Source organism: Citrobacter sp. RHB36-C18, from assembly GCF_013814485.1.
Taxonomy (GTDB): domain Bacteria; phylum Pseudomonadota; class Gammaproteobacteria; order Enterobacterales; family Enterobacteriaceae; genus Citrobacter; species Citrobacter braakii.
This window is the reverse complement of record NZ_CP057125.1, coordinates 921,085-978,755: the sequence shown is the minus strand read 5'-3', so window position 1 is coordinate 978,755 and position 57,671 is coordinate 921,085. Positions and strand designations below refer to the sequence as shown.

Annotated in this window: 50 protein-coding genes and 3 tRNA genes (1 of these 53 running past the window's edge); 26 read left to right on the top strand and 27 right to left on the bottom strand. The window is 52.0% G+C overall.

The window, feature by feature from the left end:
* Positions 1 to 296 precede the first annotated feature (296 nt).
* From HVZ52_RS04665 to HVZ52_RS04620, 10 genes are all read left to right on the top strand, one after another.
* Positions 297 to 929 (top strand): winged helix-turn-helix transcriptional regulator, encoded by a 633-nt coding sequence (locus tag HVZ52_RS04665; RefSeq protein WP_249417949.1) that lies wholly within the window; start codon positions 297 to 299, stop codon positions 927 to 929.
* 401 nt (positions 930 to 1,330) lie between these two features.
* A complete protein-coding gene (locus HVZ52_RS04660) occupies positions 1,331 to 1,861 on the top strand; it encodes a fimbrial protein (RefSeq protein ID WP_047414341.1) in 531 nt (176 codons plus the stop codon).
* Between the two features lie 88 nt (positions 1,862 to 1,949).
* Positions 1,950 to 2,624: a fimbria/pilus periplasmic chaperone gene (locus HVZ52_RS04655; protein ID WP_181599268.1), complete on the top strand. Its 675-nt coding sequence runs from the start codon at positions 1,950 to 1,952 to the stop codon at positions 2,622 to 2,624.
* Between the two features lie 59 nt (positions 2,625 to 2,683).
* A complete protein-coding gene (locus tag HVZ52_RS04650; protein ID WP_181598930.1) occupies positions 2,684 to 5,263 on the top strand; it encodes a fimbria/pilus outer membrane usher protein in 2,580 nt (859 codons plus the stop codon).
* A 66-nt stretch (positions 5,264 to 5,329) separates the two neighbouring features.
* A complete protein-coding gene (locus HVZ52_RS04645; RefSeq protein WP_046276151.1) occupies positions 5,330 to 5,521 on the top strand; it encodes a hypothetical protein in 192 nt (63 codons plus the stop codon).
* Positions 5,522 to 5,560: 39 nt separating this feature from the next.
* Positions 5,561 to 6,097, top strand: a complete 537-nt coding sequence (locus tag HVZ52_RS04640) for a fimbrial protein (protein WP_046276150.1) — start codon at positions 5,561 to 5,563, stop codon at positions 6,095 to 6,097.
* 31 nt (positions 6,098 to 6,128) lie between these two features.
* Positions 6,129 to 6,629, top strand: a complete 501-nt coding sequence (locus HVZ52_RS04635) for a fimbrial protein (RefSeq protein WP_046276149.1) — start codon at positions 6,129 to 6,131, stop codon at positions 6,627 to 6,629.
* 80 nt (positions 6,630 to 6,709) lie between these two features.
* The gene (locus tag HVZ52_RS04630; RefSeq protein WP_181598929.1) at positions 6,710 to 7,735 is read left to right on the top strand and encodes a fimbrial protein; all 1,026 of its coding nucleotides are present in this window, start codon (positions 6,710 to 6,712) and stop codon (positions 7,733 to 7,735) included.
* A gap of 39 nt (positions 7,736 to 7,774) precedes the next feature.
* Positions 7,775 to 8,290, top strand: a complete 516-nt coding sequence (locus tag HVZ52_RS04625) for a fimbrial protein (RefSeq protein ID WP_181598928.1) — start codon at positions 7,775 to 7,777, stop codon at positions 8,288 to 8,290.
* A 253-nt stretch (positions 8,291 to 8,543) separates the two neighbouring features.
* Positions 8,544 to 9,179 carry a LuxR C-terminal-related transcriptional regulator gene (locus HVZ52_RS04620; protein ID WP_181598927.1) on the top strand — a complete coding sequence of 212 codons (636 nt, stop codon included), beginning with the start codon at positions 8,544 to 8,546 and terminating at the stop codon, positions 9,177 to 9,179.
* 47 nt (positions 9,180 to 9,226) lie between these two features.
* Here the strand turns inward: HVZ52_RS04620 and eno are convergent, their stop codons facing one another.
* The 5 genes from eno to rlmD form a co-directional block, all read right to left on the bottom strand.
* Positions 9,227 to 10,525: a phosphopyruvate hydratase gene (gene eno / locus HVZ52_RS04615; protein WP_003034129.1), complete on the bottom strand. Its 1,299-nt coding sequence runs from the start codon at positions 10,523 to 10,525 to the stop codon at positions 9,227 to 9,229.
* Positions 10,526 to 10,612: 87 nt separating this feature from the next.
* Positions 10,613 to 12,250, bottom strand: coding sequence for a CTP synthase (glutamine hydrolyzing) (gene pyrG, locus HVZ52_RS04610; RefSeq protein WP_016154233.1), 1,638 nt, complete (start codon positions 12,248 to 12,250; stop codon positions 10,613 to 10,615).
* 224 nt (positions 12,251 to 12,474) lie between these two features.
* Positions 12,475 to 13,266 carry a nucleoside triphosphate pyrophosphohydrolase gene (gene mazG, locus HVZ52_RS04605; RefSeq protein ID WP_016154234.1) on the bottom strand — a complete coding sequence of 264 codons (792 nt, stop codon included), beginning with the start codon at positions 13,264 to 13,266 and terminating at the stop codon, positions 12,475 to 12,477.
* A gap of 130 nt (positions 13,267 to 13,396) precedes the next feature.
* Positions 13,397 to 15,631: a GTP diphosphokinase gene (gene relA / locus HVZ52_RS04600; protein ID WP_016154235.1), complete on the bottom strand. Its 2,235-nt coding sequence runs from the start codon at positions 15,629 to 15,631 to the stop codon at positions 13,397 to 13,399.
* Positions 15,632 to 15,731: 100 nt separating this feature from the next.
* A complete protein-coding gene (rlmD, locus tag HVZ52_RS04595; protein WP_181598926.1) occupies positions 15,732 to 17,030 on the bottom strand; it encodes a 23S rRNA (uracil(1939)-C(5))-methyltransferase RlmD in 1,299 nt (432 codons plus the stop codon).
* 57 nt (positions 17,031 to 17,087) lie between these two features.
* On the opposite strand from rlmD, the gene barA reads away from it, so the two are divergent.
* Positions 17,088 to 19,835 carry a two-component sensor histidine kinase BarA gene (barA, locus tag HVZ52_RS04590; protein WP_016154237.1) on the top strand — a complete coding sequence of 916 codons (2,748 nt, stop codon included), beginning with the start codon at positions 17,088 to 17,090 and terminating at the stop codon, positions 19,833 to 19,835.
* A gap of 59 nt (positions 19,836 to 19,894) precedes the next feature.
* On the opposite strand, the gene HVZ52_RS04585 is transcribed toward barA, so the two are convergent.
* The 8 genes from HVZ52_RS04585 to syd all read right to left on the bottom strand — a co-directional run bounded on the left by HVZ52_RS04585 (position 19,895) and on the right by syd (position 28,298).
* Positions 19,895 to 21,037, bottom strand: a complete 1,143-nt coding sequence (locus HVZ52_RS04585; RefSeq protein WP_016157351.1) for a glycerate kinase — start codon at positions 21,035 to 21,037, stop codon at positions 19,895 to 19,897.
* Between the two features lie 81 nt (positions 21,038 to 21,118).
* Positions 21,119 to 22,459, bottom strand: coding sequence for a glucarate dehydratase (gene gudD / locus HVZ52_RS04580; protein ID WP_181598925.1), 1,341 nt, complete (start codon positions 22,457 to 22,459; stop codon positions 21,119 to 21,121).
* Positions 22,460 to 22,479: 20 nt separating this feature from the next.
* Positions 22,480 to 23,820, bottom strand: coding sequence for an enolase C-terminal domain-like protein (locus HVZ52_RS04575; RefSeq protein ID WP_181598924.1), 1,341 nt, complete (start codon positions 23,818 to 23,820; stop codon positions 22,480 to 22,482).
* A gap of 2 nt (positions 23,821 to 23,822) precedes the next feature.
* The gene (gene gudP, locus HVZ52_RS04570; protein WP_016154241.1) at positions 23,823 to 25,175 is read right to left on the bottom strand and encodes a galactarate/glucarate/glycerate transporter GudP; all 1,353 of its coding nucleotides are present in this window, start codon (positions 25,173 to 25,175) and stop codon (positions 23,823 to 23,825) included.
* Between the two features lie 365 nt (positions 25,176 to 25,540).
* On the bottom strand, positions 25,541 to 25,990 hold the full coding sequence (locus HVZ52_RS04565; protein ID WP_016154242.1) for a flavodoxin: 450 nt from the start codon (positions 25,988 to 25,990) through the stop codon (positions 25,541 to 25,543).
* Between the two features lie 19 nt (positions 25,991 to 26,009).
* A complete protein-coding gene (truC, locus tag HVZ52_RS04560; RefSeq protein ID WP_003825671.1) occupies positions 26,010 to 26,792 on the bottom strand; it encodes a tRNA pseudouridine(65) synthase TruC in 783 nt (260 codons plus the stop codon).
* Positions 26,792 to 27,121, bottom strand: a complete 330-nt coding sequence (locus HVZ52_RS04555; RefSeq protein WP_016154244.1) for a YqcC family protein — start codon at positions 27,119 to 27,121, stop codon at positions 26,792 to 26,794. The genes truC and HVZ52_RS04555 overlap by 1 nt, the downstream gene beginning before the upstream one ends.
* 631 nt (positions 27,122 to 27,752) lie before the next feature.
* The gene (gene syd / locus HVZ52_RS04550) at positions 27,753 to 28,298 is read right to left on the bottom strand and encodes a SecY-interacting protein (RefSeq protein WP_016157357.1); all 546 of its coding nucleotides are present in this window, start codon (positions 28,296 to 28,298) and stop codon (positions 27,753 to 27,755) included.
* 68 nt (positions 28,299 to 28,366) lie between these two features.
* Here syd and queF point away from each other — a divergent pair, with 68 nt between their 5' ends.
* The 5 genes from queF (at position 28,367) to xni (ending at position 34,859) form a co-directional block, all read left to right on the top strand.
* Positions 28,367 to 29,215 carry an NADPH-dependent 7-cyano-7-deazaguanine reductase QueF gene (queF, locus tag HVZ52_RS04545; protein ID WP_016154246.1) on the top strand — a complete coding sequence of 283 codons (849 nt, stop codon included), beginning with the start codon at positions 28,367 to 28,369 and terminating at the stop codon, positions 29,213 to 29,215.
* Between the two features lie 113 nt (positions 29,216 to 29,328).
* Positions 29,329 to 30,693 (top strand): nucleotide 5'-monophosphate nucleosidase PpnN, encoded by a 1,365-nt coding sequence (gene ppnN / locus HVZ52_RS04540; protein WP_003840366.1) that lies wholly within the window; start codon positions 29,329 to 29,331, stop codon positions 30,691 to 30,693.
* A 562-nt stretch (positions 30,694 to 31,255) separates the two neighbouring features.
* A complete protein-coding gene (locus HVZ52_RS04535) occupies positions 31,256 to 32,545 on the top strand; it encodes an HAAAP family serine/threonine permease (protein ID WP_016154247.1) in 1,290 nt (429 codons plus the stop codon).
* Positions 32,546 to 32,598: 53 nt separating this feature from the next.
* Positions 32,599 to 33,966 carry an L-serine ammonia-lyase gene (locus HVZ52_RS04530; RefSeq protein WP_016154248.1) on the top strand — a complete coding sequence of 456 codons (1,368 nt, stop codon included), beginning with the start codon at positions 32,599 to 32,601 and terminating at the stop codon, positions 33,964 to 33,966.
* Between the two features lie 137 nt (positions 33,967 to 34,103).
* Positions 34,104 to 34,859, top strand: coding sequence for a flap endonuclease Xni (gene xni, locus HVZ52_RS04525; protein WP_181598923.1), 756 nt, complete (start codon positions 34,104 to 34,106; stop codon positions 34,857 to 34,859).
* Between the two features lie 91 nt (positions 34,860 to 34,950).
* Here the strand turns inward: xni and fucO are convergent, their stop codons facing one another.
* The 7 genes from fucO to HVZ52_RS04490 form a co-directional block, all read right to left on the bottom strand.
* Positions 34,951 to 36,099 (bottom strand): lactaldehyde reductase, encoded by a 1,149-nt coding sequence (gene fucO, locus HVZ52_RS04520; protein WP_181598922.1) that lies wholly within the window; start codon positions 36,097 to 36,099, stop codon positions 34,951 to 34,953.
* A 27-nt stretch (positions 36,100 to 36,126) separates the two neighbouring features.
* On the bottom strand, positions 36,127 to 36,774 hold the full coding sequence (gene fucA, locus HVZ52_RS04515; RefSeq protein WP_003034062.1) for an L-fuculose-phosphate aldolase: 648 nt from the start codon (positions 36,772 to 36,774) through the stop codon (positions 36,127 to 36,129).
* A gap of 141 nt (positions 36,775 to 36,915) precedes the next feature.
* A complete protein-coding gene (locus HVZ52_RS04510) occupies positions 36,916 to 37,914 on the bottom strand; it encodes a LacI family DNA-binding transcriptional regulator (protein ID WP_016154251.1) in 999 nt (332 codons plus the stop codon).
* A 66-nt stretch (positions 37,915 to 37,980) separates the two neighbouring features.
* Complete coding sequence (locus tag HVZ52_RS04505; protein WP_181598921.1) at positions 37,981 to 39,561, bottom strand: FGGY-family carbohydrate kinase; 1,581 nt, start codon at positions 39,559 to 39,561, stop codon at positions 37,981 to 37,983.
* A gap of 53 nt (positions 39,562 to 39,614) precedes the next feature.
* A complete protein-coding gene (locus HVZ52_RS04500; protein WP_016157361.1) occupies positions 39,615 to 40,565 on the bottom strand; it encodes an ABC transporter substrate-binding protein in 951 nt (316 codons plus the stop codon).
* A gap of 73 nt (positions 40,566 to 40,638) precedes the next feature.
* Positions 40,639 to 41,622 carry an ABC transporter permease gene (locus HVZ52_RS04495; protein ID WP_181598920.1) on the bottom strand — a complete coding sequence of 328 codons (984 nt, stop codon included), beginning with the start codon at positions 41,620 to 41,622 and terminating at the stop codon, positions 40,639 to 40,641.
* A gap of 3 nt (positions 41,623 to 41,625) precedes the next feature.
* Positions 41,626 to 43,125 carry a sugar ABC transporter ATP-binding protein gene (locus tag HVZ52_RS04490; protein WP_046276142.1) on the bottom strand — a complete coding sequence of 500 codons (1,500 nt, stop codon included), beginning with the start codon at positions 43,123 to 43,125 and terminating at the stop codon, positions 41,626 to 41,628.
* Positions 43,126 to 43,588: 463 nt separating this feature from the next.
* On the opposite strand from HVZ52_RS04490, the gene fucI reads away from it, so the two are divergent.
* The 4 genes from fucI to fucR all read left to right on the top strand — a co-directional run bounded on the left by fucI (position 43,589) and on the right by fucR (position 48,092).
* Positions 43,589 to 45,364, top strand: a complete 1,776-nt coding sequence (gene fucI, locus HVZ52_RS04485; protein WP_131346706.1) for an L-fucose isomerase — start codon at positions 43,589 to 43,591, stop codon at positions 45,362 to 45,364.
* Between the two features lie 99 nt (positions 45,365 to 45,463).
* Complete coding sequence (fucK, locus tag HVZ52_RS04480; RefSeq protein ID WP_181598919.1) at positions 45,464 to 46,882, top strand: L-fuculokinase; 1,419 nt, start codon at positions 45,464 to 45,466, stop codon at positions 46,880 to 46,882.
* A gap of 1 nt (position 46,883) precedes the next feature.
* On the top strand, positions 46,884 to 47,306 hold the full coding sequence (gene fucU, locus HVZ52_RS04475; RefSeq protein ID WP_181598918.1) for an L-fucose mutarotase: 423 nt from the start codon (positions 46,884 to 46,886) through the stop codon (positions 47,304 to 47,306).
* A 57-nt stretch (positions 47,307 to 47,363) separates the two neighbouring features.
* Positions 47,364 to 48,092, top strand: a complete 729-nt coding sequence (gene fucR / locus HVZ52_RS04470) for an L-fucose operon activator (protein ID WP_094760837.1) — start codon at positions 47,364 to 47,366, stop codon at positions 48,090 to 48,092.
* A 35-nt stretch (positions 48,093 to 48,127) separates the two neighbouring features.
* On the opposite strand, the gene rlmM is transcribed toward fucR, so the two are convergent.
* From rlmM to HVZ52_RS04450, 4 genes are all read right to left on the bottom strand, one after another.
* Complete coding sequence (gene rlmM, locus HVZ52_RS04465) at positions 48,128 to 49,228, bottom strand: 23S rRNA (cytidine(2498)-2'-O)-methyltransferase RlmM (RefSeq protein WP_003034040.1); 1,101 nt, start codon at positions 49,226 to 49,228, stop codon at positions 48,128 to 48,130.
* Positions 49,221 to 49,616: a DUF423 domain-containing protein gene (locus tag HVZ52_RS04460; RefSeq protein WP_003034037.1), complete on the bottom strand. Its 396-nt coding sequence runs from the start codon at positions 49,614 to 49,616 to the stop codon at positions 49,221 to 49,223. Before HVZ52_RS04460 ends, rlmM begins: the two co-directional genes overlap by 8 nt.
* Positions 49,617 to 49,634: 18 nt before the next feature.
* Positions 49,635 to 50,552: a glycine cleavage system transcriptional regulator GcvA gene (gene gcvA, locus HVZ52_RS04455; protein WP_016154260.1), complete on the bottom strand. Its 918-nt coding sequence runs from the start codon at positions 50,550 to 50,552 to the stop codon at positions 49,635 to 49,637.
* A gap of 363 nt (positions 50,553 to 50,915) precedes the next feature.
* The gene (locus HVZ52_RS04450; RefSeq protein ID WP_016154261.1) at positions 50,916 to 51,143 is read right to left on the bottom strand and encodes a YgdI/YgdR family lipoprotein; all 228 of its coding nucleotides are present in this window, start codon (positions 51,141 to 51,143) and stop codon (positions 50,916 to 50,918) included.
* A gap of 192 nt (positions 51,144 to 51,335) precedes the next feature.
* On the opposite strand from HVZ52_RS04450, the gene csdA reads away from it, so the two are divergent.
* Complete coding sequence (csdA, locus tag HVZ52_RS04445) at positions 51,336 to 52,541, top strand: cysteine desulfurase CsdA (RefSeq protein ID WP_016154262.1); 1,206 nt, start codon at positions 51,336 to 51,338, stop codon at positions 52,539 to 52,541.
* Positions 52,541 to 52,984 carry a cysteine desulfurase sulfur acceptor subunit CsdE gene (csdE, locus tag HVZ52_RS04440; protein ID WP_016154263.1) on the top strand — a complete coding sequence of 148 codons (444 nt, stop codon included), beginning with the start codon at positions 52,541 to 52,543 and terminating at the stop codon, positions 52,982 to 52,984. The genes csdA and csdE overlap by 1 nt, the downstream gene beginning before the upstream one ends.
* 47 nt (positions 52,985 to 53,031) lie before the next feature.
* Here csdE and tcdA read toward each other — a convergent pair whose 3' ends face one another.
* Together tcdA and mltA are read right to left on the bottom strand one after the other, a co-directional pair.
* A complete protein-coding gene (gene tcdA, locus HVZ52_RS04435; RefSeq protein WP_181598917.1) occupies positions 53,032 to 53,838 on the bottom strand; it encodes a tRNA cyclic N6-threonylcarbamoyladenosine(37) synthase TcdA in 807 nt (268 codons plus the stop codon).
* 39 nt (positions 53,839 to 53,877) lie between these two features.
* The gene (mltA, locus tag HVZ52_RS04430; protein WP_019077597.1) at positions 53,878 to 54,975 is read right to left on the bottom strand and encodes a murein transglycosylase A; all 1,098 of its coding nucleotides are present in this window, start codon (positions 54,973 to 54,975) and stop codon (positions 53,878 to 53,880) included.
* A 205-nt stretch (positions 54,976 to 55,180) separates the two neighbouring features.
* On the opposite strand from mltA, the gene HVZ52_RS04425 reads away from it, so the two are divergent.
* The 3 genes from HVZ52_RS04425 to HVZ52_RS04415 all read left to right on the top strand — a co-directional run bounded on the left by HVZ52_RS04425 (position 55,181) and on the right by HVZ52_RS04415 (position 55,479).
* A tRNA-Met gene (locus tag HVZ52_RS04425) sits at positions 55,181 to 55,257 on the top strand.
* Positions 55,258 to 55,291: 34 nt separating this feature from the next.
* A tRNA-Met gene (locus HVZ52_RS04420) sits at positions 55,292 to 55,368 on the top strand.
* A 34-nt stretch (positions 55,369 to 55,402) separates the two neighbouring features.
* Positions 55,403 to 55,479, top strand: a tRNA-Met gene (locus HVZ52_RS04415).
* A 74-nt stretch (positions 55,480 to 55,553) separates the two neighbouring features.
* On the opposite strand, the gene amiC is transcribed toward HVZ52_RS04415, so the two are convergent.
* Positions 55,554 to 56,807, bottom strand: coding sequence for an N-acetylmuramoyl-L-alanine amidase AmiC (amiC, locus tag HVZ52_RS04410; protein WP_016154266.1), 1,254 nt, complete (start codon positions 56,805 to 56,807; stop codon positions 55,554 to 55,556).
* A gap of 235 nt (positions 56,808 to 57,042) precedes the next feature.
* Here amiC and argA point away from each other — a divergent pair, with 235 nt between their 5' ends.
* A protein-coding gene (gene argA / locus HVZ52_RS04405; RefSeq protein ID WP_008785703.1) for an amino-acid N-acetyltransferase crosses the window boundary here: on the top strand, positions 57,043 to 57,671 show its beginning. Its footprint extends 703 nt past the window's final position; only the first 629 of its 1,332 coding nucleotides appear in the window; it begins with the start codon at positions 57,043 to 57,045; the stop codon falls past the right edge of the window.

Genomic DNA, 57,671 nt, shown 5'->3' with positions numbered 1-57,671 from the left:
AAAAGTTATTTATGGGTGTAAAATTACACCCATAAATAACTTGCATAAATATCCATAATACTATTATGGGTACTGAATTCATTCTTCTTAAAAATCATCCAGTTTGATATTACAGCCATTTTAGTAAAAGGAAATAAGTAATAAAACCATAAATTATTTATCAGAATTATTTTGTTATATAAACAAAATTAAATATTACTTTGAAGATATTGATTTAAAAAGAAATAAGATTAAGATCTATCGGATAATTCTGAGTCAAATTTTAAGTGAGCGTCAATCAACATGAGGAGTATGTTATGGATACCGAACATCCGGATCGCAGTCTGAACCTCTCCGCTACCGCCGAACTGCTGGAATGCCTGGCTCCTCTGGCGACTTTTGCTATGTATCCTCCCAACACCCGGTTATATCTTTATAATAATGGCGTTGCGTACTGCTATCTGGTACGAAGCGGCGTGTGCAACGTCTATCATCAGACGAGTGAAATTCTGCTGGGCACGCTGTATGTGCCAGGGATCATGGGTCTCAGTGGAACACTTTACGCCGAGGCGGGGATGTTTATTCAGACCCACAGTACCTCTGAGATCGCCGTTACCCGTACCGATAAGGTCAACCAGTTCGTCACCGAACACAATCTCTGGAGGCTGCTGGCCTGCCATAGCCTCAGAGTCACCTCACGACTGTATACGATAAATACCAGGCTCATGGCCACCTGTGCCTATGAAATTGTCCGCGTTCAGTTACAGGAGTTGATGAGTGAACCAGCGGAATACAGACATGATGTTTCTGCCGCGCAGTATATCCAGCAGAAAACCAGCCTTTCACGTAGCAGCATTATGAAAATCCTCGCCCAGCTTAAAAAGGGGGGCTATATCAGCATTGAAAACGGCATCCTTTTGACAATCGAGCATCTTCCGTTAAAGTACTAACCTATTGTATCAACGAAGAAAAATAACGTACTCATCTTCGATGAAATGTTTACCCTTATAATATTTTCTGGTTTTGTTAACTGGCAGTCGCTATTTTCCCAAGACTTACCCCCCCTCTGGCATAACCCTTTTATCGCGGAAAACACACAGGGTGTAAAATTACACCCAAAAAAGTGTTGCCGGATATTTTGAAATGTACAAGAATAATCTCATACAAATTATAACGTTTGACAAGCCCGTTTTAAATATAAAAGCAGGGAAATGTCATTCTTATTAATATTATCATTAGAGATCTGTGAGCCTGGAAACGGGACGATATTCTATTGATAAATTTCAAAAAGCTGCCGTTTGCCTGGCAATACATTAATACTAATAAATTGAATATACTCAAGGAATAGATCATGAAAAGCAAATTACTGCCACTGGGAGTGCTGATTTCGTCTCTGGCTGGAGTTTCAGCGATGGCAGCTGACGGAGAGGTGAATTTTAACGGCGAGATTATTGATGCCGCCTGTACCGTCACCAATAGTCCGGCCAGTCCGCTGACGGTGACATTAGGTCAGGTCAGTAAGAGCGCCTTTACCAACGCAGGCTCTACTGCTGCACCGACCAAATTCACGTTGCAGCTCACGGATTGCCCGGTAAGCGCAACCAAGGCGGCCGTGAAGTTTGACGGCTCCCCGGTAGCAGGGAGTCCTGGCGTGCTGGCCCTGACCGCAGAAACTGGCGTGGCAGGCGGCGTGGGGATTCAATTATACGACGATGCCAATACCGCGATTCCGCTGTATAACGCATCCAAACAATACCCTCTGACGTCAGGCACCGGCGTGGTGAATAATCTGGATTTTATTGCGCGCTATATCGCCACATCGACAACGGTTACCGCAGGCAAGGCTAATTCAATGGCAAGTTTCACCATTGTTTATAATTAATAGCCCGTCATACCTGCATAACGAAATTGTTATTCGGACCGATGGATTATTGTCGGTCCGTCCTCACTCTTTTAATGAATGACTAATGATGAAACTTATTCCTCTCACCTTGCTGACTGCAATAATAATAACCTCAGGTTTAGCCCAGGCTGGCCTGATTGTGGGTGGCACCCGCTTAATTTACGATGGGAGTAAGAAAGAGTCTTCAATTAATGTAAGCAACCCGGACCAGGCACCTTATCTGGTGCAAAGCTGGGTCGAGCCCGAAATTAATCGCGCAGAGAAAACGCCGTTTGTGATCACCCCGCCGTTATTTCGTCTGGACGGCGGGCAGGAAAATGTCTTGCGCGTCGTGCGGGCGGGCGGGAATCTACCGCAGGATAAGGAATCGCTGTACTGGCTGAATATTAAGAGCATCCCCTCGATAGAAAAAGATCAGGGTAAGAACATGTTGCAGATCGCGGTCAAGACGCGCATCAAACTGATCTATCGCCCTGAAGGTTTAAAAGGATCGGCGGAAGCGTTAACCCATAAGCTGTCCTGGCAGCGCCGCGGCAACCGGCTGGAGGTGAGTAACCCGACTTCATTTTATATGAATTTCCAGAGCGTTATCGTTGCAGGTAAAGAGCTGGAAGATGCCCGGTATGTTGCGCCGCAAAGTAGCGCCAGTTTTGAATTACCCACCGGTGCGGGTAATAGCGTGAGCTGGAAAATTATTAATGATTACGGCGGAATCGGCGAGCTTCATCGTGCTTCATTCTGATAAATAACAGCACAGGCATCCGGCGTTAATTATTTACCCCTCAGGGAAGGACTACACAGATGAGGAGCCCAAAAAACCTGCGCGAATATCCACAGCCCAATAATATTGGCAGGCTGATTTATCTTTTTTCGGCACCCTTTTTACTATTGAATTTAACAACTTTTGCCTCACACGCCAGGGAATATTTTAATCCGCTGATGCTGGAAATTGACAATCCGCATCAGGAAAAGACCGATCTTAGCGTATTTGAAGAGGAAAACGGCCAGGCACCGGGCGTTTACCGGGTCGATATCTCTGTCAACAACCAGTTTCAGGAAACCCGGGAAGTGGAGTTCAGCATGCAGCCCGGCCCGGATGGGAAAGCGCTTCTGTCGCCATGCCTGAGCGTGAGCCAGCTTAACGCGATGGGAGTCAAAACCGACCTGTTCCCGGATCTGGGCGATGCCGCCGCGCCGTGTGCCAGGCTGGACGCGATCCCCCAGGCTCGCGCAGAGTTTCGCTTTAGCGCGCAGCAACTGCTGTTGAGCATTCCGCAGGCCGCCATTGTGATGAATCCACGCGATTACGTTCCTGAAACGCAGTGGGATGATGGGATCACCGCCCTGCTGCTTAATTACAGCGTGAACGGCGCCAGTACCCGGGCGCGGGATCGTAGCGGCACGGACAGTACGACCCAGTACGCCAACCTGCGTCCCGGCATGAATATCGGTCCCTGGCGGCTGCGTAATTACACAACTTTTCAGCGGGATAATAACGGTCGCGACAGCTGGGACACCGTCTATACCTATTTGTCCCGTGATATTCGCGTCCTGAAGAGCCAACTGGTGCTGGGAGACAGTGCCTCCCCGTCCGATATTTTCGACAGCGTTCCTTTTCGCGGCGCGCAGCTGGCGTCCGACGAGGAGATGATCCCCGACAGCATGAAGGGCTATGCACCGGCGATCAAAGGCATCGCGCGAACCAATGCGCAGGTGATTATCCGGCAGAACGGGTATGTTATTTATCAGAGCTATGTGGCACCGGGCGCATTTGAAATCAACGACATGTACGCCACCGGCGGCAGCGGGGATCTCTATGTGACGATTAAAGAAGATAACGGCAGCGAGCAGAATCTCGTCGTACCGTTTGCCTCACTGCCGGTGCTCCAACGTGAACAGCGGCTGAAATATTCACTGACCAGTGGCCAGTATCGTTCGTATGACCGCAGCGTGGAAAAGACGCCGTTTAGCCAGGCGACGCTGATCTACGGCCTGCCACGGGGTTTTACCCTCTACGGCGGCGGCCAGTTTGCGAACCACTATCAGTCGCTGGCGCTGGGCGTCGGTAAAAATCTGGGGGAAATTGGCGCGCTTTCGCTGGATGTCACCCATTGCTGGTCGAAGATACAGAACCAGCCGAAGGAGAAAGGCCAGTCATGGCGGATCCGCTACAGCAAAAATATTGTCGAAACCGGGACTAACTTCGCCATTGCCGGTTATCGCTACTCGACCGATGGCTATTACACGCTGGCAGAAGTCATGGATACCTGGCGCGGCGGGAACACCCCGACGTTTTTCGAGCGCAGGCGTAACCGTACTGAACTGTCGCTGAGCCAGAATTTGTGGGAAAGAGCGGGATCGCTGTCGCTGAGCCTGATAAACGAAGACTACTGGAACAGCGGCCGGACCCTGCGGTCGATGAGCGCCGGTTACAACAATAGCTGGAACGGCATCAGTTACGGGTTTAATTACAGCTATAACATTAACTCGACGTCGCGCAGCGGGGGCTCCGGCAAAGAAAAGGTCTATGAGCGCGACCAGGTGTTCTCACTGAATATCAGCATTCCACTGAATCGCTGGTTGAGTAATACCCACGCGTCGTGGAACGTCAGTAGCAGCCAGAAAGGGAGCACCAATCACACCGTGGGTCTCAATGGTACGACGCTTGAGGGCAATAACCTGAGCTGGAGCATCCAGCAGAGTTACGGCAGCCAGGGAACGGGCAACGGCGGCAATCTGAACGCCGACTATCGCGGAACTTATGCTGAAGTCACTGCGGGATATGCTTACGACAAAAACAGCCAACGGCTGAACTACGGGCTACAGGGCGGGATAGTCGCGCACGCCAGCGGCGTCACCTTCGGCCAACCGCTGGGTGAAACCATGGCGCTGGTTCAGGCACCGGGAGCCTCCGGGGTTGGCGTAAGCAATCAGAGCGGGGTGAAAACCGACTGGCGCGGCTATGCCATCGTGCCTTATACCTCGCCCTACCGTAAAAACCAAGTGCAGCTGAATACGCTGACACTGCCCGATAACGTAGAGCTGATGCAGACCACCCGCAACGTGGTGCCGACGCGGGGAGCCGTGGTGCAGGCCAGCTTTAACGCCAGCGTGGGCCAGCGCGTGATGATGACGCTATTGCTGCAAGGTGGAATGCCAGTGCCATTTGGCGCGACGGTCAGCGATACCGCGCAGAAAAGCGCCCAGGCGTTTATCGTTGGCGATGGCGGACAGGTGTATCTGACCGGTCTGGCCGACAGCGGTGAACTAAGAGTGAAATGGGGGAACGGCGCAGAGCAGCAGTGTCAGGTGAATTATTCCCTGGCTAAAGCGATGCTGGAAAATAGCGATATTCAGATCGTTAGCGAGCGGTGTCATTAAGTAAATAACTTAGCCGTTCAAAAAATAATTTTTTATCTGATACCTGTTGCGTATTGAGGTATACCAATGAACAAAATGAAATTTCAGAAAATTATCTGGAGCGCTGCTTTTCTAATATGCAGCTCATTTTCTGCGCTTGCCGCCTGCAATATCGAACAACAAAAGGGGGGTATGGCATGGGATAATTTTCAGACGAAAGACAGCGTGACCGCGGGAAGCGCTAACGCCACCGCGACACTCAATATTACTTATCAGTAGACGGCTCCGCCATCTGAGTTATAAAAAGGAGGGGACTAAATGAATATTCATAAAAGATTCATTCATCTGGCGCTGGCAGGGCTATATTTAGCGGCAACAATCAATATTGCCGGGGCCAATCCGGTCAATATTAATGTTACCGGCAAAGTCGTCGCCTCACCTTGCACCGTTGACACCACCAAATCACAGCTCAATGTTAATTTGGGTGATAATATTCAGGCCACCGCCCTGGCACAGCCTGGTAACGTCACGGCATTCAAAACCTTTTATTTAATCTTAAAAGATTGTCCTTTTGGCACAACATCGGTAACGGCGGCCTTTTCCGGAACGCCAGCAGCGAACAGCCCCGGGGATTATGCCAATACCGGGACGGCAACCAACGTTAACGTACAGCTTAAAGAGAGCCAGGAATCCGGTAACGGTAAGTTTTTAGGTCCGGGAACCACATTAAAGCGTAATGTTGCAACCGACCGCACTGTTTCCTTCCCGATAGGCGCACGTGCCATTGCTGCAGCAGCAGACGTTATGCCCGGCACGATAGTGAGCGTTTCACAAGTCACCTTCACTTATCAGTAAACCTGACTTCTCTGCTCTACGGGTGTTTATTATGCAGCAACAAATGAAATATGTTCTCCCCGCGCTTTGTCTGGCGTGCTCTGCATATGCTGCGGAGATCAATATCGGTGGTCATGTTGTGGCGTCTCCCTGCGTGGTCGAGATCGCCTCGCAAAACCAGAGCGTTAATTTCGGCCAGCTCCGCTTAAATGAAATGCGCGCCGACGGAAATGCTTCCGCGTGGAAATCCTTTGAGGTGAGGCTTTTCAAATGCCCGGCAGGAACGACATCGGTGGACGTGACGTTCAACGGACAGCCGGCCGTAGAAGATCCCACGCTGTATGCCAGTACGGGGACCGCCGCCAACGCCGCCGTGCAAATGGCCCAGGACACAAACAAGGCGCAGGTGCAGGGAAACGGCAGCAGCATGAACGTCCTGGTTGACGCTCAGCGCAAGGCGACCTTTTTACTGGCTGGTCGGGTGATTGTCTCTGACACTACCCTCCCCGGTACGTTTAATTCCCTGGTACAAATGAATTTTACTTACCGATAAACAAAACCACCCTGCTTAGAGCCAGGCTCTGAATGGGTTGCTGAGAATAGTCACCTGAAATAGCGGCGAGGGTATGCGTTATGTTACAGATACAGAAGAATCATATATTCCCCCTGGTACTTGGGTTAACCGGTGCGTTTACTGCCTCTGTTGAAGCGGCCAGCTGTAATAATTCCGGTGGGTATTACACGTTCTCAGGAACGTTAAATTATCAACGTGACGACGCCACCATGAATGTCTTCAGTGATAAATTTGGATCTATTGGCAGCGAAGTATGGGGGTTGGGTTGCTTTGGGGATCCTGACGCCGACAGAGATGTGTACTTGCGTTTACAGGTTAATTCAGCCCCCGTTGCAGGTTATACCGATGTCTATCCCACGAATGTTGACGGAATTGGCGTTCGTTATAATTTTGCCCTGAATACAGGCTCATTGTCTTTTTGCCCGGTGCAGTTTGACGATCATATTTCAAACTCAACCCGGACTTATACCTGCCATATACTTAAAAAGGACACGCAGGGTTTATCCATGGGTGCATCATTGCAATTTGTGAAAACCAGGCCCAATGTCTCCTCAGGAGCAATAACGACAATACCGTCTGTAACCTCAAGCTATTCGTTAAATAATCAAAGCGGACAGTGGGATTTAAATCCCATCTGGTCAGGTGCGGGGTCAGTGGTGGTGACGGTCCAGGCATGCGCAATAAATAACGCGAGTATCGCTGTCCCCCTGGATTCGGTATTAGCGGATAGTTTTAGCGGTGCAGGATCCACCAAAGGCGATCGGACTTTCACAATAGACCTTAACTGTGATGCGGGCACCCGGATTAACGCATCGTTAAGCGGGACGCAAAGTACTGAAACCGCCAATGACAGTATCCTGGCATTATCAGGAGCTGGGATGTCAGGGGTTGCGAGCGGAATCGGGATCCAGCTGCTTTATGGGGGCGCGCCCCTGAAGCTGAATAACAACATCGTGCTGAAAACCTCAGCAGGCGGGCAGGAATTCCCTCCGGGAGTCTTCACCGCACGCTATTTTCAGACGAAAGACAACGTGACCGCAGGCAGCGCTAACGCCACTGCGACGCTCAATATTACTTATCAGTAGGCGGCTCCGCCATCAAAGTTATACAAGGAGAGGCATAAAATGAATATTCATAAAAGATTCATTCATCTGGCGCTGGCGGGGCTGTATCTGGGAGCGACAATCCATATTGCCGGGGCCGAACCGGTCAATATTAATATTACCGGGAAAGTTATTGCGTCCCCGTGTGTCGTAGCCAGTGGCAGCAATATCAATGTTAATTTGGGAGACATCCCGGCTGCAGATATTGCAGTGGCAGGCACAACCTCTGCCCCGGTTAATTTTACCATTAACCTTGCCAGTTGCCCGGTGGGAACCACCAGCGTGGTCGTGACGTTTACCGGAACGGAAGATCCCGACTTTTCGGTACGCTATAAAAATAGCGGAACGGCGAACGTTGCAATAGAACTTATCCAGGTCAGCACCGGTTACCTGAAAGGAAATAATACAAATATTACTCAATCGGTACTCGCCGATCGTACCGTTACATACAATTTACGTGCCCGGGCCTATTCCAAAGGCAATGTGATGCCGGGGACGATCGCTGGTATCGTTCAGGCCAACTTTACTTACAATTAAGTTACTATTTTGCAATTCACAATGACTTATCAGTAAACCGAACTATTTCTGTGTAAAGGATATTTATCATGGTGCAACAAATGAATTATTCTATCCTGGCGCTTTGTCCCCTGTATCCAGCGATCTTTTTACTGACTGGTATCTGCCCCCTTCCCAATACGTTTAATTCTTTGGTGCAAATGAATTTGAATTACTAAAAAAACCACCCTAATTATTATTAATAAATGCCTCTACTGGCTCTGGTATATTTAATATGAAAATACTCATACAGGACCCTTACGAATTTTATCGCGATGGATTGAAACATTTTTTTATAGAGATATTCCTTGGAAGAACCGCCAATAAAATTGGCTTTTTAACATCCTACTCCCAACAAAACTTTGATAAGGCAGATATCGTCGTTATTTCTCTGGCTCCGGGAGAGCATCTCATGTGTTTTCCTGAACTGCAGAACAGGACAACAGGCATTATTATTGGCTTAACCGATGAAGTGATTGACTCCTCTTCCGATCTGCCCTTTTGCATTGCCCGGATCATTTTTATTCACCGACAGGACTCACTGTCGACAGTCAAAGAGAAAGTATTAACTGCCTGGCGGGAATCAAGAAAAAAGCAAATACAGCCAGGGAAAACATTATGTTTTCATTGTCCACATAAAGTCCTGACCAGACAGCAAAGGCGCATTATGTCCTTTATCTGTCAGGGCATAACGACATCTGAGATTGCCCGCAACATGTCAATCTCAGAGAAAACGCTCTATGTGCATAAATACATCATCCGCAAAAAGTTTAATCTGCGAACGAATCATGCGCTATTTTGCTTTCTTCAGAAACTTGCAGGTAAAAACAGCCAGCAGATTTATCTGCGTCAAATTCCGCTGAACGCATAAAAAAACCCGCCGCAGCGGGTTTTTACGTTAAGAGTTAAAGAACAGGATTACGCCTGACCTTTGATCTCTTTACGACCGTTGTACGGCGCTTGTTCACCCAGAGCTTCTTCGATACGAATCAGCTGGTTGTACTTAGCAACGCGGTCAGAACGGCTCATAGAACCGGTTTTGATCTGGCCTGCAGCGGTACCAACAGCCAGGTCAGCGATGGTAGCGTCTTCAGTTTCGCCAGAACGGTGAGAGATGACAGCGGTGTAGCCAGCGTCTTTCGCCATTTTGATCGCAGCCAGAGTTTCGGTCAGAGAACCGATCTGGTTGAATTTGATCAGGATGGAGTTAACGATGCCTTTTTCGATGCCTTCTTTCAGGATCTTGGTGTTGGTTACGAACAGATCGTCACCAACCAGCTGGATTTTGTCGCCCAGAACTTTAGTCTGGTATGCGAAACCGTCCCAGTCAGACTCGTCCAGACCATCTTCGATGGACACGATCGGGTACTGTTTGGTCAGTTCTTCCAGGAAGTGAGTGAATTCTTCGGAGGTGAATGCTTTGTTGCCTTCGCCAGCCAGAACGTATTTACCGTCTTTGTAGAATTCAGAAGCTGCACAGTCCATCGCCAGGGTGATGTCTTTGCCCAGCTCGTAGCCAGCGGCTTTAACCGCTTCAGCGATTACAGCCAGAGCTTCAGCGTTGGAACCCAGGTTCGGCGCGTAGCCGCCTTCGTCACCCACTGCAGTGTTCATACCTTTAGCTTTCAGAACTTTAGCCAGGTTATGGAACACTTCAGAACCCATACGTACGGCTTCTTTCAGGGTTTTAGCGCCAACCGGCTGAATCATGAACTCCTGGATGTCAACGTTGTTGTCAGCGTGCTCACCACCGTTGATGATGTTCATCATCGGAACCGGCATGGAGTATTTGCCCGGAGTACCGTTCAGTTCAGCGATGTGTGCATACAGCGGCAGGCCTTTAGCAGCAGCTGCTGCTTTGGCGTTCGCCAGGGACACAGCCAGGATGGCGTTTGCACCGAAGTTGGATTTGTTTTCAGTACCGTCCAGATCGATCATGATCTTGTCGATGCCAGCCTGATCTTTAGCATCTTTACCCAGCAGAGCCTGAGCAATTGGGCCGTTAACAGCTGCAACAGCTTTCAGTACGCCTTTACCCATGAAACGGGATTTGTCGCCGTCGCGCAGTTCCAGTGCTTCGCGGGAACCAGTAGAAGCACCTGACGGAGCTGCTGCCATACCAACGAAACCACCTTCCAGGTGTACTTCGGCTTCAACAGTCGGGTTACCACGGGAGTCGATGATTTCACGACCGATGATTTTAACGATTTTGGACATTAGATTTTCCTCAGTACAAGTTAAACTAAAACTCCAGACAAACAATGCACCCGGATGGGTGCATTGCCGTTCTAACTTTTTTACTTCTTACTTCGCCTGACGCTTCTGATGTTCACTGGCGGCTTTCACAAAGCCGGCAAACAGCGGGTGCCCATCACGTGGCGTGGAAGTAAATTCCGGGTGGAACTGACAGGCCACGAACCACGGATGATTCGGTACCTCAATGATCTCGACCAACTGATCATCACCGGAACGGCCTGCAATACGCAGACCCGCAGCTTCAATCTGTTTCAACAGCATATTGTTGACTTCGTAACGGTGGCGATGGCGTTCAACAATTGTCGGCGCGCCGTACAGCTGACGAACCAGGCTATCGTCGCTCAACTGACACTGCTGGGCGCCAAGGCGCATTGTGCCGCCCAGATCGCTCTTCTCGGTACGGACTTCAACGTTGCCGTCTTCATCGCGCCATTCGGTAATCAGGGCCACCACCGGGTACTTACAGTCTGGCACAAATTCCGTGGAGTTGGCGTTATCCATACCCACTACGTTACGTGCAAACTCAATCAACGCAACCTGCATACCCAGGCAAATACCCAGATAAGGAACATTGTTTTCACGCGCAAAGCGCGCTGTCGCGATCTTACCTTCAACACCACGGTAGCCGAAGCCGCCAGGGATCAGGATTGCATCAAGACCTTTCAGGATCTCAACGCCGCGCGTTTCGACATCTTGCGAATCGATCAGCTTAATGTTGACGGTGACACGATTCTTCAGACCACCGTGCTTCAATGCTTCGATAACTGACTTATAGGCATCCGGCAGTTCAATATACTTGCCAACCATACCGATAGTCACTTCGCCTGCCGGATTCGCTTCTTCGTAGATAACCTGTTCCCATTCTGACAGATTAGCTTCCGGACAGTTCAAGCTGAATCGTTTACAAATATAATCGTCAAGGCCCTGGGATTTCAACAGGCCTGGAATTTTATAGATGGAATCGACATCTTTCATTGAAATAACGGCTTTTTCTGGCACGTTACAGAACAATGCAATTTTTGCACGTTCGTTGGCCGGAACCGCGCGATCGGAACGACAGATCAGAATGTCAGGCTGAATACCGATAGACAGCAACTCTTTTACCGAGTGCTGAGTCGGTTTAGTTTTGACTTCACCGGCAGCGGCCAGGTAAGGAACCAGAGTCAGGTGCATGAACAGCGCGTGTTCACGACCGATATCCACCGCTAATTGGCGAATCGCTTCCAGGAATGGCAGGGATTCGATATCACCGACCGTACCGCCGATTTCAACCAGAACGACGTCATGACCTTCGCCACCGGCAAGGACACGCTCTTTAATCGCGTTGGTGATGTGCGGGATAACCTGTACGGTTGCACCCAGATAGTCGCCACGGCGCTCTTTGCGCAGGACATCGGAGTAAATTCGACCGGTAGTGAAGTTATTGCGGCGAGTCATTTTGGTACGAATGAAACGCTCATAGTGACCCAGGTCCAGGTCGGTTTCAGCGCCGTCTTCAGTAACGAACACTTCCCCGTGTTGGATTGGACTCATAGTACCTGGATCGACGTTGATATACGGATCCAGTTTCATCATGGTCACGTTGAGGCCACGAGCCTCAAGAATGGCTGCCAGGGAGGCTGCGGCAATGCCTTTACCCAGAGAGGATACGACCCCGCCGGTCACAAAAATATAGTTCGTTGTCATGCTGGACCTGAGAAGTTAGGGTGAAACGATGGAATTACCAAGACGGGAAAGTAGTATACCCGAACATGACGAGCGCCACAAACTTTCATTATTCCTCCTCTTCACCAGGCTCACATAAACATCGGGAGTGAGAAAATAGCCCCTTTGGGGTAAATGTTTTTGACGTAAATCAAGCGCTTGTTATTTAAAAAATCACACAAATCGCCCTTGACCGACGAAATCCCTTAGAGATCAATTTCCTGCCGTTTTACCTGTTGCCAGACTTCTTCCATAGTTTCCAGATCAACACCAGTCATTTCCAGACCCCGGGCCGCTACAATTCGCTCAACCTCACGAAAACGGCGCTCAAATTTCTCGTTCGCTTTTTGCAATGCGGTCTCTGCTTTAGTGCCTAAATGCCGAGCCATATTGACCGTAGCAAACAGCAGGTCGCCCATTTCCTCCTCCAGTTTAGCCTGGTCGACAACAGCCTGCTTCGCCTCAAACATGACTTCATCGATCTCTTCGTAAACCTTGTCGACAACCGGTCCTAATGTTTTCCAGTCGAAGCCAACATTAGAGCAGCGTTTCTGGATTTTTTGGGCGCGCATTAACGCCGGTAAACTACGGGGAATATCGTCGAGTGCGGAATGCTGCGCCTTCTGGGCGCGTTCTTCGCTTTTGATCTGCTCCCAGCGGGTCAATACCTCAGTGCTGTTACTGGCAGAAACATCAGCAAAAACATGTGGGTGGCGACGCTCAAGCTTATCGCTGATAGCGGCGCAAATATCATTGAAATCGAAACGTCCTTCTTCCTGCGCCATCTGGGCGTAAAACACCACCTGGAACAGCAAGTCACCCAGCTCTCCACGCAGGTCGTCGAAGTCTTCCCGCGCAATTGCGTCCAGCACTTCATAGGTTTCTTCGAGGGTGTAAGGGGCAATAGTGGCGAATGTCTGCTCTTTGTCCCAGGGACAACCGTTTTCCGGGTCGCGCAGGCGCTGCATAATACCGAGCAGTCGGTCGATTTGGTTCATTGGAATATCCTGAAATTACAATACGCGAGGCCAGATAAGACGACAGCCGATATCCGGCAACATGGCAATGCCTGATGGCAACGCGAACGCGCCTCACCAGGCATGCAAACTTATCTGGCCTATAAAATAATTAATTACCGTGCAGACGACGTGCGTCGATCACATCCGGCACCTGGTTCAGCTTGCCAAGCACGCGCCCGAGCACCTGCAGGTTATAGATTTCGATGGTCATATCGATGGTAGCCAGTTGCTGTTTGGTATCACTCCGGCTGGCAACCCCCAGCACGTTCACCTTCTCGTTGGCAAGAATCGTGGTGATATCACGTAATAAGCCGCTGCGATCGTTAGCCTGGACGCGAACCACCAGCGAATATCCTGCCGAGTAGCTTTCGCCCCAAACCGCATCAACAATACGTTCCGGCGCATGGGAGCGCAGCTCGGTCAACTGTTCGCAATCCGCCCGGTGCACGGAAATACCGCGGCCCTGAGTGATAAACCCGACAATTTCATCGCCTGGAATCGGCTGGCAGCAGCGCGCGATGTGGTGCATCAGGTTACCCACCCCTTCCACCACCACGCGACCGTCGTCTTTACGGCGACTCTGCGGCGCCTGCGTTTTCTGCTGAAGCTGTTTCAGCGCGGCGGCATCCTGTTCGGCTGCGCTTGGCTTATTAAACTGCGCCTGCAGGAAGTTCACCATCTGGTTGAGGCGAATGTCCCCCCCACCAATCGCCGCCAGCAGCTCATCCAGCTCATTGAAGCTGTAGCGCGGCAGCAGGTGCTTTTCCGCTTCTTTCAGGCTAATGCCTAAATGCGCCAGCTCATCGTCGAGGATCTGGCGGCCAGCAAGGATGTTTTTGTCGCGGTCCTGTTTACGGAACCAGGCGTGGATCTTCGAACGCCCCCGACTGGTGGTGACATAGCCGAGGTTAGGGTTCAACCAGTCGCGGCTTGGGTTGGGCTGTTTCTGGGTGATAATTTCAATTTGATCGCCCATCTGCAGCTGGTAGGTAAACGGTACGATGCGCCCGCCAATTTTCGCGCCAATGCAACGATGCCCCACATCACTGTGAATATGATAAGCAAAATCGAGCGGTGTGGAGCCCGCAGGTAAGTCCACAACGTCGCCTTTTGGCGTAAAGACGTACACTCGGTCATCAAAGACCTGGCTACGGACTTCATCCAGCATTTCGCCAGAGTCCGCCATCTCTTCCTGCCAGGCGATCAGCTTACGCAGCCATGCAATACGATCTTCATGACCAGAACGCGCCACGCCGGAAGCAGTGCCCTCTTTGTACTTCCAGTGTGCCGCAACGCCCAGTTCGGCATCTTCGTGCATCTGTTTCGTACGGATCTGAATTTCAATGGTTTTCCCGCCCGGTCCCAGCACAACCGTATGAATTGACTGATAGCCGTTGGGTTTCGGGTTAGCGACATAGTCATCGAACTCATCCGGCAGATGGCGATAGTGAGTATGCACTATCCCGAGCGCGGCATAGCAGTCCTGTAAACGCTCCGCCACGATACGCACCGCGCGCACGTCGAAAAGTTCATCGAAGGCCAACTGCTTTTTCTGCATTTTGCGCCAGATGCTGTAGATGTGTTTCGGACGTCCGTACACTTCGGCTTTGACGCCTTCCGTTTTCATCTCTGAGCGCAAATGACCGACGAACTCATCAATGTAATGCTCGCGATCGATGCGACGTTCGTGCAGCAGCTTGGCAATACGTTTGTATTCAGCCGGGTGCAGGTAACGGAAGCAGTAATCTTCCAGTTCCCATTTTAATTGCCCGATACCCAAACGGTTGGCCAGCGGCGCATAGATATTGGTGCACTCTTTTGCCGCCAGAACGCGTTCATCTTCCGGTGCGTCCTTCACTTCACGCAGATGTGCAATCCGCTCCGCCAGCTTGATGACCACACAGCGGAAATCATCCACCATAGCCAGCAGCATGCGGCGAACGTTATCGACCTGTTCGGATGAGACTGAATCGGTATGAGTGGCCTTAAGCTGGCGTATTGCCGCCATATCCCGCACGCCGTGGATAAGATGAACAATGGATTTGCCCACGCTCTCGCGCAGGATGTCTTCACTGACCACGTTGGCATCTGCCAGAGGGAACAGCATTGCTGCGCGCAGCGTGTCGATATCCATGCTCAACATGGAGAGTATTTCAACCATCTCCACGCCACGCCATAACAGCAGATCCGCATCCGGATGCCCCTGTGTCTGCTGCTGGCAGTACGCCCAGGTTTCGGCTAAGCGTTCACACGACTGCTGGCTGGAGATCCCCAGACTCGCGATCCATTTCTTTGGATCAAACTCACCAGCTTTATTTATATGTGCACTTCTTACCGCAACCATTGTCCTCTCCTTAAGGGGCCTGGCCTGTCGAAGTCGACAAGCCATACCCATTGTCTTTCACGCTGCATTACCACCCGAAATCCAATGGGTACAAAATTTATTACATACGCTCAAACAGGACCATTGATTCCAGGTGTCCAGTGTGCGGGAACATATCAAGCATCGCCAGTCGCCGTATGGCATATCCCGCGTTGAGCAAAGCGTCGCTGTCACGAGCCAGCGTTGCCGGGTTACAGGATACATAAACAACGCGTATAGGTTCTAATTTTATAATATGTTGCATCACACCTGCAGCCCCCGCACGCGCAGGATCGAGCAATACTTTGTCGAATCCGTTTTTCGCCCACGGCTGCCGGGTAACATCTTCCTCAAGGTTTTCATGAAAGAATGTCACATTGTGTAATCCGTTATTCAGCGCGTTTTCCCGGCCTTTTTCCACCAGCGCCGGTACCCCTTCCACCCCCACCACGTTTGCAGCCCGGGTTGCCAACGGCAGGGTAAAATTACCCATTCCACAGAACAGATCGAGAACGCGATCTTCAGGTTGCACATCAAGCCATTCGAGCGCACGGGCCACCATTTGTTGGTTTACCCCTTCATTGACCTGAATAAAATCACGCGGGCTGAAGGTTAACCGTAGTCCATTTGAGTCATACCAGGGCGACTCTTCTGATATTGATTCCAGTATCTCGCTTTGCGGGACCAGAAACAAAGACAGCCCCTGAGAATGCGAAAAGCATTCCAGTTTTTCTTTATCCTGAACACTTAATGGCGCCGTGTGGCGCAAAATCATCAGGGTTCCGCTCCCGGCCTGCACCAACTCGACATGACCAAGATGGCGTAACCCTTGCAGACTTTCCAGACACGCCCGGATGTGGGGCAAGAGCGCTTCAAGCTGGGGCACCAAAATAGGGCATTGTTTGACATCGATAATGTCGCTGGATGCGGATTTGCGAAACCCCATCTGCAATTTTTGTTCTTTTGGCCGATAGTTCAGGCTCAACCTGGCGCGACGACGATAGCCCCACGGGGTATCAGCTATAACATCCGACACTTCACATTTCATTAAACGCGACAACGCCGCGCTTTTGCTACGCTGCTGCAACGAGATGCTGGCATGCTGCTGCTGGCAGCCGCCGCACACGCCAAAATGCGGGCAACGTGGCACTTCACGCTGCGGACTGTCGTTTAAACGTCGTTTTACTTGCGCGCGGGCGAACTGTTTTTTATCTTCGGTAATCACCACCTCGGCGCTTTCCTGAGGTAGCAATTCCGGTATAAACAACGCCTTTCCGTTATGGCGAGCAACGCCCTGGCCGAAAGGATCAAGGTCATTGACGGTAACGGTTATGATCTGACGCGTCGTCACGCGTCGTTTTGCAGAGTAGAATTGCGCCATCGACGAGATATATCTCTATTTAACAGTGTGACCCTAATTGTCCCATAACGGAACTCCATGACCAACTACAGCCTGCGCGCACGCATGATGATTCTGATCCTGGCCCCGACCGTCCTGATTGGTTTGCTGCTCAGTATCTTTTTTGTTGTGCATCGCTATAACGACTTGCAGCGTCAACTGGAAGATGCTGGCGCCAGCATCATTGAGCCACTCGCGGTCTCCAGCGAATATGGCATGAATCTGCAAAACAGAGAATCCATCGGCCAACTTATCAGCGTGCTGCATCGTCGCCATTCCGATATCGTGCGGGCAATTTCTGTCTATGACGAGAATAACCGGCTGTTTGTCACATCCAATTTTCATCTCGATCCGTCTGAAATGCAGCTGGCAACCGGTTCACCATTTCCCCGTAAGCTGAGCGTCACCCGGCTCGGGGATATCATGATCCTGCGAACGCCAATTATATCGGAAAGCTATTCGCCGGATGAATCTGCCGTCAGCGACGCCAAAAATACGGAAAATATGCTGGGGTATGTGGCGCTTGAACTGGACCTCAAGTCAGTAAGATTGCAGCAGTATAAAGAGATCTTTATCTCCAGCGTAATGATGCTGTTTTGTATCGGTATTGCGTTAATTTTTGGCTGGCGTCTGATGCGCGACGTGACTGGCCCGATTCGCAATATGGTGAATACCGTTGACCGAATACGTAGAGGCCAGCTCGACAGCCGCGTCGAAGGTTTCATGTTGGGCGAGCTGGATATGCTCAAAAATGGCATCAACTCGATGGCGATGTCACTTGCGGCCTACCATGAAGAGATGCAGCACAACATCGACCAAGCCACCTCTGACCTGCGCGAAACGTTGGAGCAGATGGAAATCCAGAACGTCGAACTGGATCTGGCGAAGAAACGCGCCCAGGAAGCGGCGCGTATTAAGTCTGAGTTTCTGGCTAACATGTCGCATGAGCTGCGTACGCCGCTGAATGGCGTGATTGGCTTCACCCGCCTGACGCTTAAAACCGAGCTCAACACGACGCAGCGCGATCACCTGAATACGATTGAACGCTCGGCCAACAATCTGTTGGCCATCATCAATGATGTGCTCGACTTCTCCAAACTTGAGGCGGGCAAACTGATTCTGGAAAGCATCCCATTCCCGCTACGTAGCACGCTGGATGACGTCGTCACGCTGTTAGCGCACTCATCCCATGATAAAGGGCTTGAGCTGACGCTAAATATTAAGAATGACGTGCCGGACAACGTCATCGGGGACCCGCTGCGCTTACAGCAGGTAATCACTAATCTGGTTGGCAATGCCATCAAATTTACCGAAGGCGGCAATATCGACATTCTGGTCGAGAAACGCGCCCTCAGTAACACGAAAGTGCAAATTGAAGTGCAAATCCGCGATACCGGAATTGGCATCCCTGAGCGCGATCAGTCACGCCTGTTCCAGGCCTTCCGCCAGGCCGATGCCAGTATTTCCCGCCGCCACGGCGGGACCGGACTGGGTCTGGTCATTACGCAAAAGCTGGTCAATGAAATGGGCGGGGATATCTCCTTCCACAGCCAGCCGAACCGGGGCTCCACGTTCTGGTTCCATATCAGCCTCGATCTCAACCCTAACGTTCTCGTGGATCGCTCAACCACGCACTGTCTGGCCGGAAAGCGGCTGGCCTACGTTGAACCTAACGCAACAGCCGCGCAATGCACGTTAGATATCTTGAGTGAAACGCCGCTGGAGGTGATTTACAGCCCTTCATTCTCCGGGCTGCCGAAGGATCACTACGATATTCTGCTGCTTGGCATACCGGTCACTTTACGCGAACCGCTCACCATGCAGCATGAGCGGCTGGCAAGCGCAGCGGCGATGACCGACTTTTTGTTACTGGCTCTGCCTTGCCATGCGCAGATTAACGCCGAGAAATTAAAGCAGGGCGGCGCGGCGGCGTGCCTGTTGAAACCTCTAACCTCAACCCGCTTACTGCCAGCGTTGACAGAGTATTGTCAACTGAACCACAGCGCGGCTCCGCTACTGTTAGACGAGAGCAAAATTGCGATGACCGTCATGGCGGTGGACGACAACCCGGCGAACCTCAAGCTGATTGGCGCACTGCTGGAAGATAAAGTGCAGCACGTCGTGCTCTGCGACAGCGGACATCAGGCAGTGGATCGCGCCAAACAGATGCAGTTTGATCTCATCCTGATGGATATTCAGATGCCAGACATGGACGGTATTCGCGCCTGCGAACTGATCCACCAGCTTCCTCATCAACAACAGACGCCGGTCATTGCGGTCACCGCGCATGCCATGGCCGGGCAAAAAGAGAAGCTGCTCAGCGCCGGTATGAACGATTACCTGGCGAAGCCTATCGAAGAAGATAAGCTGCATAATCTGCTGTTACGCTACAAACCCGGCGCGAGCACATCGCTGAGGGCGCTCGCTGTTGAACCGGTCGTCAATCCGAATACCACACTCGACTGGCAACTGGCGTTAAGGCAAGCCGCCGGTAAAAACGATCTGGCGCGGGATATGCTGCAAATGCTGCTCGATTTTCTGCCCGAAGTGCGTAACAAAATTGAAGAACAGCTGGTAGGTGAAAACCCTGAAGGACTGGTGGATATGATCCATAAACTGCATGGCAGTTGCGGTTATAGCGGCGTTCCCCGCATGAAAAACCTGTGTCAGCTGATTGAGCAGCAATTACGTAGCGGGAGCAAAGAAGAAGAGCTGGAGCCTGAGTTTTTAGAGCTTCTGGATGAAATGGATAACGTTGCGCGCGAAGCGAAGAAGTTGTTAGGGTAAAGATCTGATTGCCGGATGACGACGCTCACGCGTCTTATCCGGCCTTCATGCCACATCATTCAACGTAATTGCTGACCCGCTTTCAGGGTCGCGGCCACATTTCGCGCCGTCATTCGCACGTTCTCACTCGCGTTCTTCAGCGCCTCATCCAGTGTGCAAACGGTATAGATAACGCTAAAAACCGCATCCAGCCCATGCTCATGTACAACACCGACATCAGCCGTCAGGCTGCCAGCAATGCCGATAACCGGTTTGTTGTAACGCTTTGCCACCTTCGCCACGCCAACCGGAACCTTACCGTGAATGGTCTGGCTGTCGATACGTCCTTCACCCGTGACCACTAAATCCGCATTCGCAACGCAGTCGTCGAGGTGTAACGCATCCGTCACGACCTCAATACCGCAGCGTAACTGCGCACCGCAAAACGCATACAGTGCCGCCCCCATACCACCAGCCGCGCCACCACCCGCCAGTTCCAGCACGTTGACGTCCAGATCGCGGGCAATGAGTTGCGCATAATGCGTGAGCGCCCGATCAAGACGAAGAATCATCTCCGGCGTCGCCCCCTTTTGCGGACCGAAGACCGCAGAGGCCCCCTCTTCACCGGTCAACGGATTAGTCACATCGCAGGCCACTTCAATACGGCACGCGGCAAGACGCGGGTCTAGCTGAGAAATATCAATCCGGGCGAGTGATTCAAGGCCAGTCCCGCCATGAGCAATATCGTTATTTTGCGCATCCAGTAATTTTGCTCCCAGCGCTTGCACCATCCCGGCACCGCCATCATTGGTGGCGCTGCCGCCAATGCCGATAATGATATGTTCAACGCCCGCGTCCAGCGCATGACGGATTAGCTCCCCGGTTCCCCAGGAGGTCGTTTTCAGCGGATCGCGTAAACCTGCGGGAACCTGCTCCAGTCCGCTGGCGGCCGCCATTTCGATAAACGCCGAACGCTCATCCCCGGATAAACCATAAAATGCCTGAATCGTTTTACCCAGAGGGCCGGTAACATCAACATGCACAAGGTGGCCTTGCGTTGCGGCAACCATCGCTTCGACCGTTCCCTCACCGCCATCCGCGACCGGGATCTTCACGTAATTCGCCTCAGGCCAGATCTCACGAAATCCCAGCTCAATAGCCGTTGCCACTTCAAGCGCACTCAAACTTTCCTTATAGGAATCCGGTGCGATTACTATTTTCATAAAGCATCCTTACGCATGTTGACTGTGTTAAGCATACACCAGGAGAAAAACCGCCCATTTGTGGGAGCGGTCCCAGCTCGCTTAGCGTACCATGCACGGACGCTTATTATCAAACGTCCAGTTCGGGATCAGATACTGCATTCCCATGGCATCATCGCGCGCTCCCAGTCCATGTTGCTGATACAGCTCGTGAGCTTTCATAACCTGATCCATATCCAGCTCCACGCCCATACCCGGCTTCGCCGGTACCTGCACCATGCCGCCTTTGATTTCAAACGGCTCTTTGGTCAGGCGTTGATTGCCTTCCTGCCAGATCCAGTGGGTATCGATAGCGGTAATTTTGCCCGGCGCCGCCGCCGCAACATGAGTAAACATCGCCAGCGAAATATCAAAGTGGTTGTTAGAGTGCGAGCCCCAGGTCAGCCCAAACTCATGACACATCTGCGCAACGCGGACAGAACCCTGCATAGTCCAGAAGTGCGGATCCGCCAGCGGGATATCCACGGACTGCAACGACAGCGTATGTCCCATCTGACGCCAGTCGGTGGCGATCATGTTGGTCGCGGTCGGCAAACCGGTAGCACGACGGAATTCCGCCATGACTTCACGGCCTGAGAACCCCTGCTCGGCGCCGCACGGATCTTCCGCATAAGCCAGCGATCCTTTCAGGTACTTACCAATTTTAATCGCTTCATTCAGCGACCAAGCGCCATTGGGATCGAGCGTGACGCGTGCCTGTGGAAAGCGTTTCGCCAGCGCCACAATAGATTCCGCTTCTTCTTCCCCGGCCAACACCCCGCCTTTCAGTTTGAAATCGTTGAAACCATATTTCTCATATGCCGCTTCCGCCAGGCGTACCACCGCATCCGGGGTCATCGCCTCTTCATGACGCAGGCGATACCAGTCGCATTTCTCATCCGGCTGGCTCTGATACGGCAGCGGCGTCGCGTTACGGTTACCGACGAAGAACAGATAACCCAGCATTTCAACTTCGCTACGCTGCTGACCGTCGCCCAGCAGAGATGCGACGTTAACGCCCAGATGCTGACCCAGCAGATCCAACATGGCCGCTTCGATCCCGGTAACCACATGAATAGTGGTACGTAAATCGAAGGTCTGCAAACCACGGCCACCGGCATCACGATCGGCAAAGGTATTGCGGACCGCATTCAGTACGTTTTTGTATTCACCTAACGTTTTGCCCACCACCAGCGGAATGGCATCTTCCAGGGTCTGACGAATTTTTTCGCCGCCGGGAATCTCACCCACGCCGGTATGACCGGAGTTATCTTTGATAATCACAATATTACGCGTGAAGAACGGGGCATGTGCGCCGCTCAGATTCATCAGCATGCTGTCATGGCCCGCAACCGGGATCACCTGCATCGCGGTTACGACTGGGGTAGTAAATTGTGCGCTCATAATTAAGTCCTTATTCAAAATTAGTGGCGGCCGAAAACGGGACGTTTACGGTCAAAAGTCCATCCAGGGATCAGATACTGCATCGGGCCTGCGTCATTACGCGCGCCGCCGGGCAGCGCCTTATAGGCTTCATGCGCTTTCTGTACCTGATCCCAGTCCAGTTCCACGCCCAGGCCGGGCGCGTCGGGTACCGCAATTTTTCCGTGTTTAATCTCCAGCGGATTTTTGGTCAGGCGGCAATCGCCCTCCTGCCAGATCCAGTGGGTGTCGATCGCCGTTGGGTTGCCCGGCGCAGCGGCACCGACGTGGGTGAACATCGCCAGGGAAATATCAAAATGATTGTTAGAGTGGCAGCCCCAGGTCAGTCCCCAGTCATCGCATAGCTGTGCCACGCGCACCGCGCCGGAAAGGGTCCAGAAGTGCGGATCGGCCAGTGGAATATCTACCGAGTTGAGCATCACCGCATGGCCCATCTCACGCCAGTTGGTGGCTATCATATTCGTTGCTACCGGCAGACCGGTTGCACGGCGGAACTCGGCCATCACTTCGCGGCCAGAAAAACCCTGTTCTGCGCCGCACGGATCTTCGGCGTAGGTCAGAACATCGTTCAGCCCTTTACACAAGGAGATAGCTTCATCCAGCAGCCAGGCACCGTTAGGATCGACCGTAATACGCGCATCCGGGAAGCATTGTTTCAACGCGCGAGCGGTGTCGATTTCCTGGTCGCCAGGCAGCACACCGCCTTTGAGTTTGAAATCTTTAAAGCCGTAGCGATCCTGCGAAGCCTGAGCCAGACGCACCACCGCCTCACTGTTCATCGCCTGCTGGTGACGCAGGTGATACCACTCATGGTTACCCGGCGTGCTGTTCAGATACGGCAGATCGGTTTTGCTGCGATCTCCCACGTAGAACAGATAGCCGAGCACGGTGACCGCATCGCGCTGCTTGCCTGGCCCTAACAGTTCGCAGACCGGCACGTTCAGCGCCTTGCCCAGCAGGTCGAGCAGTGCGGCTTCCAGCGCGGCCACCGCATTAACCCGCAGTTCAAAGGTCCAGGCACCTTTACCAAAGGTGTCAAAATCAGCGGCCTGGTTGCCTTTATGCACCTGCTGAACCACTTTATTCAGGCGCGCGACTTCCTGGCCCAACACTTGTGGAATCGCGTCCACCAGCGTCTGATAAATCACTTCACCGCCCGGCGCTTCACCGACGCCGGTATTTCCGGCGTTATCGGTGAGCACGACGATATTGCGGGTAAAGTATGCGTTATGCGCCCCGCCAATATTGAGCAGCATGCTGTCATGACCGGCCACCGGGATGACCTTCATATCGGTAATAATGGGACTCGATTGTGTTGTCATCATCATTGCCCTGCGACAGGTTTCAGTTCGATACGTTTAATATCACCCACCAGCACCAGATAGCTCACTACAGCAATCAGCGCATGCACCCCGACGTAAATCAACGCACCGTTAAACGAGCCAGTGGTACCTACGATGTAGCCGATAGCAATTGGCGTGACGATACCGGAGATGTTGCCAAACATATTGAACAGACCGCCGCTCAAACCGCTGATCTCTTTTGGCGCAGTATCGGCCATCACCGCCCATCCCAACGCACCGATACCTTTGCCGAAGAAGGCCAGCGCCATAAAGCCGATGATCATCCACTCTACGTTGACGTAGTTACAGAACACCATCACCATCGACAACAGCATACCCAGTACGATTGGCGTTTTACGGGCGATATTCAGCGAACCGGTACGGCGCATCAGCCAGTCGGAAATAATGCCGCCAAGCACGCCGCCTGCAAATCCGCAAATGGCCGGGACCGAGGCAACAAAACCGGCTTTCAAAATCGACATACCGCGTGCCTGTACCAGATAAACCGGGAACCAGGTGATAAAGAAGTAGGTCAGCGCGTTTATGCAGTATTGGCCGATATAAATACCGATCATCATCCGTGAGCCCAGCAGTTGCTTGATCTGCCCCCACTTCACGCTGAACGGCACTTTGGCTTTGGCTGCCGCCTGATCCATATTGATCAGCGCTCCGCCTTCGGCAATGTAGTCCAGCTCTTTTTGGTTTACGCCCGGATGCTGGTTCGGTTCATGAATCACCTTCAGCCAGATAAAACTGATAACAATCCCGAGACCGCCCATAAAGAAGAACACATGCGACCAGCCCACTTCGTGGGTCAACCAGCCCATGATTGGCGCGAAGATAACGGTGGCAAAGTACTGCGCCGAGTTAAAAATAGCGACCGCCGTGCCCCTTTCCTGCGCCGGGAACCACGCCGCCACAATACGACTGTTGCCAGGGAAGGATGGCGCTTCGGCTAACCCCACGAGGAAGCGCAGGGTAAACAGCGCAACGATAATGCCGAAGCCGCTGAAGATATCGACGAAGCCCTGTAGCAGGGTAAACATGGACCAGATAAAAATGGACCAGAAGTAAACACGTTTTGAACCGAAGCGGTCGAGCAGCCAGCCGCCGGGGATCTGACCGATAACATAGGCCCATGAAAAAGCGGAGAATACATACCCCATCCCTACCGCATCCAGACCAATATCTTTGGCCATCTCCGAGCCGGCGATGGATAAGGTGGCGCGATCGCCGTAGTTGAAGGATGTGACGATAAACAGCATCACCACTATCCAGTAGCGAGCGTTAGTGCGTTTTTCCGCGCTGCTCGCCGCCTGACTTAATGAACTCATTGTTGCACTCCTGAATCTTGGCTTTCGCCAGTTCATTCTGTACAGCACCTGTAGGGTGATCAGAATGAGAGGTTAGTGTGTGGCAGTTTTGGTACAGCTCAGGGCCGTTTTATTCTGACTAGCTGCCTTTTCGGGAACTGACGGGAAAAGTATATGAAGGAGTGCCTCTTACCCTCACCGTGCAAAAACACAACATTGCGGGAGGTGAATGAGGTTGTTTATGGCATAAGCCTAAGGGAATGGAAGATGCTTCACGAAATTGGCGTTTGGTGGGTGATTTGTTGCCGGGTAGCAATGCCTTACCCGGCCTACGATCCAAAAGAGAGTAACAGGCCCGTGCAAGCAAAGTGCTGCCGGGCGAAAGGTTATTTAAGCAAGGTTCCCCAGTTTTCTACCCAGGGATTGGATTCGCTTTCCGGTTCAGGATGCTCGCTGGCGTCAATCAGCAGCATTTCCCCTACACGTTGGGCGCTTTGTTCCTGCAACAGTGCATCGAACTGCTTGCCGCCATTGCAGAAATTAACATAGCTACTGTCACCCAGCGCAATTACCCCGTAATGCAGATTTGGCTGGAAACCGAGATTATCTTTGATCCCCTGAAACAGCGGCACGATGCTATCCGGCAGATCGCCCTGTCCGGTCGTTGAGGTCACCACCAGCACATATTTTTCCTGATATGCCTGCCAGTCGCTGAGCTCGGGATCTTCGAACACCGTGGCTTTATGACCCTGCGCCGTCAAAATAGCTTCGGCCTCTTCGGCAACCAGCAACGCGTTTCCGTACATCGTGCCGACAAAAATTCCAATTTCCGCCATAACCGTAATCTCCTGGGACTTAAGAATCTATCTGCTCATCCTGACCTGACAGCCCGCTGAACTCAACCCTTTCATTCTCAGGGAGAAGTCCACGCCAGCCAAACTGTGATAGCGCCTGCATCCAGACATCATCCAGCCCGGCGCGAATAACCAGCGGTTCGCCGGTGAAAGGATGAGTCAGCGCAAGCTGGCTGGCATGAAGCATCAAACGCTGACAGCCAAAGTGCTCAGCGGCGCTGCGGTTTTGCCGCAAATCACCGTGCTTACTGTCGCCGATAATCGGATGGCGTAAGTGCGCCAGATGGCGTCTGAGCTGGTGTTTTCGACCGGTTTTAGGATCCAGTTCCACCAATCCGTAACGGGTCGTCGGATAACGTCCGGTCGCTACCGGCATCTCAACCGTCGCCAAACCGCGATAATGGGTGACGGCAGGCTGCGGGCCTTTATCATCACGGGCAAATTTATCGGCGATCTTATCCAGTTCTTCGACCAGCGGGTAATCCAGCACGGCATCATCCATCAGCCAGCCACGCACAATCGCATGATAGCGTTTCTGAATTTGATGATGTTCAAATTGCTGTGACAGCAGCCGCCCGGCTTCGCTGGACAGCCCCATCAGCAGTACCCCGGAAGTCGGTCTGTCGAGTCGGTGGGCGGTAAAAACGTGCTGACCAATCTGGTCGCGTACCGTTTGCATCACCACCACTTTCTCATCCCGGTCGAGCCAACTGCGGTGAACCAACCAGCCCGAAGGTTTGTTAACTGCGACCAGCCATTCGTCCTGATACAGAATCTCCAGCATCAGGCGTTATCACTTGTAAACAGAGCATCCAATTCCTGCAATGCCGTCAGCAGAATTTCGCGTTGCGGGTGATCGGCTGCCAACGCCATTTCGTAATACGGTGCGACGGCAAAAGCCTGCGGAAGCGGCTGAGCGTTATCAATCAGCGTATGCATGCGGGGAATCAATACCCATTGCAGCCACTCAACCGGCTCCATGGTATCCATACAAAAAGGCTGCGTGCTGGTAAACAGATGCTCTGCAGGCTCATCCAACCGCCAGTGATTATGTTCACGCAGTAGCGCTTCAAGCGCGTGTAACTGCTGGCGCACACGGTCATGAGTCGTCATGAAATTAACCTCAATGATGAAAAATCTGGCGCGAAGAATAGCACTAGTGAAGGGAAATAAAAAAAGGGAGCACTGTAAAAACAGTGCTCCCGGTTCGTTTCGCAGCGTTCCAGCTACTTTTAGTGCTCCCTGCTCATCCGTGACAACTTTTCCTGTGGTCTTGCGACCTTGTTCATCCTGAACTCGTGCATCCTGCTCACATCACCCCGATGTGAAAACTTCATCCTGAAGTGTCCTGGCCATCCTGACCCGCCGAACATCCTGACCGGCTCTCATTCTCCATCCTGGAGGTGTCCCTTAACGCATCCAGCGCTTTCCGCTTCGCTTCATCCTGAAGCCTGTCCTTGTAACACCGTCCTGGTGTGTCCTGCCGAAGAGCCATCATCCTGATGTTCTCTTCGTTGTGCGACTCCTTGTCGACAGATATAGAATCGCCTGTTTCGCCTTGTCTTACAAGATGCTTACAGACACTCCCTTAAGATTATTTTCGTATGAAAGTTGACAATAAAACATTAACTTTATGAATAATAAGGAATAATTATTTTATCCGTTCATTAAGTCTTTACTTATTACCTGGCAATGTCCTACAGGGTTTGTAAGAGATCTCTCACAAGGTTCAGGGCAATCTGGATTACAGAACTGGCTTAAGCTGAGTGAGAAATTCCGCAAGTGAGTCTGCCAGCACCGTTCGTTTACGGGTTCCCAGCGTTTCTTTGCACACTTCACCGGAGAGATTGCACACCGAAATGACGTCAAGCTCATTGTCCTGGGTGGCAATAAAAAGCGTAGGCGACAGCTTGAGGCGCTTTTGCGTAACCAGGTGACCAATCAGGTTTTCCTGAACGCGCCTGAAGTCGTCTTCGCTCCAGGTTTGCAGCAGCGTTAGTTTTTCATCCGCAAACTGCGCGTGCATGTCCCCGGCAAACTGGGTGGTGTAAAAAGCGTGAACGGCTGGTTGTATCACGATATCAAAGGCGCGTTCAACCGCATTGAGGTTTTTTTCGCCGACAAAAGGCTGAGGTTGCCAGAATACCGCATCGTCTGTGGAAGAAATGATGCACGGAGAAGGTACGCCATACAGCTCTTCGCTGAGGGGCCAGCTGTTGTTTTTTTCGTACCATGCGTCGCAATAACGTGTCGTAAAGGCTGTCAACGCCTGCGCTGTCAATTCGTCCACTGATTTCTCTCTTCACAAAAGCCAGGATACACTTGTCGCATAGTGTATCTGGTTTATGACGGTGAAACATGTCCTCTTATGAAAATCATCAGGCGCTTGACGGCCTGACTCTTGGTAAATCAACAGATTACCGTGACAATTACGATGCCAGCCTGCTGCAGGGCGTTCCACGCAGCCTGAACCGCGACCCGCTGGATTTACAGGCCGATAATCTGCCTTTTCACGGTGCCGATATCTGGACGCTATATGAACTGTCTTGGCTGAATGCCAACGGTTTACCGCAGGTAGCGGTCGGTCATGTAGAACTGGATTACACCAGCGTAAATCTGATCGAATCGAAAAGCTTTAAGCTTTACCTGAACAGTTTTAACCAGACGCGTTTTGATTCCTGGGATGCGGTACGCCAGACGCTGGAAAACGATCTGCGCGCTTGTGCTCAGGGCGATGTCAGCGTAGCGCTGTACCGTCTTGACGAACTGGAAGGACAACCGATAGCCCACTTTAACGGCACCTGTATCGACAATCAGGATATCGTCATCGATAACTACCAGTTCAGCACAGAGTATCTGGAAAATGCCGTTGGCGGTGAAAAAGCGGTGGAAGAGACGCTGGTCAGCCATCTGCTGAAGTCTAACTGCTTGATCACCCACCAGCCGGACTGGGGCTCCATACAGATTCAGTATCGCGGACGGAAAATCGATCGCGAGAAGCTGCTGCGTTATCTGGTCTCCTTCCGTCACCATAATGAGTTTCACGAGCAGTGCGTGGAACGCATTTTCAATGACATTCTGCGCTTCTGCCAACCGGAGAAACTGAGCGTTTACGCGCGCTACACGCGACGTGGCGGCCTGGACATTAACCCATGGCGCACCAACACCGATTTCACCCCAGCAACGGGGCGCTTGGTACGTCAGTAATCTTTTTTCTCAATTTTGCGTGCCGGATTCCGCGCGCAAGGTTGTGAAAGGTCATAAGCCAGGGCTATTGTAATCAACAGGGAATGACGTGTTGCGTCCCATAAGGAGTTTACTTGATTACACATATTAGCCCGCTTGGCTCAATGGACATGTTGTCGCAGCTGGAAGTCGATATGCTTAAACGCACGGCCAGCAGCGACCTGTATCAACTGTTTCGTAACTGTTCGCTTGCCGTTCTGAACTCCGGCAGTTTGACCGACAACAGCAAAGAGCTGCTGTCACGCTTTGAAAGTTTCGACATTAACGTGCTGCGCCGCGAACGGGGCGTGAAGCTGGAACTGATCAACCCACCTGAAGATGCGTTTGTTGATGGACGCATTATTCGCGCACTGCAGGCCAACCTGTTTGCCGTGCTGCGCGACATTCTGTTCGTCAATGGCCAGATCCATAACGCCGGTCGCTTTCAGCATCTGGATCTTGAAAGCTCGGTGCATATTACCAACCTGGTATTCTCGATCCTGCGCAATGCCCGGGCGCTACACGTGGGTGAAGCGCCAAACATGGTCGTCTGCTGGGGGGGTCACTCAATCAACGAAAACGAGTACCTGTACGCCCGTCGCGTTGGTACCCAGTTGGGCCTGCGCGAACTGAACATCTGTACCGGCTGTGGTCCGGGGGCGATGGAAGCGCCAATGAAAGGCGCTGCGGTCGGTCACGCCCAGCAACGATACAAAGACAGCCGCTTTATCGGTATGACCGAACCGTCAATCATTGCCGCTGAGCCGCCTAACCCGCTGGTTAACGAACTGATCATCATGCCAGACATTGAAAAACGTCTGGAAGCGTTCGTGCGTATCGCCCACGGTATAATCATCTTCCCAGGCGGCGTAGGGACAGCAGAAGAACTGCTGTATCTGCTGGGGATCCTGATGAACCCGGCCAACAAAGATCAGGTTTTACCGCTGATCCTGACTGGACCAAAAGAGAGCGCCGATTACTTCCGCGTGCTGGACGAATTTATCGTGCACACACTGGGGGAAGATGCGCGTCGCCACTATCGCATTATCATAGACGATGCAGCAGAAGTGGCTCGTCTGATGAAAAAAGCGATGCCGCTGGTGAAAGAGAACCGCCGTGACACCGGTGATGCCTACAGCTTTAACTGGTCTATTCGTATTGCGCCTGATTTACAGATGCCATTCGAGCCGTCCCATGAAAACATGGCTAACCTGAAGCTGTACCCGGATCAACCCGTGGAAGTACTGGCGGCAGACCTGCGCCGTGCGTTCTCAGGGATTGTAGCCGGTAACGTGAAGGAAGTCGGGATCCGCGCCATCGAAGAGTTTGGCCCGTACAAAATCCACGGTGACCGCGAAATGATGCGCCGCATGGACGATCTCCTGCAGGGCTTTGTTGCACAGCATCGTATGAAGTTACCTGGCTCCGCGTATATCCCTTGCTACGAGATTTGCGCCTAACCTCCAACAGCCGCCAGCAGACGCTATCGCGGTGACAGTTTTGTCCATATCAAAGCCGGGTTTGGCGCATCAGCCTCCCGGCTTTTTTTAGTGATACCAGTCACATAGCTCAGACAATCATATAAATACCGATGATGTTTCATTAAAAATAGCGCGCTACGCAAACGATTACCTTTAAAACCCAACCGTGATTTATCTTAGGAAATTATTATTAGTCGCCAAAATCCTCTAAAAACAACAGTTTTTACAGCGTAACGCTCGTATCTTCGCGCCTTCGCTTTCATGATATATGTCGTTAATGTTAGCCTTCGCGCCCGTAAATTCGCTTTGACTATTTTTTAACAGATTAATGGTCCAAATTTATCCACATAAAAGGTGGATTATTGCATTTGGGATCGCGATCACTGATACATTCATTACTAAAATGTATCTTTCCGCCCGCAAATTATTACGGCGAAAAATTATATAAAAAATCGCTCAACGAATTTCGATTTACAGTCGGGTATTTTCTCATTGGATTGATCCCAAACCCGACTTTTTAAGCTTCCTCCAGGAGAAATAGATGGAAAACACTCAAACCAGCACTATCGTTACGGGCCAGACCCGCAGCGCATGGCGCAAGACAGATACCATGTGGATGCTGGGCCTTTACGGCACGGCGATTGGCGCGGGTGTATTGTTCCTGCCGATTAACGCAGGCGTAGGCGGTATGATTCCGCTGATCATCATGGCGATCCTTGCTTTCCCAATGACCTTCTTTGCACACCGCGGCCTGACTCGCTTCGTGCTGTCCGGTAAAAATCCGGGTGAAGACATTACTGAAGTTGTAGAAGAACACTTTGGTGTAGGCGCAGGTAAACTGATTACCCTGCTCTACTTCTTCGCTATCTACCCAATTCTGTTGGTCTACAGCGTAGCAATCACCAACACCGTCGAAAGCTTCCTGACCCACCAGTTGGCAATTACGCCGCCGCCGCGCGCAATCCTGTCTCTGATCCTGATTGTCGGCATGATGACCATCGTGCGTTTCGGTGAGCAGATGATCGTGAAGGCGATGAGCATCCTGGTATTCCCGTTTGTTGCCGCCCTGATGCTGCTGGCGCTGTACCTGATCCCTCAGTGGAGCGGTGCAGTTCTGGAAACCCTGTCCTTTGACTCTGCAGCAACCACCGGCAACGGACTGCTGTTGACCCTGTGGCTGGCAATTCCGGTAATGGTGTTCTCCTTCAACCACTCACCGATCATCTCCTCCTTCGCCGTGGCGAAGCGTGAAGAATACGGTGATGAAGCTGAGAAGAAATGCTCTAAGATTCTGGCATTCGCTCACATCATGATGGTGCTGACCGTTATGTTCTTCGTCTTCAGTTGCGTATTTAGCCTGACCCCAGCGGATCTGGCCGCAGCGAAAGAGCAGAACATCTCTATCCTGTCTTACCTGGCAAACCACTTTAACGCGCCGATCATTGCCTGGATGGCACCGATCATCGCGATTATCGCTATCACCAAATCCTTCCTCGGCCACTACCTGGGCGCACGTGAAGGTTTCAACGGTATGGTGATTAAGTCTCTGCGCGGCAAAGGCAAAACCATCGAAATCAACAAACTGAACAAAATCACTGCGCTGTTCATGCTGGTAACCACCTGGATTGTGGCGACGCTGAACCCAAGTATCCTCGGTATGATTGAAACCCTGGGTGGCCCAATCATCGCGATGATTCTGTTCCTGATGCCGATGTATGCAATTCAGAAAGTACCGGCAATGCGTAAATACAGCGGCCATATCAGCAACGTCTTCGTTGTGATTATGGGCCTGATCGCTATCTCCGCTATTTTCTACTCTCTGTTCAGTTAATTCCCCTGCGCCGCTCCTCGGGGCGGCGCACCTCGATACACAATGGACGCCTCATGATTAGCGTATTCGATATTTTCAAAATCGGCATTGGCCCTTCCAGCTCCCACACTGTTGGCCCGATGAAAGCAGGCAAACAATTCACGGATGACCTGATTGCACGCGGAATTCTCACTGACGTAACCCGCGTAGTGGTTGATGTCTATGGCTCTTTGTCTCTGACGGGGAAAGGTCACCATACCGACATCGCTATTATTATGGGCCTGGCGGGTAATCTGCCGGATACCGTAGACATTGATGCCATCCCGGCCTTTATCCAGGATGTGAATACTCATGGACGTTTGCTGCTGGCGGACGGTCAACATGAGGTCGAGTTCCCGGTCGACAAGTGCATGAATTTCCATGCGGACAATCTGTCTCTGCACGAAAACGGGATGCGTATTACCGCACTGGCGGGCGAAAAAGCCATTTATAGCCAGACTTACTATTCCATTGGCGGTGGGTTCATCGTTGATGAAGAACATTTTGGTTTACCGAACAACTCTCCGGTAAACGTGCCGTATCCGTATAAATCTGCGGCTGATTTGCAACGTCATTGCCAGGAAACCGGCCTGTCGCTTTCCGGTCTGATGATGCAAAACGAACTGGCGCTGCACAGCAAAGAAGAGCTGGAACAACACTTCGCCAACGTCTGGGACGTCATGCGCAGCGGGATTGAGCGCGGCATCACCACCGAAGGTGTATTGCCGGGCAAACTGCGCGTTCCACGTCGCGCGGCGGCGCTGCGCCGTATGCTGGTCAGCAGCGACAAAACCACCACTGATCCGATGGCGGTTGTTGACTGGATCAACATGTTCGCGCTGGCCGTGAACGAAGAAAACGCTGCCGGTGGACGCGTGGTTACGGCGCCAACTAATGGCGCATGCGGGATTGTTCCTGCCGTGCTGGCGTACTACGACAAGTTTATCCGCGAAGTGAACGCTAACTCGCTGGCACGCTACATGCTGGTCGCGAGCGCCATTGGTTCACTGTACAAGATGAACGCCTCCATCTCTGGCGCCGAAGTGGGCTGTCAGGGTGAAGTCGGCGTTGCCTGCTCCATGGCTGCGGCCGGTCTGGCTGAACTGCTGGGCGGTAGCCCAATGCAGGTGTGCATCGCGGCGGAAATCGGTATGGAACATAACCTGGGTCTGACCTGCGATCCGGTTGCCGGCCAGGTGCAGGTACCGTGCATTGAGCGTAACGCCATTGCTTCGGTTAAAGCAGTGAACGCCGCACGTATGGCGCTGCGCCGTACCAGCGAACCGCGCGTGTGCCTTGATAAAGTCATCGAGACCATGTACGAAACCGGTAAAGACATGAACGCCAAATACCGTGAAACATCTCGCGGCGGTCTGGCGATGAAGATTGTCACCTGCGATTAAGTCCCACCACGTTTCAGGATCTGTAGGCCGGATGAGGCGCTCGCCGCCATCCGGTCTACGGATAACGCTATTTCGCAACACTCGCCTCCCCTCGCCGTGAATGTTACCCTACAAACTTATTTGTTAGGGAGAACACCGTGGCCGTCCACCTGCTCATTGTCGATGCACTGAACCTTATCCGCCGCATTCACGCCGTACAGGGCTCACCCTGCGTAGAGACGTGCCAGCACGCGCTCGATCAGTTGATTGTGCACAGTCAGCCTACGCACGCCGTGGCGGTATTCGATGATGAAGCGCGCAACAGCGGCTGGCGTCACCAACGGTTGCCTGACTACAAAGCAGGTCGCCCCCCGATGCCTGATGAATTGCACCGGGAAATGCCCGCCTTACGCGCCGCTTTTGAACAGCGCGGCGTCTGCTGTTGGGTCTCCAGCGGGAATGAAGCCGATGATTTAGCCGCAACCCTAGCGGTTAAAGTGAGCCAGGCGGGACATCAGGCTACCATCGTCTCAACCGATAAAGGCTATTGTCAGTTGCTCTCCCCGACGCTGCGTATTCGTGACTACTTCCAGAAGCGCTGGCTGGATGCACCGTTTATTGAGAAAGAGTTTGGCGTGCTGCCGCAGCAGTTGCCTGATTACTGGGGACTGGCCGGGATCAGCAGTTCGAAAGTACCGGGGGTTGCAGGTATTGGTCCCAAAAGCGCCACGCAGTTGCTCGTACAGTTTCAACATCTGGAAGGCATTTACGCGCATCTTGATGAAGTACCGGACAAGTGGCGCAAAAAACTAGAGATGCACCAGGAGATGGCGTTTCTGTGTCGCGATATCGCACGACTGCAAACGGACTTACATATCGACGGAAACCTGCAGCAATTACGGTTGGTGCGATAGGTCTGTTGCCGAATGGCGCTGTGCTTATCTGGCCTACACGTCAAACACCCCGGTAGGCCGGATAAGGCTTTCACGCCGTCACGCTGAAAAATTACCAGGCGGTGTGGTACAGCTCAACGATATCCCCAAGATTCGCTTCACGCGGATTTCCCCCGGTACAAACATCGTCCAATGCCGCCTGTGCCAGCGCAGGAATATCCTCTTTACGTACGCCAACATCGCGTAAATGCAGTGGGATCCCTACATCGTGGTTAAGGGCGAAGACGGCATCCACTGCCGCTTTACGTGCCTCTGCCAGCGTCAGTTCTTCAACCTTAACTCCCATCACCCGGGCGATATCGCGGAATTTTTCCCCGGTGAATTCGGCGTTATAGCGCATCACGTGCGGCAGCAAAATGGCATTTGCTACGCCGTGCGGCGTGTTATAAAACGCGCCTAACGGGTGTGCCATTCCATGCACTAATCCCAGACCAACGTTGGAAAAGCCCATCCCGGCCACGTACTGGCCCAGCGCCATCGCTTCCCCGGCCTGGGTATCGCCCGCAACGGAACCACGTAATGCCCCGGCTATCATTTCAATGGCTTTAATGTGCAGCGCATCGGTAAGCGCCCATGCTGCCCGCGTAATGTACCCCTCAATAGCATGGGTCAGGGCATCCACTCCGGTGGCGGCTTTTAGCGCCGCTGGCATGCCGTCCATCATGTCTGCATCGATGAACGCTACCTGTGGGATGTCATGGGGGTCGACACAAACAAACTTACGCCGATTTTCTTCGTCAGTGATCACGTAGTTAATGGTCACTTCCGCTGCCGTTCCCGCGGTGGTGGGGATAGCCATAACCGGCACGCTCGGGTTGCGCGTTGGCGATAACCCTTCAAGGCTGCGTACATCCGCAAACTCAGGGTTATTATTGATAATGCCAATCGCTTTACAGGTATCCTGAGGGGAGCCTCCGCCGATGGCGATCAGATAGTCTGCGCCGCTTTGCTGAAAGACACCCAACCCTTCCTGCACCACCGCAATGGTTGGGTTAGGAATAACGCCTGAATAGATTTCCCATGCCAGACCAGCAGCATCCATTCGGGAAGTCACCTTATCGACAACGCCGCACTGCACCAGATTTTTATCAGTCACAATCAACGCTTTGCGATAACCACGACGGATGACTTCATCGGTTAATGCACCAACAGCTCCCCGGCCAAACCATGCCGTTTCGTTCAGAATCATTCTGTTCGCCATCGTATTTCTCCTTTTCGCTATGCGAAATTACTCTTCAATGCGTAATCCGTAAGATTTGAATTTCTCCAGCACAATGGCGATCTCCTCGTCATCCAGCACCGGCACCGGGTCAACAATCGCCAGCGTGCTCAGATAAAGGCGGGCCAGAACTTCCACTTCATGCGCCAACCACAGTGCTTTTTCCAAATTCGCTTCACAAGCAATCAACCCATGGTGCTGTAAAAGCGTTGCCTTACGGTTTTTCAGGGCGACGCTCACATGCTCTGACAGCTCTCGTGTACCAAACGTCGCATAAGGCGCACACGGAATAGAGTTCCCCCCAGCCGCCGCAATCATGTAGTGAATTGCCGGGATAGGGCGATTAAGAATAGAAACGGCCGTGCAATGTACGGCATGGTTATGGACAACCGCATTGGCATCGGGACGCGTCTGGTATGCCGCCAGGTGAAAACGCCATTCACTGGAGGGTAATTGTCCTTTATCATATTTCCCGTCGTTATCTACATACACGATCATATTTTCAGTAAGTCTTTCGTAAGGAATACCGCTGGGCGTGATCAGCATCCCATTTTCATAACGCGCACTCACATTTCCCGCCGTCCCCTGATTCAATCCAAGGCTGGTCATTTCAAGGCAGGTTTCAATGATTTCTCGCGACAAACGCATTCTTTCCATAATGATTCTCCGGGTACAGTTTCCCCTCGTCTTTATTGCGAAAAATGCAGCCGCAGAGTAAGACGGGTCAGGTTTCAGATACAGGCAGCCACTGAACGTATATATTCAGGTTCAGTAGGCCGATTTATTTATAGCGGCGTATTAAGGTTGTCTTACGCGCTTAATAAGTTTCATCTCAACTTTTACAGTTTCTTTAATTGGCTGGTCATCAATAGCACTCATCATCATATCGAACGCTTTTTCCGCCCAAACATTTTCATCCTGCTGCATTGACCAGACATTATTGGCGAGGAATCCCAGCATTGGGTGTTCATCGAATGTCCCAATATTAATTTCAGGTGGAATTGTGCCAAAACGATTACGAATAGCGTTAATGGCCCCCTCCAGTACGGGTAATGATGAGGCGATAAATGCCTGTGGGCAGCCCTGTTCGCCGATCAACTCATCCATCAGTCGATAACCCCCCTCGGGCGTGTTGTCCGGCCCTTCGCGCACCCAATCGCTATGCAAAATACCATTATTGTTCAATGCATTAAGATAACCTTGCAAACGGTCGCCGATGCTGGGTAATCCGGTATCTCCCACCAAAAACCAGATCGGCGACTTTCCAGCGTCAAACAAACTTTGCGTCAATTTTTCGCCGCCCAAAATGTTATGGCTTTCTACCAGAGCGTTATCGGTATACTTAAAATCACGGTCAAGTAACACCATCGGTTTTCTGACCTGACGTAAATGGTGCTGCTGATTCTCTAATGTTGAGGGAACAATAAAAAGGCCATCGACATTGCGAGCTATTAACGCTTTGGTCAGTTTATTTTCGTAATCAACATCGTCATAGGTACAGCTAATCGTTAGCTGATAACCGGAACGACGACAGCGTTGCTCAAGTTTTTCTGCGAGTGTGGCAAAAAACACGTTGGAAATATTGGGCACAATCAATCCCAACGTATCCGTTTTATTCAATTTCAGGCTGCGTGCTGAATGGTTAATGACGTAACCATAGCGCTCGACATATTCATTAATACGCGTTTGGGTTTTGACACTGATTCGATATTGCTCTGCTTTCCCGTTCAGCACCAGTCGTACGGTCGTAACCGATAAATTCAGATCGCTGGCTATCTGTTCTACTGTTTTAGCCATTTATATGCCCCAGTTCACATCCAAAAACGTCAATCTACAATCATAAAAGTATTTTAAACTTTTGTCTTACTGCATAAGTTGGTTAATCGCCTGCTGCTGATCCCACATCATCAGATAAGCCTGATATTTGCGGTCATAGAAGTTCCGCCGTGCCGGGTTAGCCTTAATCACCTCGCCAGATCGAACCATCGCCTGGCATGCAGATGGAATATTTTCCCACGCGCCGCAGGCAACCGCGCCGGTGATGGCCGCACCTAACGTCACTGCATCCTCTTCCTGCATCAGATGAATATCGCATCCGGTGGCATCGGCATATTCTCGCAACCACAGTGGGTTATGCGTTGCGCCGCCGCACAGCGTCAGTCGGGAAATGGTGTGACCGTTTTCACGCATCACTTCCATAATATGCCGCGTACCGCAGGCGATCGCCTGTAATGTCGCCAGGTACAGACGAGCAACCTGCATCTCGCCTCGCTCAAGAGTCAAACCGCAAACACTCCCCCGGGCATCGGGTCGCGCGCGCGGTGAACGATTACCGTGATGATCGGCCAGCACATGCAAATAACGACCTGGCTCTAACTCCAGCTCCTCAAGTGCGGCAACCCATTCATTAACTAAAACGATGGGATGGCAACCCCGCGCCTCAGCCTTGTGAAATAGTGCCGCGCTGGCTCCTGACTCCTGAAGTGTCCAGTCGACTAACGCCCCAGCGGCACTTTGCCCCCCTTCTGTCAGCCAGTAGCCTGGCAGCATGGCTGACCAGTACGGCCCCCATACACCAGGTGTATGAATCTCCTGCTCACTGCACAGCATATGGCAATTTGACGTTCCGCTGATCAACGCCAACGTCCCCTCAGGCTCAACACCGGCAAGCGCTACTCCGCCCGCATGGGCATCAATCATTCCGCTGGCGACGACCACTGCAGTCGTCAGCCCCAGCGCCTGGGCCGCATCGGCGCTAAGCGTTCCAACGGCAGCGCCTGGCGGCAGGATCCGCGACGGGATTTTTCCCAACAAATCCGTTAGCTCAACAGCGTCAAGCAGGGAGTGGCTAAAGCGTTGTTCATGTGCCAGATAGTTCCATTTACACGTCAGCGTGCACAGACCAGCAACATCACAGGCGGTAGCTTTAGAGACCAGAAAGTCCGCCAGATCGTAGAAGCGATGCGCACTCTGCCAGGTGGCTGGAAAATGGTTTTTCAGCCACAGCACTTTAGGAAGCTCCATTTCGACGCTGACTTCACCGCCAACGTAGCGCAGAGCCGGATCCTGCGTGGCGTTTATACGTTGCGTCTCCTGCGCCGCACGATGATCCATCCACATGATGATGTTATGGTCTGATGGTTCGCCTGGTGAAACCGCCAGGCCCCGCCCCTGCTCATCTAGTGCCACCAATGAACAGGTGGCATCAAATCCCAATGCGCGAATCTCCTCAATGCGAACCCCGGATGACGACACCGCCTCCTTCACTGCATGGCAAACCTGCTGCCAGATTTCTGCAGATGACTGCTCAACCCGCTCAGGACCGGGTCGAAACTGCGAGATGGCATATGTCGCAAAAGCCAGCCGTTTGCCACTGGCATCAAAGACACCAGCCCTGACGCTGGCGGAACCGACATCCACACCGAGGAAATATCCACTGCCCATAGTAACTCCCTGACGCTGGCGAATGATGGGACGAGCACTTCGCCCCAACGGTGTTATTTTTTACCGAATGGGTGTAACAGCTTGTCAATTTCCGGGGTGTCAATGTTCTTCGCATTAACGAATTTAACCGGAATATCAATTTCTTTCGGTACAGACTGACCCGATACCGCTGCATTTAGTGTCTTGATACCCTGGTAGCCAATCTGATAAGCGTCCTGCACGACAAAGCCCTGAATGACCCCAGACTTCAGGAAAGCAATGATTGCCTCGGTGCTATCAAAACCAATCACTTTCACTTTGCCTTTCAGGTTTTGACTATCAATGGCGTTTGCTACGCCCAACGTTGAGCCTTCATTGGTGCCATAAATCCCTGCAATATCAGGGTTGGCCTGGATCATATCGATGGTTTTATCCATCGCTTTTTGCGGATCGCCATCGCTGTACTGGACCGGGAGCACCTGGATTTCCGGGTATTTCTCCTTCATGCGGGCAATAAACCCTTCCGAACGCTCAATCGCTGAGGAGGTCCCCGCTACGTGCGCAATAATGCCCACTTTACCTTTGCTGCCCACTTCCGCTGCCAGTGCATCCGCCGCTTCAGCACCGGCTTTACGGTTATTCGTGGCGACAAAGCTCACTGGAATATCGGAATTCACGCCGGAGTCAAACGTCACAACTTTAATGCCGCGTGAATTTGCGGTCTCAACTAATGGCGCCAGCGCATTGGCATCTAACGCTGCCAGCAATAGCCCATTGGGTTTTTGCGCCATCGCGTTTTCAACTAGCTGAATCTGCTCGGCAATCTGAGTTTCATCCGCCGGGCCAACATAGCTGGTTTTATCACCCGACTCTTTTGCTGCCGCTTCCGTCCCCATTTTTACGGTTTGCCAGAATTCATGCTGGAAACCTTTACTGACCACCGGAAGGTTCATATCTTTAGCCAATACGCTGGATGTCATACAGGCCAGCAGGGATAACGCATAGACAAAATTCCTGGTTCTCATTGTTTTACTCCGTTCTGAGTGAGTCACCCTAAACGTCAGGGTTATGATGCCCCGTGACTTCCGGGAGCGTAAATCAACGAATTTTTTTGCGTAATGTATCGAGATAAACCGCAGCAATGACCACCACGCCCATGGCCACCATTTGCCAGAACTGGGAAACCCCCATCAGGTTCAGACCATTTTTCAACACGCTCATAATGAATGCGCCGATGATAGTCCCGCCGATGGTGCCAATTCCTCCCATCAGGCTCGTACCGCCAATAACAACCGCCGCGATGGCTTCCAGTTCATAACCCACGCCAACCGTTGGCTGACCAGAGTTCAGACGTGAGGCCAGAATAACCCCGGCGATCCCGGTCAGCAGACCGCAAAAGGCGTAGACGAAAATTTTGACGCGTTGAACTTTAATACCGGAAAGGTGTGCGGCCACCTCATTGCTACCCACAGCGTAAACATAGCGACCAATCACCGTTTTCTTCAGGATGTAGGCGGCGATTAGCGCCACCACCACCAGGTAAAAAACGGGATAAGGCAACACATCGAACAAACGTCCCTGGGCCAGCATTTTGAAGGTGGGGTAATCAGCGAAATAAATCGCACGACCATCTGTCATCACCATATTGATGCCTCTGACGGACATCATCAGGCCCAGCGTGGCGATAAAAGGTGGGATAGTCATTTTGGTGACCAGCAGACCATTGATATAGCCGCATAATCCACCGGCCAGCACCCCAGCCAGAATACATACGGGCAGAGGCAATCCCAGCGTGGCGCTGATGCCTACCGCAACACCCGAAAAGGCCACCACCGAGCCAAGAGAAAGGTCGATTCCTGACGTGATAATGACGAAGGTAACGCCAATCGCCATAATGCCAATCACTGAAGTTTGCAGAGCGATTGTCATGATGTTTTCAGTGTTAAAGAAAAATGGCGAACCAAAGCTAAAAAATATTACTAAAATAATCAGACTCAAAAGCGGCGCAAGGCGCATTAAAAGTTCTTTGTTAATTTTTATTTTCTTATTATTCCTGTCTGAAGAGGTTACAGAGATAGTCATAAATTAGTCCTCTAACGTCGCATATTGCATGATTTTTTCTTGTGTGGCGTCATCAGAAGCTAACTCCCCGGTAATACGTCCATTACGCATCACTAAAATGCGATCGCACATACCCAGCACTTCCGGTAATTCAGAGGAGATCATGATAATTGACTTCCCTTTGGCCACCAGTCGATTCATTAATTCATAAATCTCAAGTTTGGCACCCACATCAATACCGCGAGTGGGTTCATCAAAGATGAGAATATCGGTGTCTTTACACACCCATCTGGCAATAATAATTTTCTGCTGATTACCACCACTTAAATTCAGAGCAGCCTGTTCTAAATGTGGTGTTTTAATGCGTAGGGCTTTCACCTGTTCTTCGCTGGTTTTCTGACAACGTTTGCTGTCCACGTTGCCATAACGATCGGAATACTCAGGATAATTGCCCAACATAATATTGCGCTCAACGGACAGTCCTAATGCCAGCCCCTCTTTTTTCCTGTCCTCGGTTAAATAGCTGATACCCTGTTTGATAGCATCAGGAATATCTTTAATTACCGTCACGTTACCGTTCAGCTTGAGGGTTCCGCCATCAATGGGATCCGCACCAAAAATCGCCCGCGCCAGCTCAGTACGTCCTGCCCCCATCAGACCGGCGAAGCCCAAAATTTCGCCCTGATACAGAGTGAAATCAATATTGTTCAATACGCCATTGCGCGTCAGACCGCTTACTTCCAACACCGGCTTGCGTTGAGCCAAAGGTTCGCGGCGAGGATAGATATTGCCAAGATCGCGCCCAACCATCATGGCAATCAGATCGCTAATTTTAACCGCATCATAATCCACAGTGGCAATAAACTGACCATCCCGCATCACCGTCGCGCGATCGGCGATCAGCGCCAGTTCCTCTAATCTGTGCGAGATATAAACAATGCCCGTTCCCTGTTCTTTCAGCAAACGAGTTACCTGAAATAAGCTGTCAATTTCCGTTTCAGTCAGCGCTGCCGTCGGTTCATCCATAATAAGAATCTTGGCATTCACCGATATCGCTTTAGCAATCTCAACCATTTGTTGTTGCGCGACGGTCAGATCGGCCACCAGCGTTTCTGGAGAGATATTCAGGTTTAATTTTTGCAAAATATCGATAGCTGCCTGTCGCTGTTGTTTTTCATCCAGACGCCAGCGATTATTTTTGCAAAACTCCCTGCCAATAAATATATTTTCTTCCACCGTGAGTTCAGGGAAAAGGTTAAACTCCTGGTGAATGATGGTGATACCTGCGCTTTGTGCACTCAACGGATTCGCAAAAGTAACAGGTTGGCCCTCAAAAATAATATCCCCTTCATCAGGCTGATAAACACCGGATAAAATCTTCATCAACGTAGACTTTCCTGCGCCATTCTCACCCAGCAGCGCATGAACCTCTCCTTTGCGTAAAGCAAAATCCACATTACTCAACGCTAATACGCCGGGAAAACGTTTCGTAATATGACTCATCTGTAAAAATGTTTCAGACATTGCTGCTTTCCTCAATATACAGAAACTGCAATCAGTGAATCAGGCGCAAAACGTTGCCAGGAAGCCATCGTCACCGTTAATGCGAATACTACCTATAAGTTCATATGCGTTTTATCAATTATGCTAACTCGAGTTAGCGAAGTGCCTTTTAAAGCTATTTTAGCTACTCAAAATAGCCAAATCATTTGGTTTAAAACTGTGACGCTGAACAGACAATTTATTACAACCAATTAATTTAAAAAGGATTTATTGAAAATACCCGTCCTGGTTTATTTGACGCAGATCGAATTTTAACCACTTCTCGTGAAGCCTCTCACAGTTCCACAACAAAAAAGTTGTGCAAAAAACTCTCTAATACCTAAGCTAACTCGAGTTAGCAAAAATGGGTTATTCAGCCAACTGCGACGGTGGTGTTCAACATCCGCTTTTGCAGCACGGCATAAAGTGAGATGAGGAACCTCGAATGAACAAAAATAGCTTACCGAAAATTGGAATTCGTCCGGTGATTGATGGGCGCCGTATGGGTGTTCGTGAATCGCTCGAAGAGCAAACCATGAATATGGCTAAAGCCACTGCTGCGCTGATCACAGAGAAACTTCGTCACGCCTGTGGTGCACAAATTGAATGTGTGATTGCCGATACTTGCATTGCCGGGATGGCTGAATCTGCCGCCTGTGAAGAAAAATTCAGCAGCCTGAACGTAGGCGTGACGATTACTGTTACCCCATGCTGGTGCTACGGTAGCGAAACCATCGACATGGATCCGATGCGCCCGAAAGCTATCTGGGGCTTTAACGGAACAGAACGTCCCGGCGCAGTTTATCTGGCCGCAGCATTGGCTGCGCATAATCAAAAAGGACTTCCCGCCTTCTCTATTTACGGCCATGACGTACAGGATGCCGGTGACACCACGATCCCTGCCGATGTCGAAGAAAAATTGCTGCGCTTTACCCGCGCGGGCCTGGCGGTTGCCAGTATGAAAGGCAAAAGCTACCTGTCCGTAGGCGGCGTTTCAATGGGCATTGCCGGCTCGATTGTCGATCATAACTTCTTTGAATCCTGGCTGGGAATGAAGGTTCAACCCGTTGATATGACCGAACTGCGTCGTCGCATCGACCAAAAAATCTATGACGAAGCCGAGCTAGAAATGGCGCTGGCGTGGGCGGATAAAAACTTCCGCTACGGTGAAGATCAGAACGCACAACAATATAAGCGTAACGCAGAGCAGAGCCGTGCGGTGCTGAAAGAGAGCCTGCTGATGGCCATGTGCATTCGCGACATGATGCAGGGTAACCAGAAACTGGCAGACAAAGGTCGGGTTGAAGAGTCGCTGGGGTATAACGCGATTGCCGCAGGCTTCCAGGGCCAGCGTCACTGGACCGATCAATACCCGAATGGCGATACCGCCGAAGCACTGCTCAACAGCTCCTTTGACTGGAACGGCATTCGCGAACCGTTCGTTGTCGCCACCGAAAACGACAGCCTGAACGGGGTGGCGATGCTGTTTGGTCATCAACTCACCGGCACAGCGCAGGTCTTTGCCGATGTGCGCACCTACTGGTCGCCAGAGGCGGTTGAACGTGTCACGGGTAAACCGCTGACCGGCCTTGCTGAGCACGGTATTATTCACCTGATTAACTCCGGCTCGGCAGCGCTGGATGGCTCCTGCAAACAGCGTGACGGCGAAGGGAAACCGACCATGAAGCCGCACTGGGAAATCTCACAGAAAGAGGCGGATGATTGCCTGGCGGCTACCGAATGGTGTCCGGCTATTCACGAATACTTCCGCGGCGGCGGCTATTCTTCTCGCTTCCTGACCGAGGGCGGCGTGCCGTTCACCATGACCCGCATCAACATCATCAAAGGCCTAGGCCCGGTGCTGCAAATCGCGGAAGGCTGGAGCGTGGAATTGCCGAAAGAGATGCACGACCAGCTTGATGCGCGCACCAACTCCACCTGGCCAACCACCTGGTTTGCCCCGCGCTTAACCGGTAAAGGCCCGTTCAGCGATGTCTATTCCGTCATGGCTAACTGGGGCGCAAACCACGGCGTACTGACGATAGGTCACGTGGGCGCGGACTTTATTACGCTCGCCGCCATGCTGCGTATCCCGGTTTGTATGCACAACGTGGAAGACGAAAAAATTTACCGCCCTTCAGCCTGGGCAGCCCATGGTATGGATATGGAAGGCCAGGATTATCGCGCCTGCCAGAACTACGGCCCGCTGTATAAGCGTTAATGCGACTCTGGCCCGGTGGCGCAAGCTTACCGGGCCTGCGCAGTGAATTTTGTAGGCCGGGTAAGCGCTACGCCATCCGGCTACGTTTGGGGAGCGATTATGAAACAAGACGTTATCCTGGTTCTCGACTGTGGCGCGACCAACGTGCGGGCTATCGCCGTTGACCGACAGGGAAAGATTGTCGCCCGCGCAGCGACCCCGAACGCCAGTGACATCGCAACAGAAAACAGTACCTGGCATCAGTGGTCGCTGGAGGCCATTCTGCAACGCTTCGCCGATTGCTGTCAGCGCCTCTGCACGCAACTGGCCGCCTGCCATGTCCGCGGGATCGCCGTCACCACTTTTGGCGTAGACGGCACGCTGGTTGATAAGAACGGCAAGCAGCTGTATCCGGTGATTAGCTGGAAATGCCCACGCACCGCAGCGGTGATGGAGAATATTCACCGCTACATATCACCGCAGCAATTGCAGGAAATTTCCGGCGTCGGCGCATTTAGCTTCAACACGCTGTATAAACTGGTGTGGCTGCAAGAAAACCATCCGCAATTTCTGGAGCAGGCGCACGCCTGGTTGTTTATCTCGTCGCTTATCAACCACCGTTTAACCGGCGAGTTCACTACAGATATCACCATGGCGGGCACCAGTCAGCTGCTGGACATCCGGCAGCGCGATTTTAGTCATGACATTTTGCAGGCTACGGGCATACCGCGCCGTCTGTTCCCGCGCCTGGTTGAAGCAGGCGAACAGATTGGGGCTTTGCAACCAGAGGCTGCCAGCCTGCTCGGGCTTACGGCGGGAATTCCGGTCATCTCTGCCGGACACGACACGCAGTTTGCGCTATTTGGCGCTGGAGCCCAGCCAGATGAACCGGTGCTATCTTCCGGCACATGGGAAATTCTGATGGTGCGCAGTGCGCAGGTGGATACCTCCCAGCTCAGCCAATATGCGGGTTCCACTTGTGAGCTGGATAGCCAGGCTGGACTGAATAACCCCGGCATGCAGTGGCTGGCTTCCGGTGTACTCGAGTGGGTGCGTAAGCTGCTGTGGACTGCCGACACCCCCTGGCAGACGCTGATCGACGAAGCCAGGGTCATCCCGGCAGGCGCCGAAGGCGTGAAGATGCACTGCGACCTGCTGGCCTGTCAGAATGCGGGTTGGCAAGGGGTTACGCTCAATACCACCCGTGGTCACTTTTATCGCGCCGCGCTGGAAGGACTGACAGAACAGCTGCAGCGAAACCTCCATACGCTGGAAAAAATCGGTCATTTCCAGGCCACTGAACTGCTATTGGTAGGTGGGGGAAGCCGCAACGCGTTGTGGAATCAGATCAAAGCGAATGTTCTCGGGATACCTGTCAAAGTGCTGGATGACGCCGAAACCACCGTGGCAGGTGCCGCAATGTTTGCGTGGTCAGGCATTGGGGAATTTGCCTCACCGGAACAGGCACGCGGGCAGGTACGCTACCAGTACCGTTACTTCTATCCGCAAACCGAATCCGAACTAACAGGAGTCGAGTAACATGCTCAAAACAATATCTCCCTTAATTTCGCCCGACCTGCTGAAGGTACTGGCTGAAATGGGGCACGGCGATGAGATTATATTTTCCGATGCCCACTTCCCGGCCCACAGCATGGGACCGCAGGTTATCCGCGCCGACGGTCTATTGGTCAGCGACCTGCTACAGGCGATTATTCCGCTCATTGAACTGGACAGCTATGCCCCACCGCTGGTGATGATGGCGGCTGTTGAAGGCGATGCCCTCGATCCTGACGTCGAGGCCCGCTATCGTCAGGCGCTTTCACTGCAAACCCCCTGCCCGGACATCACGCGTATTGACCGCTATGCCTTCTATGAACGCGCGCAACAGGCGTTTGCGATCGTTATCACAGGAGAGCGGGCAAAGTACGGGAATATTCTATTAAAAAAAGGAGTAACCCCGTAATCTCTGGTCTGAATGCCCGTCAGCTACGGGCATTCATCATAAGATGAGGATCAGAACATGAAAGCGGCGCGCCAGCAGGCGATCGTAGATCTGCTTACCAACCACAAAAATCTGACAACCGAAACCCTTGCTTTGCAACTTAAGGTCAGCAAAGAGACCATCCGCCGCGATCTCAGCGAGCTACAAGCCCAGGGAAAAGTGCTGCGCAATCACGGGCGGGCCAAAGTGATTCATCGGGAAAATCAGGACAGCGGCGACCCGTTTCATATGCGACTCAAAAGCCACTATGCCCACAAAGCGAATATTGCCCGCGAAGCGCTGGCATGGATCGAAGAAGGTATGGTGATAGCCCTGGACGCCAGCTCAACGTGCTGGTACCTGGCGCGACAGTTACCGGACATCAACATTCACGTCTTTACCAACAGCCAGCCCATTTGCCAGGAATTGGCTAAACGCGAACACCTTCAGCTCATCAGCTCCGGCGGTCGCCTTGAGCGTAAATACGGTTGCTATGTTAACCCCTCGCTCATCTCGCAGCTCAAACCACTCGAGATCGATCTGTTTATTTTTTCCTGCGTAGGGATCGACAGCGACGGCGCACTCTGGGACTCTAACGCGACCAATGCCGACTTCAAGTCCATTCTACTTAAGCGCGCAGCGCAGTCATTATTGCTGATCGATAAAAGTAAATTTAATCGTTCGGGAGAGGCCCGGATTGGGCATCTGGATGATGTGACGCATATTATTTCAGATACGCCGCTGATTGAAACAATGCAGGCCGGATAAGGCATTTACGCCTTCATCCGGCCTGCAATTTTACCTTATCGCTCGTCGCGACGACCACCAACAGCAGCCCACAGGCGACGGACGTGCACGGTGACTTCTTCACGGTCATGATACAGCTGACGCGCCTGAATCTGGGCATTTACGCCATGCTCGTCAAGCTGTGCCTGAATATAAGCCAGGTTTTGCGACACCTCTTCGTAGCGTTTTTTCATCGGCAGCTTGAGGTTGAAGATAGTCTCTCGACACCAGCCGTTGACCAGCCATTGCGCCATCAGGGCGGCAACCTTCGCGGGCTTTTCCACCATGTCGCAAACCATCCACGAAATGTTATTGCGATTTGGCCGGTACTTAAATCCGTCTTCGCGCAGCCAGGTAACTTGTCCGGTATCCATCAGGCTTTGCGCCATCGGACCATTATCCACGGAGTAAACCCACATGTTGCGTTTAACCAGTTGATAGGTCCAACCGCCCGGGCATGCCCCTAAATCCACCGCATACATTCCGTTAGCCAGACGTTCATCCCACTCATCGGCAGGAATAAACACGTGCAGCGCTTCTTCCAGCTTCAGTGTTGAACGGCTCGGCGCATCGGCCGGGAACTTCAGACGCGGAATGCCCATGTAGAACGGGGAGTTATTGTCGGGCCAGGAATAGCCGGTATAGCAACAGCCTGGTGCGATAAAGAACACATGAACCACCGGACGTTTTGGCGTTTCATATTTTGCCAGCACGCCCGCTTCCCGCAGCGCCGCGCGCAGTGGTACGGTAAATTTACGGCAAAATTTAACCAACTCTTTGCTTTCATTGGTATCAGCAACTTCAACGCGCAGATCGCCGCCTTTCTCTACCACGCCCTGCAACATGCCGACAATCGGCGTAATGCGGTCTTCCGGCGGTAAATATTGCAGCAGTTCGCCCACCACAAACATTTGACGGGCAAAAATCAGCGAGCTAAACGGCAACTCTTTCACTAACTTTTCGGCATCGTCCTGCTGATAGCATTCGAAGATGACGTAACCCGCATTGTCTTTCACGCGGGCAAAACCGAAGATTTCCCGGCGTCCTGCTTTATCCGTAATTTCTGCGGCGCACTCTTTTTCAAAACCTGGGCGACACAACAATACAACCTTATTCATGGCTAACGCCCTTACGTTTCAATCGAATAGCGCCCACTAACATCAGCGCCCAGCCCACAAGGAAGCTGAAACCGCCGACGGGGGTAACAAACGCCCACAGGCGTAAATGCGAGAGCGCGAGGCAATACAGGCTGCCGCTAAACAGCACCGTTCCTAATGCCAAAAACACGCTACTCCAGTAAAACCAAATGCTAATGCGCCGCTGCATGGCGACGGCCAGGCCAAATATAGCCAGCGTATGGAACGCCTGATACTCGAGGCCAGTCTGGATCCACCCCATCTCAACGACACCGAGGGTTTTACTCAGAACATGTGCCCCAAAGGCGCCCAACGCCACAAAGATAAAGCCACTTACGGCGGCAAAAATCAGCATAAAACGGCTGGTCATGTGAATACCCTACGTAAATTATTGTTCATAACGAAAGCGGAATTTTTCTTGTTCCGTGGCCGCTTTCGCCAGAATCCACTGACGGAAGGCGGCTATTTTACCCAGTTCTGCCTGACTGTCATGACAAACCAGATAAAATGCGTTTTTGCTGACCAGAACATCATTAAACGGACAGACCAGACGTCCGGCTTCTATTTCGGATTGCGCCATGACGTTATTAGCCAACGCAATTCCCTGTCCATGGATAGCAGCCTGGAGCACCATGGCGCTATGGCTGAAGATGGGTCCCTGCTGTACGTTGATATGATTCAGGCCAAGCTGGCGCGTATAGGCTTGCCAGTCACGGCGCGACGCATCGTGCAATAATGTGTGTTTCGCCAGATCTTCGGGCGTCTTTAGCGGTTTATCACCGGTGAGTAATAGCGGCGAGCAGACCGGCAATAGATATTCTGCGTACAATTTTTCAACACGCAGACCCGGCCAGTTGCCACGTCCGTAGAAAATCGCCACATCAACGTCGTCAGCCAGTTTGTCTTCCTGACGGTCCACCGCCTGGATCCTGACATCGATTCCCGGATAAGCTGAGTTAAAGCTAGAGAGTCTGGGAACCATCCATTGGATTGCAAAACTGGGCAATAAACTCACAGTGAGCGCACCTTTTGCACTGCGTGCCTGAAGTTTACGCGTCGCGTCGGTTAATTGCGAAAAAATCTCTTTGATGTCGAGAAAGTAGCTTTGGCCTTCTTCCGTTAACAGCAAAGATCGATTGCGTCGACGAAACAGCTTCAGCCCCAGGAAATCCTCAAGTGACTTGATTTGATGACTTACTGCGGCCTGCGTCACAAAAAGCTCTTCTGCTGCGCGAGTAAAGCTTAAATGACGCGCTGCAGCATCAAAAACACGCAACGCATTTAGGGGTGGTAATCGTTTTGACATGACTTTTAGGCTTTGATGTTAAATGAATTTAACAATTAACCAACAGGTTGTAACCTATTAGTTTTTTTTATCTGAGCCATTATAAATTGTCCGTTGAGGTTCTACCAGCAAATACCTATAGTGGCGGCACTTCCTGAAGCCGGAACGAAAAGTTTTATCGGAATGCGTGTTCTGGTGGGCTTTTGGCTTACGGTTGTGATGTTGTGTTGTTGTGTTTGCAATTGGTCTGCGATTCAGACCATGGTAGCAAGGCTACCCTTTTTCACTTCCTGTACATTTACCCTGTCTGTCCATAGTGATTAATGTAGCACCGCCAAATTGCGGTGCTTTTTTTTGTCCGACTCTTTGTCGATGGACGACCGGTTAGTTATCCAGTTCTACCATCTCTTTCACATCGGTACGGTTAATCTGCTGTTTGTTGCCGTTAGCGTCTTTATACGAAATCATCCCCGTTTCATTGTCGGTCTGTGGCTTACCATCAGATACGATTGATCGACCATCATTGGTGTGCATCACGTAATTCGAACCAGAACAGGCGCTCAGGGCAAAAGTCAGCATACAAGCAGAGATAATTGCGGCAGTCTTTTTCATCTTTTTCTCCTTAAAGCGATTTATGCTATTAAAAACACACTCCGTAACAGGCTAAATTGCTCGCCTAACGGTATATAGCATAAGACACTGCGTGGACTTTGCCAGGATATCCAGAGTATTCCGATGGTTAGCACACCCCTTGTATCAGCGCCCTTTTTGCGCCACGATCGGTTTACTGAACTGAGGAATACCATGAACGCTTTTAACCCCGCGCAGTTTCGCGCGCAATTTCCCGCACTCAACGATGCTGGCGTCTATCTCGACAGCGCTGCTACCGCACTGAAGCCGCAGGCAGTGATTGAGGCCACCCATCAGTTTTATAGCCTGAGCGCCGGGAACGTCCACCGCAGCCAGTTTGCCGAAGCACAGCGCCTGACCGCACGCTATGAAGCCGCGCGGGAAAAAGTCGCAAGCCTTATTAATGCGCCGGATGACAAAACAATCGTCTGGACCCGCGGTACGACGGAAGCGATCAACATGGTTGCCCAAAGCTATGCGCGACCGCGGTTACAACCGGGTGATGAGATTATCGTTAGCGCAGCAGAACATCATGCCAACCTCGTGCCCTGGCTGATGGTGGCGGAGCAAACGGGGGCGAAGGTCGTCAGACTACCGCTTAACGACCATTTATTGCCAGACGTTGAAAGCCTCGCGCAACTCATCACTCCACGCAGTCGCATTCTGGCGCTTGGGCAGATGTCGAACGTTACCGGCGGTTGCCCGGATTTGGCCCGCGCCATTACGCTCGCCCATGCGGCTGGCATGGTGGTGATGGTGGATGGTGCACAGGGGATTGTCCATTTCCCCGCCGACGTACAGCAATTAGACATTGATTTCTATGCGTTCTCGGGCCACAAGCTGTATGGCCCCACCGGCATTGGCGTGCTGTACGGTAAACCGGAACTGCTGGATGCCATGTCTCCCTGGCTCGGTGGCGGTAAAATGATTAGCGAAGTCAGTTTTGACGGTTTCACCACCCAGGCTGCTCCATGGAAGCTGGAGGCCGGTACGCCTAACGTTGCTGGCGTTATCGGGCTAAGCGCAGCGCTCGAATGGCTGGCGGACGTTGACGTGGTGCAGGCCGAAAACTGGAGTCGGGGTCTGGCGACGTTGGCAGAAGATGCGCTGGCGAAACGCCCCGGCTTTCGCTCCTTCCGCTGCCAGGACTCCAGTCTGTTAGCCTTTGATTTCGCAGGGGTTCATCACAGCGACATGGTGACGTTGCTGGCCGAATATGGCATTGCACTGCGTGCAGGACAACACTGTGCGCAACCGCTGCTGGCAGAACTGGGCGTATCCGGGACGCTACGCGCCTCATTTGCACCTTATAATACGCAAAGTGATGTAGATGCGTTGGTCGCAGCCGTTGACCGCGCGCTGGAAATATTGGTGGATTAATGACAAGCCCTCTGTTCGCCGGACACCCGTTTGGCACAACCGTAACGGAAGAGACGTTACGCAATACCTTTACCCCGCTCACCCAGTGGGAAGATAAATATCGCCAGCTGATTCTGCTGGGTAAGCAGTTGCCAGCGCTTCCGGATTCGCTAAAGGCACAGGCCAAAGAGATCGCGGGCTGCGAAAACCGCGTTTGGCTGGGGCATACCCTTCATGAGAATGGTACTTTGCATTTCTTCGGCGACAGCGAAGGTCGCATTGTACGCGGGCTGCTGGCGGTATTACTCACGGCGGTCGAAGGTAAAACTGCAGCCGAGTTACTGGCGCATTCGCCTATGGCATTATTTGACGAGCTAGGTTTACGCGCGCAGCTCAGCGCCTCGCGTACCCAGGGGCTGCATGCTCTGAACGAGGCGATTCTTGAGGCTGCCCGACAGGTTTGATGGTTGCCGGATGGCGACGCGAACGCGCCTTATCCGGCACAACACATTCAACTCTGGCGCGCCGCTTTCGCCATCATCTTCTTCAGCGCGTGTGAGACGGCAACAAAGCCAAAGGTGGCGGTCACCATAGTGGCCGCGCCAAAACCGGATGCGCAATCCATGCGCTTCGGCCCTTCCGCCGTCGCCTTCATCGCACATACCGAGCCATCTGCCTGCGGGTAAACCAGCGCTTCGGTCGAGAACACACAGTCCACGCCCAGCTTGCCTTTGCTGTTTTTCACCACGCCAAAATCGCTTTTCAGTCGCTCGCGTAGCTTGGCTGCCAGCGGATCCTGGATAGTTTTTGCCAAATCAACGACCTGTATCTGCGTCGGGTCGATCTGCCCTCCCGCACCACCGGTGGTCACCAGCGGAATTTTGTTACGCCGACACCAGGCGATCAGTGCCGCTTTTGGGCGCACACTATCAATCGCATCAATGACATACGAATAACCCGCACTCATATACTCAGCAACATTATCCGGCGTGACAAAATCATCGACCACGTTCACCCGGCACTCCGGGTTAATCTGACGGATACGTTCAGCCATCACTTCAGCTTTTGCCAGGCCGACGTTATCGCGCAGAGCATGGATCTGGCGGTTAGTATTGGTGACGCACACATCATCCATATCGATGAGCGTGATGGCGCCAATACCGGTACGCGCCAGCGCTTCCACCGCCCACGACCCTACCCCGCCAATCCCGACCACGCAAACGTGCGATTGGGCAAACAACTGCAGCGCATTTTCGCCATACAGACGCGCCGTACCGCCAAAACGCTGGCGCCAGGCATCACTGATAACCACAGACATAACACCTCAAATTAATTAATATCGAGCGCCATCCGGCTATTAACCGCTGAACACGTTACCCGTACCCGGCGCTGTTTTCAGTACCCACACGCGACCGTAGTGATTATACCACCCCGCACGGTGTCCGGCGTCAGCACCAATGCCCTGATAGATATCGAAGTGTTGCCCTTTAATAGCGCCACCCACATCTAACGCCACCATCAGGCGCAGTTCGTACTGGCCGGTAAACTTGCCGTTATTGTCCAGTAACGGGACTTCCGCCAGCAATGTTGTGCCCGCCGGAATGATACTGCGGTCAGAAGCCACAGACGCGCGGCCAATCAACGGTACCGCGCTGGCCCCTTTGACCGGTGCAAAAGATTGCGGTTTAAAGAAGACAAACGATGGGTTCTGCTCCAACAGCTCACGCACTTCGGCTTCGCTGTGCGTTTCACCCCAATGGCGAATAGCCTGCATCGACATATCTTCTTTTTTCACTTCGCCACGATCGATAAGCACCTTACCGATGCTGCGATAGGCGTGGCCGTTTTTCCCGGAATAGCTAAAGAAGTTAAGCGGGCTGCCATCGCCAAAATCGATGTAACCACTGCCCTGCACATCCATAATGAAGTTATCCATTAGGGAGTTGCTGTACGCCAGAATGTAGTTGTCGCTCAGCGCGCCCGCGTAAATCTCGGCACGGCTTGGTAAGCGGCCACGTTTTGGCGGCATGCGATAGATAGGATACTGAAACTCGCCCTGGCGCGTATGGCGCGCCTGGATAACCGGCGTGTAGTAACCGGTAAACTGGACGTTACCGTAGTTGTCCGCCCCTTCCATTTGCCAGGCATCAATACCAAACTGGCGCATACTGCGCGTATCACCGCCCGCACGTAACCACTGCTGGATAGCGTTGTAAACGTTGCTCTGGTTGCCGTACAAACGTGGCGAAGCGCTGCGAATTTGATTAACCTGCTCGGCGAAATCACCGGCATTGATTGGTGCGCCAACCGCATCAGGCTGGTTCACCAGTGAGAAAGGCTGGGTAAATTTCCCGTCTTTATACTGCTGCCCACGATCGGTGGGTTTTGAGGAACACGCGGCGAGCATCGCGACGACTGCTCCCGCAAGAAGATATTTTGCCCAACGTCCTTTCATTGTTCTCGTCTTATGTTGCCTGAATGCGAGACGAAGATAACAAACCCCCGAACCTAATGAAATGCGTATACATACCCGAACGCAAATTTTGAGCAAAAAACAATCCAGAATGCGTTGTTTTTGTTCATTTTCACCTTAAAAACGTGATCAAGGTGAAAAAAGGGTTGCATGAAAATGCGAGCAGAGTATAGTGCGCATCCACGGACGCGGGGTGGAGCAGCTTGGTAGCTCGTCGGGCTCATAACCCGAAGGTCGTCAGTTCAAATCTGGCCCCCGCAACCAATTAAAATTTGATGAAATAAAAGCAGTACGGTGACGCGGGGTGGAGCAGCCTGGTAGCTCGTCGGGCTCATAACCCGAAGGTCGTCGGTTCAAATCCGGCCCCCGCAACCAATCAAATTTGATAAAATATAAAGCAGTACGGTGACGCGGGGTGGAGCAGCCTGGTAGCTCGTCGGGCTCATAACCCGAAGGTCGTCGGTTCAAATCCGGCCCCCGCAACCAACATTATAAACACCCTAAAGGGTGTTTTTTTGTATCTGCGGTCCATAAAAAAAGCGCTTTTCAGCGCTTTTTTGTTATCCCCTTCTCGCCAGCGTCGCGCCATCGGCAAAGTAGGCTTTGATCCCCGCCAGAATCGACTCTGCAACTTCCTGCTGGAAGGTCGCAGTTTTGAGCTTGCGCTCTTCCTCAACGTTACTGATAAATGCGGTTTCCACCAGAATAGACGGAATATCCGGCGCTTTTAGTACCGCAAACCCGGCTTGTTCAACCTGGTTCTTATGCAGATTGTTAACTTTACCGAGCTTATTCAATACCGCTTTACCAAACTTCAGGCTGTCGGCGATGGTCAGCGATTGCACCATATCGAACATGGTATGGTCGACGTAGCGATCGCCGCTCTTGCTGACGCCGCCAATCAAATCCGAGGCGTTCTGAGTTTGCGCCAGATATTTCGCGGCGGTGCTGGTCGCCCCTTTAGTCGAGAGCGCAAATACCGACGAACCTCTAGGCTGTCGACTGGTAAATGCATCGGCGTGAATAGAGACAAACAGGTCTGCACGCTGCTTCTGCGCTTTCGCCACGCGGACTTTAAGCGGAATGAAGATATCTTCATTTCGCGTCATAAAGACCTTCATGTTGCCCTCTTTCTCTATGAGGGCTCGCAGGCGTCGGGCAATCTGCAGCACCACATCTTTTTCACGCGTCTTGTATTTCCCCACCGCACCGGAGTCCTCTCCGCCATGCCCTGGGTCGAGCATAATGACAATGGGACGATCGCGCCCCGCTTTACCCGGCTGCGGGCCACTTTGCGCAGGCGGCACCTGTTTGTCCAGATCGCCCTTGTTGTATTCTTCCAGCAACGCCAGCAGCGGATCCTGAACATCCTGGGCATTCGCGGGATAGAGATCCATCACCAGACGTTCTTTAAAGCCGGCCACCGGAGCCAGCGCAAAAAGTTGTGGCTTCACATTCTGTTTCAGCTCGAACACCATCCGCACGGTCTGTGGGTCAAACTGCCCGACGCGCGCCGATTTAATATACGGATCGTCAGGACGGATCTGCGCACCCATGCCCTTGAGCACCGAGTTCAAATTAACGCCTTCAATATCCACAACCACACGCTCAGGATTACTCAGGGCAAACTGTTTGTATTTCAGCAGGCGGTTAGATTCTACCGTGACGCGGGTATAGCTGGACGCTGGCCAGACACGTACGGCAACGACCTGACTCATGGCAGCCAGACCAACCTGGCTGACGCTCAAAAGCCACATAGCACCCGCACCTTTCAGTAAACGGCGGCGACTGATTGCTGAATTGGATCCCGACATGCTTCTCCCGAGCAAAAAGAAATCTTTATTGAGGTAATACGTAAAACGTCTGAATTGACCGGAAACTTTAGCGAATGACGCATAATCTGTCATCTATAAAAGGGTAAACATTCTTTTTATATTCACGGCATTACTGAGAAAAATCTTCGGCATGGGTAAAAATTACGCTTGCGCACAGCGCCAAAACAGAATAAAAATACACAAATTACGAATAATCATGCAATGAGGGTGTGCCGTGGTGAAGGAGCGTAGAACCGAACTGGTACAGGGATTCCGCCATTCTGTTCCCTATATCAATACCCATCGGGGAAAGACGTTTGTCATTATGCTGGGCGGCGAAGCCATCGAGCATGAAAACTTTTCCAGTATCGTCAATGACATTGGCCTTCTTCATAGCCTCGGCATCCGCCTTGTCGTGGTCTATGGCGCACGACCGCAGATTGATGCCAATCTTGCGGCACATCATCATGAACCGGTGTACCACAAGAATACGCGCGTTACCGACGCTAAAACCCTGGAGCTGGTCAAACAGGCGGCAGGGTTACTTCAGCTTGATATTACCGCCCGCCTGTCAATGAGCCTGAATAATACGCCATTGCAGGGGGCGCACATCAATGTGGTCAGCGGTAATTTTATTATCTCCCAGCCGCTGGGCGTTGATGACGGCGTGGATTACTGCCATAGCGGACGTATTCGTCGTATTGATGAAGATGCCATTCACCGCCAGTTAGACAGTGGCGCGATTGTGCTGATGGGTCCGGTCGCCGTTTCCGTCACCGGTGAGAGCTTTAACCTGACTTCAGAAGAGGTCGCCACGCAGTTGGCTATCAAACTGAAGGCAGAGAAAATGATCGGCTTTTGCTC

What these genes read in the sequence shown, in the direction of transcription:
- HVZ52_RS04665 (WP_249417949.1), top strand. Translation starts at nt 297, where the DNA reads ATGGATACCGAACATCCGGATCGCAGTCTGAACCTCTCCGCTACCGCC.
- HVZ52_RS04660 (WP_047414341.1), top strand. Translation starts at nt 1,331, where the DNA reads ATGAAAAGCAAATTACTGCCACTGGGAGTGCTGATTTCGTCTCTGGCT.
- HVZ52_RS04655 (WP_181599268.1), top strand. Translation starts at nt 1,950, where the DNA reads ATGAAACTTATTCCTCTCACCTTGCTGACTGCAATAATAATAACCTCA.
- HVZ52_RS04650 (WP_181598930.1), top strand. Translation starts at nt 2,684, where the DNA reads ATGAGGAGCCCAAAAAACCTGCGCGAATATCCACAGCCCAATAATATT.
- HVZ52_RS04645 (WP_046276151.1), top strand. Translation starts at nt 5,330, where the DNA reads ATGAACAAAATGAAATTTCAGAAAATTATCTGGAGCGCTGCTTTTCTA.
- HVZ52_RS04640 (WP_046276150.1), top strand. Translation starts at nt 5,561, where the DNA reads ATGAATATTCATAAAAGATTCATTCATCTGGCGCTGGCAGGGCTATAT.
- HVZ52_RS04635 (WP_046276149.1), top strand. Translation starts at nt 6,129, where the DNA reads ATGCAGCAACAAATGAAATATGTTCTCCCCGCGCTTTGTCTGGCGTGC.
- HVZ52_RS04630 (WP_181598929.1), top strand. Translation starts at nt 6,710, where the DNA reads ATGTTACAGATACAGAAGAATCATATATTCCCCCTGGTACTTGGGTTA.
- HVZ52_RS04625 (WP_181598928.1), top strand. Translation starts at nt 7,775, where the DNA reads ATGAATATTCATAAAAGATTCATTCATCTGGCGCTGGCGGGGCTGTAT.
- HVZ52_RS04620 (WP_181598927.1), top strand. Translation starts at nt 8,544, where the DNA reads ATGAAAATACTCATACAGGACCCTTACGAATTTTATCGCGATGGATTG.
- eno (WP_003034129.1), bottom strand. Translation starts at nt 10,525, where the DNA reads ATGTCCAAAATCGTTAAAATCATCGGTCGTGAAATCATCGACTCCCGT.
- pyrG (WP_016154233.1), bottom strand. Translation starts at nt 12,250, where the DNA reads ATGACAACGAACTATATTTTTGTGACCGGCGGGGTCGTATCCTCTCTG.
- mazG (WP_016154234.1), bottom strand. Translation starts at nt 13,266, where the DNA reads ATGAACCAAATCGACCGACTGCTCGGTATTATGCAGCGCCTGCGCGAC.
- relA (WP_016154235.1), bottom strand. Translation starts at nt 15,631, where the DNA reads ATGGTTGCGGTAAGAAGTGCACATATAAATAAAGCTGGTGAGTTTGAT.
- rlmD (WP_181598926.1), bottom strand. Translation starts at nt 17,030, where the DNA reads ATGGCGCAATTCTACTCTGCAAAACGACGCGTGACGACGCGTCAGATC.
- barA (WP_016154237.1), top strand. Translation starts at nt 17,088, where the DNA reads ATGACCAACTACAGCCTGCGCGCACGCATGATGATTCTGATCCTGGCC.
- HVZ52_RS04585 (WP_016157351.1), bottom strand. Translation starts at nt 21,037, where the DNA reads ATGAAAATAGTAATCGCACCGGATTCCTATAAGGAAAGTTTGAGTGCG.
- gudD (WP_181598925.1), bottom strand. Translation starts at nt 22,459, where the DNA reads ATGAGCGCACAATTTACTACCCCAGTCGTAACCGCGATGCAGGTGATC.
- HVZ52_RS04575 (WP_181598924.1), bottom strand. Translation starts at nt 23,820, where the DNA reads ATGACAACACAATCGAGTCCCATTATTACCGATATGAAGGTCATCCCG.
- gudP (WP_016154241.1), bottom strand. Translation starts at nt 25,175, where the DNA reads ATGAGTTCATTAAGTCAGGCGGCGAGCAGCGCGGAAAAACGCACTAAC.
- HVZ52_RS04565 (WP_016154242.1), bottom strand. Translation starts at nt 25,990, where the DNA reads ATGGCGGAAATTGGAATTTTTGTCGGCACGATGTACGGAAACGCGTTG.
- truC (WP_003825671.1), bottom strand. Translation starts at nt 26,792, where the DNA reads ATGCTGGAGATTCTGTATCAGGACGAATGGCTGGTCGCAGTTAACAAA.
- HVZ52_RS04555 (WP_016154244.1), bottom strand. Translation starts at nt 27,121, where the DNA reads ATGACGACTCATGACCGTGTGCGCCAGCAGTTACACGCGCTTGAAGCG.
- queF (WP_016154246.1), top strand. Translation starts at nt 28,367, where the DNA reads ATGTCCTCTTATGAAAATCATCAGGCGCTTGACGGCCTGACTCTTGGT.
- HVZ52_RS04535 (WP_016154247.1), top strand. Translation starts at nt 31,256, where the DNA reads ATGGAAAACACTCAAACCAGCACTATCGTTACGGGCCAGACCCGCAGC.
- HVZ52_RS04530 (WP_016154248.1), top strand. Translation starts at nt 32,599, where the DNA reads ATGATTAGCGTATTCGATATTTTCAAAATCGGCATTGGCCCTTCCAGC.
- fucO (WP_181598922.1), bottom strand. Translation starts at nt 36,099, where the DNA reads ATGGCGAACAGAATGATTCTGAACGAAACGGCATGGTTTGGCCGGGGA.
- fucA (WP_003034062.1), bottom strand. Translation starts at nt 36,774, where the DNA reads ATGGAAAGAATGCGTTTGTCGCGAGAAATCATTGAAACCTGCCTTGAA.
- HVZ52_RS04510 (WP_016154251.1), bottom strand. Translation starts at nt 37,914, where the DNA reads ATGGCTAAAACAGTAGAACAGATAGCCAGCGATCTGAATTTATCGGTT.
- HVZ52_RS04505 (WP_181598921.1), bottom strand. Translation starts at nt 39,561, where the DNA reads ATGGGCAGTGGATATTTCCTCGGTGTGGATGTCGGTTCCGCCAGCGTC.
- HVZ52_RS04500 (WP_016157361.1), bottom strand. Translation starts at nt 40,565, where the DNA reads ATGAGAACCAGGAATTTTGTCTATGCGTTATCCCTGCTGGCCTGTATG.
- HVZ52_RS04495 (WP_181598920.1), bottom strand. Translation starts at nt 41,622, where the DNA reads ATGACTATCTCTGTAACCTCTTCAGACAGGAATAATAAGAAAATAAAA.
- HVZ52_RS04490 (WP_046276142.1), bottom strand. Translation starts at nt 43,125, where the DNA reads ATGTCTGAAACATTTTTACAGATGAGTCATATTACGAAACGTTTTCCC.
- fucI (WP_131346706.1), top strand. Translation starts at nt 43,589, where the DNA reads ATGAACAAAAATAGCTTACCGAAAATTGGAATTCGTCCGGTGATTGAT.
- fucK (WP_181598919.1), top strand. Translation starts at nt 45,464, where the DNA reads ATGAAACAAGACGTTATCCTGGTTCTCGACTGTGGCGCGACCAACGTG.
- fucU (WP_181598918.1), top strand. Translation starts at nt 46,884, where the DNA reads ATGCTCAAAACAATATCTCCCTTAATTTCGCCCGACCTGCTGAAGGTA.
- fucR (WP_094760837.1), top strand. Translation starts at nt 47,364, where the DNA reads ATGAAAGCGGCGCGCCAGCAGGCGATCGTAGATCTGCTTACCAACCAC.
- rlmM (WP_003034040.1), bottom strand. Translation starts at nt 49,228, where the DNA reads ATGAATAAGGTTGTATTGTTGTGTCGCCCAGGTTTTGAAAAAGAGTGC.
- HVZ52_RS04460 (WP_003034037.1), bottom strand. Translation starts at nt 49,616, where the DNA reads ATGACCAGCCGTTTTATGCTGATTTTTGCCGCCGTAAGTGGCTTTATC.
- gcvA (WP_016154260.1), bottom strand. Translation starts at nt 50,552, where the DNA reads ATGTCAAAACGATTACCACCCCTAAATGCGTTGCGTGTTTTTGATGCT.
- HVZ52_RS04450 (WP_016154261.1), bottom strand. Translation starts at nt 51,143, where the DNA reads ATGAAAAAGACTGCCGCAATTATCTCTGCTTGTATGCTGACTTTTGCC.
- csdA (WP_016154262.1), top strand. Translation starts at nt 51,336, where the DNA reads ATGAACGCTTTTAACCCCGCGCAGTTTCGCGCGCAATTTCCCGCACTC.
- csdE (WP_016154263.1), top strand. Translation starts at nt 52,541, where the DNA reads ATGACAAGCCCTCTGTTCGCCGGACACCCGTTTGGCACAACCGTAACG.
- tcdA (WP_181598917.1), bottom strand. Translation starts at nt 53,838, where the DNA reads ATGTCTGTGGTTATCAGTGATGCCTGGCGCCAGCGTTTTGGCGGTACG.
- mltA (WP_019077597.1), bottom strand. Translation starts at nt 54,975, where the DNA reads ATGAAAGGACGTTGGGCAAAATATCTTCTTGCGGGAGCAGTCGTCGCG.
- amiC (WP_016154266.1), bottom strand. Translation starts at nt 56,807, where the DNA reads ATGTCGGGATCCAATTCAGCAATCAGTCGCCGCCGTTTACTGAAAGGT.